Origin of the sequence: Flavobacterium arundinis, assembly GCF_038289855.1 — a bacterium.
Lineage (GTDB): Bacteria > Bacteroidota > Bacteroidia > Flavobacteriales > Flavobacteriaceae > Flavobacterium > Flavobacterium arundinis.
In genome coordinates, this window is record NZ_JBBYHR010000005.1 from 287,167 (window position 1) to 341,815 (window position 54,649).

The window sequence follows — 54,649 nt, forward strand, 5'->3', positions numbered from 1 at the left end:
ATGATGGTTACCCCGATTTTAAGGACGGGCTGGCGGCGGTAAGCTTAAATGATAAATACGGTTTTATCGATAAGGCAGGAAAGATGGTTATCCCGATACAATATAGCAATGTTTATAGTTTTTACGATGGACTTGGACGGGTGAGTATCGAGCATAAGTTAGGCTGTATCGATAAAAAAGGCAAAATAGTCATCCCCCCGGTTTATGATCAAATACAGGTTGGCGAAGGAATCCTTGGTGTTATAGCCAACGGTAAAGCACAATTTTTAGATATAAAAGGGAACGTGCTGTTTCCCGAAGTGTATGAAGATCTGTATGGCTTTAGCGACGGTGTAGCTTTGGTTAAGCAAAATGGAGTATGGTTTTACATAGATAAAAAAGGCCACCGATTGTTTTAGATGGCTATCTTTTACTAAGATTTTTGGATCGTTAGATATTAGACTACAAGACCATGACCCTCACTGAACTGCGGGGGTTCTGCCTGACCTCACCCCAGCCCTCTCCAAAGGAGAGGGAGTAGCTTCACTCAGAGTTTATAGGATACTATTTCGGGAAGTACCCGTTCTTCGCTCCCCTCTCCTTTGGAGAGGGGTCGGGGGTGAGGCCTTAAAGTTAAGAGTGCATCTTAATCTGAAATCTACGATCTAAAATCTGAAATTTTTGAGTGTAGCTCAATCTGAAATCAAAAAATCTGAAATCTGAAATCACCCACGAGTCCAGCACTCCATGATATGGTCGTTCACCATACCGGTAGCCTGCATATTCGCATAGATAACGGTTGAGCCCACAAACTTGAACCCGCGTTTTTTCATGTCCTTGCTTATCGCGTCAGAAAGCGGGGTGGTGGCCGGAATCTGTCCCATCGAAGTGAATTTATTGTCAATGGGCTTGCCGTCGGTAAACTTCCAGTAGTAATTGGAAAAACTGCCAAATTCCTCCTGTAGTTTCATAAAAGCCTGCGCGTTGGATATGGCAGCGGCTACTTTCAGCCTGTTGCGGATGATACCTGCGTCCTGAAGCAATTCGTCAGATTTTTTCTGACCGTAGTTAGCGATCTTTTTGTAGTCAAAATTATCAAACGCACGCCGGAAATTCTCGCGCTTGCGCAGTATAGTAATCCAGCTCAGTCCTGCCTGGAACGTCTCCAGGAGCAGGAACTCGAAGAGTTTGCCGTCTTCATAAACAGGCTGTCCCCATTCTTCGTCGTGGTATTTTTCGTAAAGCGCATCGCCTACGCACCACCGGCATCTTATTTTATCGCTCATATTTCTTTTAGTGTGTCTTTAGCAAGGAATTTATCGATCATAGCGTGTGCAAGGTAAATTACCGGAGTAAGGCCAAGAGCGATGAGCAGCTTTACAAAATAACCGGTAAAACCCGAAGCTATAAATTGTTCCGTATTCATTTTGCCGGGAAGGTAAAAAGCGATACCGAGCACAATAAAGCTGTCGAAAAACTGCGAGATAACAGTTGATCCGGTACTGCGCAGCCACAGCATTTTGTTCCCGGTTTTTTTCTTTACAAAATGGAACAGCGTTACATCTATAAGCTGAGATACCAGGAAGGCTGTAATACTGCCCAGGATTATAAGCATCCCCTGCCCGAATATGGCCGTAAATTGTCCATCAGTTACAAAATTAGGGCCAGAGGCCGCCGGAATTCTAATGGCTATAAATAGTAAAACGAACACGTAAGCAATGAGGCCCGCCGTAATAAGCGATAATCGTTTCACGCCCTTTTCTCCAAAATATTCGTTGATTAGGTCGGTGGTGATAAATACTACCGGCCATGGCAGTATACCTACACTCATAAGTGCCGAGCCAACATAAATGAGTTTGGGGCCAATAAGTTCGGCTGCAACGGCATTGGTGATAAAAATCCCGGCAAGGATGGTATAAATAAGGTGTTTTCGGGTTTCGAACATACTGTAATATTGGTAGTTTCAAATATACGAAATAGTTTAACAGTGTGTAATTTGTCATAACCCATTGTCAATATTGCTAAGATCTTAACTTGCACAAAATATAAGATGAAATAACACTTATTTATTGAATGGTGAGGAAAGCTATTATACGTCAGTAATAGTGGTATCGACAGAATGATCTATCCGGTGTAAACGATAATTTTGATGACTGTAATTTCAGTAACCAACATTCTGAAATTATGGTACAGACGCAACCATTTAACATAAATTGCATCTGATAATCAAACCAACCGTTAACATTTATGAAAAAAATCTTACTACCGCTGTTATGCGCCCCCATAGTTGCTTTAGCGCAGCCAGGTTCTTTTGACACGTCTTTTGCCGGTACGGGTAAAAAATCACTTTACGTACAGGAACAGATGACCCGTGCTTATCGTATTGCCGCCCTGCCCGGCGGAGCTGTACTTACTGCCGGGTTTAACTATTCGCAGGACTACAACGGCGCATTTCTTGGGGCATTTGTTAACAAACACCTTGAGAATGGCAATGCCGACACTTCTTTTGGCAACAATGGCATTGTTTATTTTGGCAATCCGTCAGCGTTGAATTGTTTTATAACAGGACTTAAGGCACAGCCTGACGGGAAAATTATGGTAAGCGGCTCTATAAACGGGCAGGGAGAAGTGAGGCGCCTTAACGCCGACGGATCTCCGGATACAACTTTTGGCAGCAATGGCGTTGTATCCCCCGGCCTGCAATACATTAGCTGTATGGCTATTGCACCAAACGGGAAGATTGTGGCTGTAGGCCAATACTGGAATGGCGTTATCAATGTGTACCAGGTACACCGTTATAATCCCGACGGCACCCCGGACACCACATTTGGCAATAACGGCATGATGCACGCCGATGTTACCAGCTATAAGTTTGACCTTGCCCTTGATGTATTGGTACAGCCGGATAATAAAATCGTTATAGCGGGCGAATCGTATCTTGATATGAAAAATGCCGTGGTAAGCCGCTTTAATGAAGACGGAAGTCCTGACACTACCTTTGCTAATAGCGGAGTGGCTATAGTTCCCCTTTCGCCTGATGAGGGCAATGGAAGCTTTCAGGAAATTGCTATGCAGCCCGACGGGAAATTAGTGGCGGCTGGATATGCAATAGGACTTACTGGCACCGGGGGCTATAATTCAAACAGCCCGGCAGTTGTAAGGTTAAATGCCAATGGAGCCCCGGATAGTACCTTTGGGACAAACGGGAAAGTGATTTTACCCACAGTATATAACGCAAATGACCAGTTCACATCGTTGCACCTGCAAAGCAACGGCAAAATTCTGGCAGGCGGGAATGCTTCTTACCCATACCCTTACATCCGCACCTCCTACTACATGACACGTTTTAACGGTAATGGCGAAACAGACACGGATTTCGGCGAAAACGGCAGGCTCCTCTTTGATTTTACAAACTCTGAAGGCGACTATTTAAACTACCTGGAAGACATAACCCAAACAGAAGACGGACGGATTTTGACTGCCGGGTTTACAGGTATAAGCAGTACTGACGAGATGAAGATGATCATCTGCAGGTTTAGAAATGATGATACCGCGAGCGTTAAAGGTAGCCAATTACCCGCATTTATGGTATATCCTAACCCGGTAACTGAGGTTGTTAACATACCGTTGCCGGCGGGAACCTGTGCCACAAAGGTATACAACATGCAGGGGCAGGTGGTATTCAGCCAGATGCGTGAGGGCTTTACAGGCAGCATATCGCTTAGCGGGCTTGCAGCAGGAAGCTATATTTTAAGTGTAGTGTCTGATAGCGGTACGGCATCTCAAAAAATAGTGAAGCTGTAACACACTCCTATAAAGCCACGAATTTCCTGAATTGTACCAATTTTCTGTGCATTTAAGGGATTAGTGGCTTTTTCTTATAAGCTACAATGTCCTTCGCAAACAATTCACAGCTTCACTTCTTTTGGGTTCTTTTTAAAATCCTCGTCATTCACATCGGTTTCCATAATATAGACCTTGCCATTTTTCCTATAAACCAGTTTCTCTAAATCTTCCATTCTGATTTCATCACATCCTGTCGGTACAAGGAAAGGTTCAAAAAGTTGCCGCCATTTCCCGTTACGGAAAGTATAGGTTGTCATTGTATAAACGCACCCGTTCATCGGCGATTGGAAAACAGATAGTTCCGCAGCACCATCGCCGTTAAGGTCGCCTTCGCCCACCGGCATTGGGTTGCAGCAGCCCACAGCCAGGTTCGGCAATGTCTTGTTGTCAAATGTTATGGTGAACTTGCCAGGTGTCCCGTCTTCTACAGGATTCCCCGTACCTTCAACAACGGGTACGGTGATCTCATCGTCAGGTTGCCCATCACCGTTAAAATCCCACAGGCTTATATCAACTGCTTCATCTGTTGGGGTAGGTGTTTCGGCTTGGCCTGACGGTGTTTCTACAGTGTCTGCATTTTCCTCCATTGCATCATCTTTGGAAGCAGGTGTATTTCCTGATTCATTTTTACAGCCAGATATGATAAGAAGCAGGTACAATATGAGATATTTCATTGCGATAGTTTAAAAATGTAAAGCCGAATATACATAATGCGCCAGGAAAATGCAAAAAGACTAATTTAGGGTAGGTGTATCTTTCGGTGGGGTGTTTGTTGTTTTTTGTATTAAAATTTAAACTGAACCCTAAAATACATAGGGTGTATTTGTTATATTTGTTAAAATATAAAATTATAATAGTATGAAAATAGGGGTGCCGACTGAAATTAAAAATAACGAGAACCGTGTCGGACTTACTCCGGCGGGTGTATTTGAACTGGTAAATTACGGACATGAAGTTTTTGTGCAGGAAGATGCAGGCGTTGGCAGCGGCTTTTCTGACGAAGATTATCGTGAGGCAGGTGCAGTCCTTATTCCTACAATTGAAGCCATATATGCCCTTGCAGAAATGATCGTGAAGGTTAAGGAACCAACTCCGTATGAGTACCCACTTATCAAAAGAGGCCAGATAGTGTTTACCTATTTCCATTTCGCGTCCAGCGAAGAACTTACCCGTGCCATGATCGTAAGCAAGGCAGTGTGCATTGCCTACGAAACCGTGAGCGATGAAGATGGGTTCCTGCCGCTGCTTACGCCAATGAGCGAAGTGGCAGGCCGTATGGCAATACAGCAGGGTGCCAAGTACCTGGAGAAACCCATAAAGGGCAGGGGAGTGCTGCTTGGCGGTGTTCCGGGTGTCCCTCCGGGAAGGGTTTTAGTGCTTGGTGCTGGTGTAGTGGGCATCCAGGCGGCCAAGATGGCGGCAGGCCTGGGCGCGCATGTAACGATACTTGATATTAACATGAAACGCCTGCGCTATGTCAACGATGTTATGCCACCGCACGTGGTTACCGAGTTTTCCAGCGTTTACAATATCAAAAAGCACATAAAGGACCATGACCTGATCATTGGTGCGGTGCTTATTCCGGGAGCCAAGGCGCCCAACCTCATAACCCGCGCCATGCTTAAGGAAATGCGCCCGGGGACAGTGCTGGTAGATGTGGCTGTCGACCAGGGCGGCTGTTTCGAAACTACACGCGCCACGACCCACGAAAACCCTACCTATATCATCGATGATATTGTGCATTACTGTGTGGCCAACATGCCGGGTGCTGTGCCCTATACCTCTACATTAGCCCTTACGAATGTAACCTTGCCGTATGTGCTAAAGCTGGCCAACCTGGGTTGGGAAAAAGCCTGCGAAAAATATCCTGACTTAGGACGGGGCCTGAACATAGTGAAAGGCGAAGTGGTGATAGAGGAAATCAACAGGGCTTTTGAAAATATTCTGGTTTAAATTTTAGTTTGTCTGATTTGCTTCCCTACGGAAGCAGTGTTCGTTAGTTATATATGTTTGTTTGTACTGCCCGGAAGCGGGCATAAAAAAAACCCAAACTTTACAGCTTGGGGTTTTTGATATATTTATGTTTTACTTACTTACGCAAGTGCAACCCTTTTAAAGCCTGTAACAGTCAAACCTGAATCAACAGATTTGATGTACTCGCTTACGCTAAGTTTGTTGTCTTTAATATAGTCCTGGTTAACAAGGGTGTTGTCTTTAAAGAAACGTCCAAGTTTACCTTTAGCGATATTGTCAAGCATAGCCTCAGGCTTGCCTTCCTGACGAAGTACGTCTTTTGCGATCTCAATCTCTTTTTCAATAGTAGCAGCGTCAACACCGTCTTCGTTAAGAGCGATAGGAGCCATAGCGGCAGCCTGCATTGCAACGTTACGTGAAGCTTCTTCAGCGCCTTCTACGTTAGCAGAAAGAGACACAAGGGTAGCGATCCTGTTACCTGCGTGGATGTATGAACCAACGAATGCTCCTTGCAGCTTTTCGAAAGAACCTATTTCTATTTTCTCACCGATAACACCTGTCTGCTCGATAAGTTTCTCGCCTACAGTAAGTCCGTTGTAATCTTTTGCAAGAAGGTCTTCCAAAGAAGCGCTTTCCAATGCAAGTGTAGCAAAATCGTTAGCCATTTTCACGAAAGTATCGTTTTTGGCAACGAAGTCAGTCTCACAGTTAAGGGAGATAACAACGCCTTCCGTTTTGTCAGCATTAACAACAGCGATAACAGCACCTTCAGCAGAATCCCTGTCAGCACGGTTAGCAGCAACTTTTTGTCCTTTTTTACGAAGGTTTTCGATTGCTTTATCGAAATCGCCATCAGCTTCAACAAGTGCTTTTTTACAGTCCATCATACCGGCACCTGTAATTGTTCTTAGTTTATTTACGTCAGCAGCAGTGATATTTGCCATTTTGAATTGTAGTTTTAGTTATAAAAAAAATAAGCCGTTATGTTGATAATGTTACAAAAGTAAGCATGTACCAGCACAACGGCTTTATTGTAATGTTACCTTTATTCTTCAGTAGCAGTTGGAGCTTCTGTTTGTGCAGGAGCTTCAGCTTCTACAGCAGCAGGAGCCTCGGCAACCGGTGCAGCAGCTACAGGAGCCGTAGCAGCTACAGGAGCACCTTCAGCGTCATCCTGGAAGTCATCTTTGTCAGATTTCCTGTCAGAAAGGCCGTCGATAACAGCACCTGTTACAAGGGATAAGATTTTGTCAATAGATTTTGAAGCGTCATCATTTGCAGGGATAACATAATCAACCTGACGTGGGTCAGAGTTGGTATCTACCATTGCGAAAACCGGAATGTTTAATTTCTGAGCTTCTTTTACTGCGATGTGTTCAGCCTTGATGTCTACGATGAATAACGCGGCAGGAAGCCTTGTCATGTCAGCAATAGAACCAAGGTTTTTCTCAAGCTTAGCACGAAGACGATCAACCTGAAGACGCTCTTTTTTCGAAAGTGTCATAAATGTTCCGTCTTTCTTCATTTTATCGATCATCGCCATTTTTTTAACGGCTTTACGGATCGTAACGAAGTTTGTAAGCATACCGCCCGGCCACCTTTCAGTGATGTATGGCATGTTTGCTGCCGCTGCTTTTTCAGCAACGATGTCTTTTGCTTGTTTTTTTGTGGCTACGAAAAGGATTTTTCGGCCTGATGCTGCTATTTTTTTAAGGGCTTCGTTAGCCTCTTCTATTTTAGCTGCAGTTTTATACAGGTTGATAATGTGTATGCCATTACGCTCCATGTATATGTAAGGGGCCATGTTCGGGTCCCATTTTCTGGTCATGTGTCCAAAATGAACACCAGCTTCCAGTAAGTCTTTAACTTCTACTTTATTTGCCATTTTTGTAATAGTTTACGTTCTGTTGAGTAAGCGCAATGATCAGGTGGCGCACAGTGGCTGGCCCTAACCATTTAGATGCTAAACTAACCCCACGCCTCAGCGGGGCAACAACAACTAGGTTTTTAAATTTCAATAATAAAAATGATCGCCCTTCGACTGCGCTCAGGGTGACAATAAGAATATTAACGTTTAGAGAACTGGAATCTCTTACGGGCTTTCTTCTGGCCGAATTTCTTACGTTCTACCATACGCGGATCCCTTGTTAATAGTCCTTCTGGTTTAAGGATTCCCCTGTTTTCAGCATCAACCTCGCACATAGCGCGGGCGATAGCCATACGTACAGCTTCAGCCTGTCCTGTAATACCACCTCCGTATACGTTTACTTTTACGTCAAAGCCTTCAACGTTGTTCGTCATAGAAAGCGGCTGGCGTACTTTGTACTGTAGCGTAGCAGTTGGGAAGTATACTTCAAGTTCTTTTTTGTTTACCGTGATCTTACCTGTACCTTCTGTAAGGTAAATACGGGCAACAGCGGTTTTTCTCCTACCGATTTTGTGGATAGTTGCCATTTACTTTAGATCGTTTAAATTAACGGTTTTAGGAGACTGAGCCGCGTGTTTGTGGTCAGGTCCTACATATACATTTAGATTACGGAATAGCTCAGCGCCCAATTTGTTTTTAGGCAGCATTCCTTTTACAGCTTTCTCTACTAAGATTGCAGGGTTTTTCGCCTGTAATACTTTAGCAGTTAAAGTCCTTTGTCCTCCTGGGTAACCTGTGTGGCGGATGTAGGTTTTCTCATCCAGTTTGTTACCTGTAAGGTTGATTTTTTCTGCGTTGATAACAACTACGTTATCGCCACAGTCAACGTGCGGGGTATAATTTGTTTTGTATTTGCCTCTCAAAAGCATCGCAACTTTAGAAGCAAAACGGCCCAAATTATGACCTTCAGCATCGACAACGATCCACTCTTTCTGAGCAGTAGCTTTGTTAGCCGAAACTGTCTTGTAGCTTAATGTGTTCACAATAAATAATTTTAATTAAACATTCCGTCCCCAATAAAGGGGTTGCAAAAGTACAATTAATTATTAGAAATTCAAACACGTATAAAAAATTATTCTATACAGATAATTTTTTGAAGATGAGAGCGGTAAAGATAAAGCTAATATACCAATGTAACAATGAATTTAATGCAGCAAAGTGCTAATACATTTAATGTAGCAATTACTGCACGTGGCTAACTTCCGGCAAGAATGGAATTCCCCCTTTGGGGGTTAGGGGGCCTGGAGCAGCCGTCTAAGCGCTTCTTTGCCATCGCCGGTCCTGCCATCGCCTTTATCCCTTCGTTCCTCAGGGGATACCGGCTCTGTCAGGGCTAAGGGGAGAGGACGTTTTGTTTCAGTTAGTGCCAACTGTTAGTAGTTTAATCAGTGTTCTGCAAAGTCTCTGACTTTGTGGAAGCGACGGCATGTCTCCGACATGCACTATAAAGGGCGGAGACCTTTAAACACACCCACAAAGTCAGAGACTTTTGCGGAGCGGGGAGAGAATATTTCGTTTCAGCAATGTAACCGTTATGAGTGGAGTTCCCCCTTCGGGGGTTAGGGGGCCTACTCCAACGGCCTCAGTGTATTACTGTACGTTATTGTAAACGGCGCTTTCCCACCGGGATTCTTCATTACATAAATGAATTTGTACTTCTGCGCTTCTTTAGCCTCAATAACAACTTCTTTGTTGTCCGACTTGTCATATATAGTAGTGTCAACAGTATTATCGATGCGGGTTTTATCAGCAATACCGGTTTTCAGGTTCGAAATTGCATACCCGCTATACAGCTGGCCGTTCCCGTTAGCTGCCGTAATTTTTTCGCCCTTGAAGTTTTGCGTAAATATCACTACCGAATATTTGGCAGCTGTTGCTTTCAATTCTTTCAGCACTTTTGCTTTCTCTTTTTTAGACGCCGCCCTGAAATCGTCCCTGTATTGCACTTCGGCCGGTTTCTCAACTTTAGTTTCAGATGCTCCCGCTGTAGCCGTTTTCGTGCTTTTACACATGGTAAAAAGTAAAGCCGCAAATAGTATAAGTGTTATCTTTTTCATATCCGTTCATTTTAAGCAACCTTAAAAATACGGCATGTCTGCCTTATAAGCTATGGATTTATGATAGCGATAACAAAAATGAAGTTTCTTATGTTCCATTTCGAGCGCAGGCAGAGTTCTCTTTTGGATTACAGATTGTAATTTGAGATTTCTCTCTCCGCAAGCTCCATTCGAAATGGAAGGATGTTTGATTCACATGAACATTAAAATAGAAAAGGCCACCCTTTCAGGCAGCCTTTCAATTCATTATTGTCGCGAATAAATTATTCCTTAACCAGTTTCACAGTATTCATACGTCCGTTACTGTCAGCTACTTTTACAATATAGATACCTTTCGCAAGGCTGCTAATGTCAAAAGCAGTTCCCGCATTTGCCGCGCCAAAGCTTTTTACCAGTTGCCCGGTTAGCGTATATACATCGGCTTTCTCTGTCGCAACCGTAAGGCTGAATGTATTATCTGCCGGGTTAGGATACAATGCTGCCTTAATACTTTCTGTTTCATTAGTGCTGAGTGGCGCCTCAAATTTGTAAATCATCACGCCTTTAGCGGCAAGAGGCTGTAGTGCAAGCCCGGAGAAACCGCCGTCGCTGCCTATTGCAATATTCATCTGCCCGCCACCCATCATTTCAACAGCATTGTAGTCTCCCGGAATCATACCGCCGGCAGGCATAGATATTGTAATATTGTTAAGTGTAGTATATCCCATATTGACAACTACCAAAATGTTTTCATTTTCATACTGCCTTATAAAAGCAAATACCGATGCCGATGATGGTGTTACCGCTTTAAAGGTGCCCTTTGTCAGCGCATCCTCACTTTGCCTCATTGAAATAAGGTTCCGGTAGTGGTTCCATAACGAGGTGCTGTTGGCCTGCTGTGCCGCTACGTTTTTGGTTGTGTAGTCGGCGTTTATAGGCTGCCATGGCGTTCCCGTAGTAAAGCCTGCGCCGGAGACAGGGAACCACTGCATAGGTTTCCTGATAAGCTCATCCGGCTTAACGCCCGTCATTCCTATCTCTTCGCCATAATAGATGTAAGGTATGCCGGGAAGCGTAAGGAGAAGGGCAGAAGCTGCTTTCATTTTTGGCATATCACTGCTGAAAGTGCTCATCACCCTGTTCGTATCGTGGTTGCTTAGCATTGTGCCAAATTGAAGGAACGGGTAGGACTTCATCACCTCTTCCATCTGGTCGGCAATGTCTACAGCGCTGCCGCTGTTCAGGCCGTTCAGTATTGCGTCGGCCAGTTCAAATTCAAAGCAATAATCCAGGCCGTTGTTGTTTACATACTGTGCTGCGATACTTGTAAGGTCCCACGCCTCGCCCACGGCAAAAGCATCAGGCTTCACCGATTTATAATAAGCCCTGAACTCCTGCCAGTAGGCAATCGTTTCAGGTGTGTTTTGGGTCATTGTGCCATTTTCATGCAAAAACTTCACTGCATCCAGCCTGAAGCCGTCCACATCCATATCATTAAGCCAAAATTCGGCAACCTCTTCAAATGCTGTATGCACAGCAGGGTTGTAAAAATTCAGGTCGGGCATCGAGCCTGTAAAAGCGCCATAGTACCAGTCCCCGCTAGAGGCATGCCAGGGGTCGTTGGCAAAAGGGCCTGGCGTGTTCGGGTCGGTATCTTCCCAAATATACCAGTCACGCTTGTCGCTTGCCGGGTTCTTGCTCGATACAAACCAGGGGTGCTGGTCGCTGGTATGGTTCATCACCATATCGATGATCACCTTTATGCCGCGCGCATGTGCTGCCTGCATAAATTCGATAAATTTAGGGTTGTTGCCATAATCCTGTTCAACGGTCATATAATTACTCACGTCATAGCCATGGTAGGATGGCGACTGCTGTACCGGCATCAGCCATATACCTGTAATCCCAAGGTCGGTCGTGGTTGCAGGGTTACCGTCATTCAGGTAATCAAGTTTGTCGATGAGGCCTTGCAGATCGCCTTTCCCATCGCCATTGCTGTCCTTAAAGCTGCGCACAAATACCTCGTAGAAAACACGATCGTTCCACCAATGCGTTTCCATGGCATCCACCCTTATAAAATTGGTAAAGGTTTGCGTCATTATATCGCCATCTTCATTGGTAACAGTAAGTGTTATATTGTAAACACCCGGTGCGGCATACGTCACTACAGGGTTTTGCAGGTCCGATGTCTCGGGGGTTGCCCCGGGCATGGTCCATTGCCATGAAACAGGATTGCCGGCCGACTGGTCTAAATACTGCACTGCTTGTCCCGGCTGTACTACAAAAGCGCTCGCTTGTACCGCTATAGCCAGCATATCGGGTGATAGTATATCATTATACCAATAGGACACCACACCGTTTGCCACAACCATATAGTTGCGGTTCGGGCCTCCGCCGGAGAATTCCTCGGTGCCATTCCAGAGGGCATTGATACGGGTTTTGAACTGGATAGTAGCGCCAATTGTAAGCGTTACAGCCGCGGTATATATACCGTCGCTGTCGGTATCGGACAACACGGTTGTAGGTGCCCCCCAGTTATTAAAGGTTCCCGCAATATCTACAGTCTGCGTGCCGGGGTTAAAATTGCCCAGCGCGATCTGCTGGTTCATATTCACCTGGAACTGCACACTTGTAGTCTGCGCTTGCACTATAGAGAAGGTAAACATCACTATAAAGCAGGAAAGTATTTTTTGTGACCAATTTTTCATAGCATAAATGTAATGGAGATTTAAATAAAAGGCCTGCTTTTTAACGCAGGCCTTAGAAACATAACTTATAAAAACTAACTCAAACTATTCTTTTACAAGCTTCATAGTGCTATGGCGATTGGCTGTATCGGTAACTTTTACCATATACATGCCGTTGCCCAGGCTGCTCACATCAAATGATGTGTTTGCCTCTGCCGCACCAAAAGATCTTACCAGTTGTCCGGTTATGGCATACACTTCCACTTTTTCTGCAGCTGTACTAAGTGTAAACTGGTTTTTTGCAGGGTTGGGATACAATGCGATTTTTTCAGCAGTAAATGTATCGTTGCCAAGCACTGTAGCTGCCTGGTTCCCAAATATCCTGAACTCGCCCGGCTGAAGCGTAATGCTTGTTATAGAGCCGTCAAAAGTGCTATTATCCATAAGGTTATACCATGTTCCTCCAAACGGGAAGTTGGTATTAACCGACTGCGCCGTAAGGTTGAAATTGGCAAGGACAATAACATTTTTTAACTGTGCTGTAGTCATTGCGTCATTCCATATATCAAGCCTTGGCAGCAGGTTGCCCGATGCTACGGTGAAGGTGTTGGTATGGAAAACAGCATTTTCCTTACGCAGTTTCAGCATTTTTGCCCAAACATTGTACAGCGACATTCTTTCAGCATTCATATCATAGCCAAGCTCAAAAGCTATTGGCTTAGGGTTGGTACGGCAGCCATTGTTGATGGTTCCGTCCTCGCAGCGGTTAATGCTGAATTCGTAACCAAGCTCGCCGAATTCCCAGATCATTTTCGGGCCCGGTATAGTAAGGAATACAGATCCGAACGCCTTCATCCTGTTTAGCGCCGTAGTAAGGTCGCCCGCATCATACGATCCGGAGGTGCCGCCGTATAGAAGATTTTTGTACATCAGCCTTTCCTCGTCATGGCTTTCAGCAAATCCTACAAGCCTTGGCTGGCTGTAGCCTCTGTTCTCAAAATCAATAGAGTTGAAGTTACTGTTGGTTCCAAATCCCATTGTATTTTGATTATACGGGTCGGTTATTTTACCCCATAGCATGATACCTTTTCCTTCGCCTACGCGGTAGTTGGCCCACTCTGTCTCTTCAGCTGCAGAGCTGCCTGCCCCGCTTCCGACACCAAGGTGCTCAAAAATTACATAGAAAGTAGGGTCTAAAGCCCATTGCATATCGGCATAGGTTTTCAATATAGCAACCCTGTCGGCCTGGTAATTGTTGGTACATGTTTCGTTATTGGTACAGTTTTGCGTAAAACCTTTTGTAAGGTCCCAACGGAAACCGTCAATATGGAAATCAGTTATCCAGTGTTCAATTGTCCTCTGAACATAGTACTGCGTCAGGGCCGACTGGTGGTTAAGGTCGGTACCCACACTGTACGAGTGTGTAGCAACAACATTACAATAAGGGTTCTCTGTTGTTGTGTTGCCATAACCATCGCCGTCAGGATCGTTTACCCACATGCGTGCAAGGGGAGAGCGGCCATATACGTGGTTAAGCGCTACGTCAAGAATTACGGCAATACCATTTTCGTGGCAAAGGTCAATAAACGCTTTCATAGAGTTTGCGGTACCGTAAGCTTTATCATTAGCCATGTGGAAGGTAGTGTTATAACCCCACGAAATATTGCCTTCAAATTCCATGATAGGCATAAGCTCAATAGCATTGATATTAAGATTTTTAAAATAATCAATCTTGGCGCTTAGTGCATCCCAGGTTTTTTCTTCAGTAAAATCCCTTATAAGCAATTCATAGATGACAAGGTCTTCTTTGGCCGGTTTTCCAAAATTGGCAACCTGCCACGGATAAGACGGCTGCGCTGTCTGCAATACGCTTACGTCAAAACGCTGTCCTGCCGGATATGCAGGCAGGCCGGGATAAGTTGTTGCAGTAATATACGGGTCGTCATCCGGTGAAAGTACAAGTGTAGAGAACGGGTCGGCTACTTTTACAAGCATTGGCGAGTTGGCAACAGGAGTCTGGTCAACAACCCAATACTGGAATGTATTTACCTGTCCCGATGTAAGGCCCGTAAGCTCTAACCAGAATTTTCCTCCCGGATCTTTTTTCATGGCATACGCCGAAGAAGGATTCCAGTTATTAAAGCTTCCTGCAACATACACAAAATCTTTGCCCGGAGCATTCAAAACAAGCGTAGCTTTCGTAGCATCGCCGGTATTGTAATTGATACCGTCGCGCATGCCGGCAGGCATTGCTGCGGTTACTGTATTCGGGTTTACGATTGCAGAGAAATTTTTGGTTATAACATTCGTACCCTGCGTTACTACCAACTCATAATTTTGGTTGGAAGTAATACCGGTATGGTTATAAGTAAAAGTCGAAACATTATTAGCGGTATTAATGCTCACACCATTCGCCTTCAGGTTGTAACTAGCCGGGCCGCCGGTATTGTTGGCCGTAACGTTCATATTACCTCCCGAGCTGAGTATGGTTGTACTGCCTGCAGCAGGCGCAGTAAGGTTTACCTGGAAAGCGCCTACGTTTACAAAATAGTCTACAGACTGCGGAGATCCCGAAGGGCCTGTTGCCCTGAACACAATGCATATTTGTGTTATAGTGCTTGTTGTAGGTACACCGTAGTAAGTATAAAGGTTGCTTGGTATTACCAGCTTGTAGGTAGTGCCCGAATCTAAAGTAAGGGCAGGCTGGCTGCTGTCTACTCCCCATGAGCCAATAACGTTCGACCATTGGGTTCCGTTCACGGTAAGGCCGGTATGGGCATAAATAGTACCGTTATAACTGGCAAGCGGCGTTCCCGCCTTGTTAAAATAAATAGTTAAAGGCTGGTCGGCAAGTGCGGGGGTAGGAACCGTGGTCACCTGTGCAAAGCCTATAAAGCCTAATAGCAGAAATAGTATTGTAAATTTTTTCATAGTAATATATATAAGAAAAAGGGCCGACAAGCAGCCCTTTTATATTTTAAGTATTATATCCCGGTAACTACTGCTGTACCGTCAAAATTCACAGTAAGTCCAACAGTATAAGAGCCCGGAGTTGCAGGGAAGTTACCCGAAGCAGGATTGTAGGTCACAGTTGGATCGCTTACACCCACGTTGAATTCCCATGCGTTATTGGCGATATATTGCCCTGTGTTGCCACTCCTGAATTTCACGCCCCCTGTACCCAATGTTGTAGTGAGAGACCAGCTGTTAGTCGCAAAGTCATAGGTCATCGGCGTTTCATCGGTCCATGCGCCCGCAGTTGCATCGCCAATAATACCCCACTGCATTTTAATTGCTTTGTACTGAAGGTTATCAATATCTACCCATACATAGTAAAGGCCATCGCTGTCTGCCACTTTTATGTCGCCGCTGCCACCTGAATTTTCCAGGTTACCATCCTGAACGCCACCGATAGTTCCGTAGTTACCATTATCCCAGCTTCCTTGCTGGCCTATGAATTTAAAGCCTTCACCTGCAGCAACCTTTACATACCCTTCAAAAACAAGCGTTGTTCCATCCCCTAAATAACGCATTGGCATAGCGGTAGTATTGTCCCATGCGCCAAGGCCGTAATATGCCTGTGGTGCGCCTACAAGGAAAAGCACAGGATCTACAGGTTCAGGTTCTCCACCTGTACCAAAAACAATAGTTAAAGGCAATACGTCAGATACCATTGGAAGGTCGGAATTGTCACCAATAGTAGCTGTAACACGCACTTCGATGTTTGCAGGCGCTTCATCGGTAAGGCCTAATCCTTCAGGAGCAGCATCTGTCAGCAAGTTCCTGAGTTCAGCACCAGAAAGTACCGAGAAACGGTTTTGTGTATTCGCTATTTCAATCGGATCGGCAAAATTAGTACCCGCAGCAGCGATTTCTAACGAATAATCGATTTGTGTATCCACGCTGTAAGCAGCATGGTCCCATACAAGGGTTAGCGCAACAGCTTCGGGAGCATTAGGATTAATTACGATGCTCGCGCCTTGCTCTGGGGCAATAAGTACAGGATTTGTCGATTTGTCAACTAAAATCTTGTTGTCATCCGTAGTACACGACATTACTGATAAAAACAGCAATGTCACAATTGATAGATTAAATATTTTTTTCATTTCTTTAGTGTTATATGTTAGTAACCTGGGTTTTGTGATAAATTAGGATTCGCTTCCAACGCAATTTGAGGGATAGGGAAAACATTATAAGTAGAAGGGATCGCTACGCCGTTTGCGCTGTTGCCCTTCCATGGCCATACATAGCTTCCGCCTGTAAATTTACCGAAACGGATAAGGTCTGTCCTCCTGTGGCCTTCAAGGTTAAGCTCGCGCGCCCTTTCATCAAGGATGAAGTTCAGGTTAAGCTCACTGGCAGTAATAGCCGGTGCATGCGACCTTGCCCTTACATTGTTCACATAGGTAAGCGCATCCGAGGAAGAGCCACCTCCGCCACGCACTACGCACTCTGCATACATAAGGTAAGCATCAGAAAGCCTGAACAATGGGAAATCGGTAGGAGAAAATTGTGTTGCATTAGATGTACCGTTGAAATTGGTATTCCTGAACTTGATCGAAGGGTATCCGTCAATCCATGTTTTATAATTGGTCATCTCATAGTTATGTCCTGTGGTCCAAAAAAGCTTAGCCCTGTCATCAGGTGAAGTTTCAAGATCTCCATACAGCGAATACCATGCTTTGGTTGCCCTGTGGCCGGACCAGCCTTCTGTTGCACCAAAAGTGCCTATTGGCATAGTTTCGGTACCCAGTGAACCGTTTACTATGTAAGTGGTGTTAGCAAAACTCTGGCTTACTACCGGATCGGCTATCAGCGGGAATATAATCTCAGAAGACGTGTTATTGTCGCCACTGAATACACTCACAAAATTAGGAGCAAGCGTATAACCGCCCTCGTTGATAACAAGAGAAGTATAGTTCAGCGCATCACTCCAACGGGCGGTGCCGGTATACACTTCTGCATTAAGGTACAGTTTTGCAAGCAGCATGCGCACTACCGATTTATTTGCCCTTCCGTAGGAATTTGTTACAGGCATTGAAGGCTCAATAGCAAGCAGCTCGCTTTCAACATAGTTGAACAGCTCAGTTCTCGAAGCTTCAGGAAGTGGTGAAGTAGTACCATAATTACTTTCATTCACAAGAACGCCTTTTCCAAAGCAATCGATCATGTAGTAGTAAGAAAGCGCCCTAATAAAGCGAAGTTCACTTTTTATCTGCTCTTCATTTGCCACGTCTACATTTTCCAGGGCAAGTATGATGTTGGTGGTTTGAGGTACGATATAATATACCCTGTCATAAAGGTACTGGAAAAACTTGTTTCTGGAAGTCCAGTCGGATGCTGTGGTAAGCTGGTCAAGGCCATCATCACCCCATCGGTTCTTCATACCGTCTGCGGTAAATTCCTGGAGGTTAATGATACCCCTGAGGAAACCGGTCTCACCCGCATTTCCGCTGATATCAGAGCTTCCCGGGCCGCTGGGGCCGGATAGTGCAAAAGCGCCATACATTTTGGAAAGCAAGCCTTCTACTGCCTGCGGGTCTTTTGCCAGCAGGTTTTCAAGCGAAAGCTCCACCTTCGGCTTTGTATCCAGGTCACTGCTACAGGATGATATCCCGAGTGCCAATGCGGTAAAGCCTAAAATTATCTTATTTCTGAAATTTTTCATATTCAATTTATTTTGTATTAAAAGTCAAGATTTACACCAAAACTGTAAATTCTCGGACGTGGATAAAAGTTACTGTCAATACTGTTGAAGTTTTCCGGATCCTGTCCTGAATATTTCGTTACAAGGAACACATTGTTAACCGTTCCGTAAATACGTACTGATGCCGATTTTACTATGTTGCTAAACCTGTAGCCAAGCGTAATGTTATCACACCTCAGGAAGGCAGCGCTCTCAAGATAGTAATCAGATAACGGAACCGGGTCAGCTATCGTTTGAATCCTTGGGTCGGCCGCTCCATTGTAAAAGTCGAGCACGTTGTTCAGGCTGTTAGAGTTGTTCGGTACCGGTCTGTTTGTCCATCCGCCCTGTAGTTTTACAGCATTGTATACCTGCCCGTCAAATTGCCCGTGGAAATTGGCAGAAAGATCAAAGTTTTTATAGTTGAAATTTGTGCTGAAACCAAAAGTATAGTTAGGGCGAAGCGCTTTATAATAACGGTCGTCATTGTTTATAGTGCCATCGCCATTACGGTCTTTGAAAGCCCCCGGAATAATACGGCCGGTGTTGTCATAAAGCTGCTCAAACACGTAAGCAGAATAAGGCTGTGAGCCTACACTGTTGCTCGCCAGGTAGATACCTGTAGATACCGGCAGGCCGGAGTCGGTAGCATCATTCCTGGATACATCACCCAGGTCTTTAATTTCCCCAAAATTATAGGCAAAGTTACCCGCAAGCTCCCATGTGAAATTCTCATTGGAGATCGGCTTAAGGTTAAGGTTTACCTCCACACCCTGGTTTTGCATACTTCCGGCATTTTTAGTGATCTGGTTAGTAAGGTATTGTCCCGGTGGAACTCCAACTTTAGCCAAAAGGTCTTTCGTGTCTTTCCTGTATACATCTACGCTACCGGAGAGCAATTGGTTTTTGAACAACGAGAAATCAATACCGGCGTTGTAAGTAGTGGTAACTTCCCATTTCAGCTTGTCATTGAATGGGTTAGGGCTGTAGGTGCTGATGCCCGGCAGGTACTGGCTGTTAGGGTCGCCCGGGCTGTAAATAGCCGAACTTGGATAATAGCCTGCAATTCCTGTAATATCCTGTTGTCCTGTCTGGCCCACACTAAGGCGTAGCTTAAGGTTGCTTACAACACTGTTGTCTTTAAGGAAGCTCTCATCGCTCATCCTCCAGGCAAAACCGGCTGCAGGGAAATAGCCCCATCGGTTATCTTTCCTGAATAATGACGATCCGTCTGCCCTTAATGTGAAAGTGAACAGGTAGCGGTCATAAAGGTCCACATTGGCACGGCCAAAATAGGATTCCAGGACTGTTTTGTTATAATACCTGTTATTAGGGTTAGCAGGATTTAAACGTTCTTCACGTACCCCTGTGGTAGCGTTATACAGGTAGTTGGTTTTATAGCCATCGTTCACAAAACTTTGGAATGAATGGCCTGCCTGCGCGTCAATACGGGTTATAGCACCGGTAAAGTTTTTCGCATACGAAAGGTAAGCATCCATCAGCTTGTTAGTAATGTGCTGTGTTTCTCTGTAGTTCACTCCGGGGTTAAATATCCAGGCGCCATTAGCGTTATCTTTCCTGTAAGTTGCCAGTGCATATTGGCCGTATGTCTCAAGTATGTTAGAGCGTGATGCATCAACGCCAAAATTCACAACAGCCCTCAGCTCCGGCAGGAAATGCATTTTGTAATCAAGCTGCACGTTTGCCAGCAACCTGTTCACCTTGTTAGGCCTTCTTCTTTCGTTCAGCAGGTTAACAGGGTTATACTGCCCGTCAAGAATTGTCGGATCTAAAGTCGTTGTGTTTTGGTAATAACCACCAAAATTACCAACTGTACCTGTGGTGTAAATAGGCTTTGTAGGATCCATATTCAGCGACCCGGCCAGGGCACTGGCTTCGTCTATTTCATTTTTATCCACCCATGTGCCTTTTGCGTTTACATCAATCTTAAGATGATCGTCAAATAAGCTCGGCGTAAGTTTCACAGATCCTGTGTAACGCTCATAATCGTTTGTTTTAACGATGCCTTCATTATTAGTGTACCCAATAGAGGCACGTGCAGGTATTTTACCAAACAGGTTGGCCCTTGCACTGAAGTTATGGTCTGTAAAAAAGGAATTTCTCGATATAGCCTTCTGCCAGTTAGTGTTAGAGAGAATACGGCCTTCCACCTCTGGCGTCGCAGGATTATCTACTAAAGTGTTCGTAGGGTCGTCTATACCAAGATTATTGGTTAAATTTGGATGGTACTCCTGTATGAACTTTGTAAAAGTTGGGCCGTCCATCATATCTATTACATCTTGGGCTTTACTCGAACCCACTGTAGCAGAATAGTTAAATTGCGGTTTGCCCGATGTACCTCTCTTAGTTGTGATGATAATTACGCCATTAGATGCCCTCGAACCGTAGATCGCTGTGGCAGAGGCGTCCTTAAGTATAGTGAACGATTCGATATCGTTAGGGTTTACCAGCGAAAGCGGGTTGCTCACGCCTGCAGGCGAAACAAGATCCAGCGGAATACCGTCTATAACTATAAGCGGGCTATTTTGCGCGCTCAGCGAGCTTCCTCCGCGTATCCTGATGTTCGGGGCGGCATCAGGAGATCCTCCCGCGCTGGTTATCCTTACACCCGGAGCACGGCCGGTAAGCAATTGGTCAACGCTCGTAAGGGCGCCTTTGTTAAAATCTTTAGCTGTTACAGATACCACCGACCCGGTAGCGTCTTTCTTGGTAGTGCTGCCGTAACCGATAACCACTACTTCCTGTAATTGTGTGGAATCTTCGGTCATTTTCACGTCAATAACGCTCTGTCCGTTGTAGGCTGTTATCTGGTCGGCATAGCCAATAAAGCTAAACACGATCTGGTCGCCATTTTTCACTCCGGACAGCGTAAAATTACCGTCCATATCCGTGGAAGTGCCGTTTTGCGTGCCCTGCACAATTACATTCACTCCGGGTATGGGCTCCCCGGAGGCATTATCACGTACAGTTCCTGATAAAGTGCTCTGGGCCAGTGCACTTATCGGAAGCAGCAGTAATAAAAGTAATAACTTTGAGTACATTGTTTTCATACAAGTTGTTTAGGTTAATTTTGCGTTTTGTTTTTGCTGATAATCCACTTCGAATGTTAAAATTATGCAAAACTTAATATAAAAAAAACGTTTTCGCAATATCCACCCAGCGAAAACGTTGTCGTGTTGAAAACTTTCTCCATTTCGCACAATTTCAGTAAGATAATTGCTATTAATAAAAATATCGTTTATCTTTATTTTCGAATCACTATTTACATATTCGCAATGAAGAGAAAAGTTACCCTGAAACAGATCGCAAAAGAGCTTGATGTATCTATTTCGACTGTTTCAAAATCGCTTCGTAACAGTCCCGAAATAAGCGAGGATACGCGTCAGAAAGTCCAGGCATTTGCAAAGCTGTACAATTACAAGCCAAACAACATTGCGCTGAGCCTTAAAAATAAGAAAACCAAGACGATAGGGATTATTATCCCCGAAATCGTACACCATTTCTTTGCTACCGTGATTAGTGGCATAGAACAGGTGGCCAACGAGAACGGGTATAACGTGATCGTGTGCCTTTCAGACGAGTCGTTCGATAAGGAAGTGATCAATATGGAGATGCTGGCCAACGGCAGTACCGACGGTTTTATCATGTCACTCTCCAAAGAAACCGAGCAAAAAAAGGATTTTCACCACATACAGGAAGTCATAAATCAGGGAATGCCTGTCGTGATGTTCGACCGTGTGACCAATGATGTGCTGTGTGATAAAGTAATAATAGACGACCAGATGGCGGCCTATGAAGCTGTCGATTTCCTTGTGTCAAAAGGGTTTAAGAAGATAGCGCTGGTAACCACGGTAGATTATGTGAGTGTAGGCAAACTGCGTACCGATGGCTACATTAATGCGCTGAACGACCACGACCTTCCGGTTGATGACGAGATGATCGTGAAAATCGAAGACATAGCGAACTGTGCTTCAAAAATTGAAAAGCTCCTGAAAGAAAACAAGCCAGACGCGATTTTTGCGGTTAACGAGCTGTTTGCAGTAACAAGCATTAAGCTGGCCACAAAAATGGGAATAAAAGTACCGGAAGACCTGTCGATAATAGGGTTTACAGATGGCATCATCTCGCAATTTTCTACGCCAAGCATTACCACAGTAAGCCAGAACGGCATCAAAATGGGAGGCAGGGCTGCAAAATTGCTTATCGAAAGGCTTGAAATGGAAGAAGTGGAAGAAGAGGAGAACGAGCAATACAGGACGGAACTTATAGAAACCCACCTTGTGTTGCGGGAATCTACGTCAACGTTGTAGTTCTTTGTAAAATATTTATATTCAATACCTTGAAAAACCGATTCCGCCCCGTTTGGCGGAATTTTTTTTGCCCCTCAATGTTTTTCGGATTAAAAAACATATATCTTTGCTATAATTATCAACGCTTATAGTCCACTTCAACCTATAAGATTGATAAGCCATAAACCGCTTATCGTAGTAATAATCATTTAATTACGATAATGGAAAAGCGTAAATTAGGTTTCTGGGAAATTTGGAACATGAGTTTCGGTTTCCTGGGGATACAAATGGGTTTTGCCCTGCAAAATGCCAATGTCAGCAGAATTTTTCAGACGCTCGGTGCCGAAATAGACGATATCCCTGCCCTTTGGGTAGCTGCCCCGCTTACGGGACTTATCGTGCAGCCCATCATTGGCTATTTCAGTGACCGTACATGGACAAAGCTAGGCAGGAGAAAACCCTATTTTTTAGTTGGCGCATTGCTTGCCTCCGTTGCCTTATTCATAATGCCGAATTCGCCCGTGCTGTGGTTCGCTGCAGGTATGCTGTGGATACTCGATGCTTCCATCAACATTTCGATGGAACCGTTCAGAGCATTTGTGGGCGATGTGCTGCCGGACAGGCAAAGGACTTCGGGATTTGCCATGCAGAGCTTTTTTATAGGACTCGGCGCTTATGTGGCATCAAAGCTCCCAAATATCCTTACCCATTATGACGTAAGCAATACCGCACCGGCCGGAGAAATACCTGACTCTGTGAAATACTCATTTTACATAGGCGGTGCGGCTTTTATCATATCGGTATTATGGACTATTTTTACTACAAAAGAATATTCGCCTGAACAGCTTGCCGCTTTTGAAAAAAGCGAGGAAGAAAAGCACGGTGGAAAATACAGTGAAGAAGAACGACCGCCATCGTGGTTTCAGGCCAATGGTTCGAGGCATTTGCTTATAGGCAGCGTAGCCCTTGCTATAGGGTTGGCTTTCTCATATATCATTTATGAATACGGCCTTAAGAAAGACCTGTATGTATTGTCACTTGGCCTGATAGGGCTTGGTGGGGTAGCGCTTATCTTTTCGGGAATGTTCCAAAAATCAGGCAAATACAGGAACGGCTTTGTAACCATCATGAACGATTTTCAGTTCATGCCAAAGGTAATGAAGCAGCTTGCCTGGGTACAGTTCTTTTCGTGGTTCGCGCTGTTCTCCATGTGGATTTATACTACAGGTGCAGTAACAGAGCACATTTTTAAAACGACTGACACTACATCGGTTGCTTATAACACAGGCGCTAACCTGGTAGGCGAAATGTTTGCCAATTACAACCTTGTTGCTGCTATTGCAGCTTTCCTTCTTCCGCTTATTGCAAAGAGGACAAGCAGGAAGTTTACACATTTCCTTGCCCTTGCGGCGGGAGGTGCAGGCCTTGCTTCCATCTACTTTTTAGGGGAGTGGGGTATTTTTAATAATGAGATATTTTCTTTTGGGACACCCGGCACCTGGCATCACTTTACATTTTTCATGTACGATTTTTCAATGATAGGTGTCGGCATAGCGTGGGCAAGTATCTTGTCTGTGCCTTATGCCATGCTATCGGGAGCGCTGCCCGCATCAAAAATGGGGTATTACATGGGAGTGTTTAACTTCTTTGTAGTGATCCCACAATTGGTTGCCGCATCGATCCTCGGCTTCCTTGTTTCCCAGTTTTTCCACAACGAACCTGTTTATGCCCTTTTAATCGGAGGAGCATCCATGGTTATGGCAGGTGTTATGGCGCTTGCAGTAAATGACAATGCAAAAATTACGATCAATCAATCAAATACAATCAATCAAAAAATTTAATGAATCAAAAAGCATTTATTTTCGACCTCGACGGGGTTATTGTCGACACAGCCAAATACCATTTCCTGGCATGGCAAAAGATAGCGAACCGCCTGGGTATCGATTTTACACACGAACACAACGAACAGCTGAAAGGGGTGAGCCGCATACGCTCCCTCGACATCATCCTCGGGCTTGGCAATGTACAGGTTTCGCAGGAGGATAAAGACAAATGGCTGGCAGAAAAAAATGAGGATTACCTGGAATACATCCACCACATGCAGGCCGATGAGATATTGGAAGGCGTAGTGCCGGTCCTGCAGTATTTAAAAGACAATAACCAAAAAGTCGCATTGGGCTCGGCAAGCAAGAATGCCCGCCCGATATTGGAGAAGGTGGACATCATTCACTATTTCGATGCAATCGTGGACGGCAATGACGTGACCAACGCCAAACCCGACCCTGAGGTTTTCATCAGGGCGGCACAGCTGCTGGGCATGTCCTCCGAAGGCGCTATCGTTTTTGAGGACTCGGTAGCCGGGGTGCAGGCCGCGAACATTGCCAAAATGGTCAGCATAGGCATTGGCGACAAAACTGTGCTGCACGAGGCGCAATACAATTTCAAGGATTTTACAGAAATAGATACAGAATTTTTAGCAACTTTAGTTACTACATAAAATGAACCAGGATTATATACTACCGGACAATTGGTCGATCATCGAAGAGGGATTTGATGCGGAAAGGGTTGAATCTTCCGAAAGCTTATTCAGCATAGGCAATGGTGCCATGGGACAGCGTGCCAACTTTGAGGAAAGCTACTCCGGGCATACGTTTCAGGGCAGTTACATTGCTGGCGTTTACTATCCCGATAAAACCAAAGTGGGCTGGTGGAAGAACGGCTACCCTGAATATTTTGCCAAAGTGCTCAACGCCCCGAATTGGATAGGCATCGATATTACTATTAACGATGAAATCCTTGACCTTGCTAAATGTAAGGTGAAGAATTTCAGGCGCGAGCTGAATATGCAGGAAGGCTGGTACAACCGTTCCTTCGAAGCGACATTGCAAAACGGCACAGAAGTTTCGGTAAACGTAACGCGCTTTCTTTCGCTCGTGGCGGACGAGCTGGGTGTTATCAACTATGAGGTGAAGCCGCTGAACCGCGCTGCGCAAATTACATTCAAACCCTACGTGGATGCAGGTGTAAAGAACATGGACGCCAACTGGGAAGAAAAATTCTGGGAACCGCTGGATGTGCAGCATTCAGCCAACGAAGCTTTTGTAACGGCGCGTACGTTCAAGACGCATTTCAACGCCTGCACGTTCATGCACAACAGCATATTGCTGAATGGTACCGACCTGGAAATTCTTCCCGGGAATGCGGATACGACCAAAGACAAAGTACAGTTCAGCTATACTGTAGAAGCTAGCCAAAACGATACAGCTGCCATTGTGAAATTCGGCGGATATACCGTATCGATGAACCATGATAAGGACAAACTGGTACATGCCGCTAAAAATGTCATCGCTAATGCAAAAGCAAAAGGCTATGATACATTGCTGGACGAGCAAAAAGCAGCATGGGCATCCATCTGGGAAATGGCCGACATCACTATTGAAGGGGATGTAAAAGCACAGCAGGGGATTCGTTTCAATATTTTCCAACTGAACCAAACATATCTGGGCAAAGACCCAAGGCTGAACATCGGCCCGAAAGGCTTTACCGGCGAAAAATATGGCGGAAGCACCTATTGGGATACCGAGGCGTACTGCATACCGTTCTATATGGCCACCAAAGACCAGCAGGTAGCGCGCAACCTGTTGACCTACCGCTACAACCAACTCGGTAAAGCCATTGAGAATGCGGCCAAACTTGGGTTTACCAACGGCGCAGCTTTGTACCCGATGGTAACTATGAACGGGGAAGAATGCCACAACGAATGGGAGATCACCTTTGAGGAAATCCATCGCAACGGTGCGATTGCTTTTGCTATTTATAACTACTACCGCTTTACCGGCGACTACAGCTACATCCCTGAAAAAGGGTTGGAAGTGCTGATAGGTATTGCGAGATTCTGGCACCAGAGGGCAACGTTCTCAACCAACAGGAATCAATTCGTGATATTGGGTGTAACGGGCCCGAATGAATATGAGAACAACGTAAACAATAACTTCTATACCAACTATATTGCCAAATGGTGTATCGACTATGCCCTTGAGCAGATAGCAAAAGTACAGGAGGACTACCCGGCAGATCACGCCCGTATTATGGCCGATGTGAAGCTGGATGCTGCAGAAATGGTGAATTGGAAGAATGTAGCTGATAATATGTATTTCCCATATTCGGAAAAGCATGGAGTCTATTTACAGCAGGATAATTTTCTTGACAAAGACCTTGTAAAGGTAGCAGACCTTGACACGGCGCAACGTCCCATCAACCAGAAATGGAGCTGGGACAGAATACTGCGTTCGCCGTACATCAAACAAGCCGATGTATTGCAGGGCTTCTATTTCTTCGAAGACCATTTTACAAAAGAACAACTGGAAAAGCATTTCGACTTTTATGAGCCCCTAACGGTGCATGAGTCGTCGCTGTCGCCATGCGTGCATTCCATACAGGCAGCAGTGCTGGGCAGGATGGAGCAGGCCTATACCTTCTATCTGAGGACATCGCGCCTTGACCTCGACGATTACAATAAAGAGGTAAAAGAAGGGCTGCACATAACCAGTATGGCCGGAACCTGGATGAGCATTGTGGAAGGCTTCGGCGGCATGAGGGTGAAAAACGACACGCTTCACTTTGAGCCAAGGATACCACAGCAATGGAAAGGCTATTCGTTCAAAATAAACTTCCGCAATCAGGTACTCAAAGTATCGGTACATCCGGGAGAAACAAAATTCACATTGGAAGGAGACAGGGAACTTACCGTTGTAGTAAATGGCAGGGAAGTAACCGTGGAACCGAATACATTGGTGACGGTGTAGACTTATAGGGCAAGAGTGTCATTCTGAACGCAGCTTGCGCAGTGAAGAATCTTTTATAGATAATTAAGAAGAGATTCTTCCTTCGTCAGAATGACAAACAAGCCGAAAAACATGAGTATTTCGGCAAGAGTGTAGCTCACTCCCATCTCCTTTGGAGAGGGGCTGGGGGTGAGGACTGATAGATTTGAATGAAAAATGAAAATAGCAACCTGGAATACAGAAAGGCTAAAGTACCACAAGCAACTGGAAGCTATTATCAAAATGCTCGAAAGCATTGATGCCGACATCCTTGTGCTGACCGAAAGCGATACCCGGATTGTCTTGTCCAAAAAATATAAATATAGCGCTTCCACGTTGAAGCCAAATGACGCAGGCCTTTTGAAATATGCGGAAACAGAGCGACGGGTACAAGTGTTTTCAAAATATGAAATTGTAAATGTCTTTGAAACATACGATCCTTATACAACCTGCTGTGCCGAAATAAAAACAAGTTTGGGTAATTTGCAAGTTTATGGGACGATAATTGGTGTTTTCGGGAACAGGGAAAAGAGTTTTAGAACGGATTTGGCAACACAGGCAAAAGATTTCAGGAGGCTTTCTGCTAATGGGAACTTCTGTTTAGCCGGGGATTATAATATGACATTTTCGGATAATTATTATTTTACCCAACAAGGACGGAACATCCTGGATGAAGTTTTTAAAGAAACAGGAATTATAAACTGTACGGCAGGTTTGCCCGAAGCCGTTGACCATATTGCCATAAGCAAATTTTTTTTAAAAGACACAAGTTACAAGACACAGGAATTCAATACAGACAAAAAACTATCAGACCATAAAGGGGTTTGTATAAATATTTAAAATAATTAATATCCCGCGCCACTTCAGCCTGAGTGATTCGGTAAGAGTGAAGCTCGCTCCCCTCTCCTTTGGAGAGGGGCTGGGGGTGAGGCCTAAAAGGCTTAGGTGAAGCCAACCAACCAACAACTATGAAAAAACTATTACTCTTATTACTCTTATCAGCTACAGCCTTCGCCCAGATCGACCGTATGGAGCCGCCGTTTTGGTACGCCGGGATGCACAACCCCGAGCTTCAGGTAATGTTCTATGGCCAAAACATAGCGCAGTACACGCCTTCGGTTTCGAACAGTATCGTTATCAAAAATGTGTTGCGTACGGAAAACCCAAATTACATTTTTGTAACCATCGATACAAAAAATGTTGCGGCTTCCGACCTTGTGTTCTCTTTTAAGGATGGGAAGAACAAAGTAGCTTTCACAAAAAATTACTCATTGAAAAAACGCAGGGAAGGTTCGGCGCAAAGGAAAAGCTTCGATTCATCGGATATGATCTACCTTATCATGCCCGACCGTTTTGCTAATGGCAATCCCAACAATGACAACGATAAATCCCTAGCCGAAAAAGCCGACCGCACCAAAGATGGCGGGCGTCATGGCGGCGATATACAAGGTATTATCAAAAACCTTGATTACCTTCAGGAACTTGGCGTAACAGCAGTTTGGAATACGCCGGTTTGTGAGGACAACCATTCCCGCGGCTCTTACCACGGCTATGCGCAGACGGATGTCTATAAAATAGACCCGCGCTATGGTACCAATGAAGACTACCTGCGCCTTTCGGCAGAATTGAAAAAGAGGGGCATGAAGCTGATACTTGACTATGTGACCAACCACTGGGGCAGTGAGCACTGGATGTACAAAGACCTGCCGACCTACGAATGGGTGCACCAGTTTCCGGGCTATTCACAATCCAATTACCGCATGACAACGCAATTCGACACGAATGCCTCTAAAATTGATGCAGTACAATGTGAGGAAGGCTGGTTTGTAGAGTCGATGCCCGACCTTAACCAGGACAACCCGTTGGTGCTGACCTACCTTACGCAAAACGCGATTTGGTGGATAGAATATGCCGATGTGGATGGTTACCGTGTGGACACTTACTCCTACAACGATAAGGCTGGTATTGCAAAATGGACCAAAGCTATTACCGACGAGTACCCGTACTTTAACATTGCAGGCGAAGTGTGGATGAACGACCAGGCTCAGATGGCCTATTGGCAAAAGGACAGCAAAATAGCGGCAATACAAAACTATAATTCGTACCTGCCGACCGTGATGGACTTTACCCTGCAAAGCGCTATCAGCAGTGTTTTTAATGAGGACAAACCGGGATGGGACGTGGGCATGCAGAAAGTGTACGACAACTTTACCAACGACTTTTTGTATCCCAATATTAATAGCATACTGGTTTTTGCAGAGAACCACGACACAGGGCGTTTAAATGAAATATACAAAGGCGACTTTAATAAATATAAAATGGCAATGGCGCTGGTGGCTACGGTGCGCGGTATTCCGCAACTGTATTACGGCAGCGAGATAGGCATGGCGGGTGACAAAGGCAAGGGCGATGGCGACATCCGCAGGGATTTCCCGGGCGGATGGGCAGGCGACAGCAATAACGCCTTTACAAAAGCAGACCGCACACCTGACCAACAGAAATTCTTTGATTATACATCGAAGTTATTTACATGGAGAAAAAATAAAGAGGTCATTCATACCGGGAAAACAACGCATTACGTCCCGCAGGACAATGTGTATGTGTATTTCAGGTATAACGACAAAGATATTGTGATGGTGGTTTTCAATGACAGCGCCGATGAAAGGAAATTTAAAACGGCTCGTTTTGGCGAAAGCCTGAAAGGAAGGGTTTCAGGCAAAGACATCATGACGGGCAAAACTGTAAATGTAGCGGAAGAGATGACCGTTGCCCCGAAATCGGCGCTTATTTTGGAATTGAATTAAGATTATTGAGTTCACCTCCTGCAAGGTTTTCAAAACCTTGTAGGTTTAAAAAGACATTCCTGGTTCAAACTTAGGATAAACTAATATGATAAAAAAATACCTTATACCCGCCCTCGCGGCATTAACCCTTACCGGATGCTCATCCACGAAAGTGGCATCGGCAAAAGCTCCTTTCATTTGGGAAGGTGCGAACATGTACTTTTTGGTGACTGACCGTTTTGCAAATGGCGATAAAAGCAACGATGTAACCTTGGGGCGTACAAAAGAAATAGGTAAGCTCCGCGGTTTTGAAGGCGGCGATATAAAAGGTATTACACAAAAGATAGACGAAGGGTATTTTGATAAACTCGGCATTAACGCCATTTGGCTTACGCCGGTAGTGGAGCAGATTCACGATGCGACCAACGAAGGCCAGGGGAATACTTATGGCTTCCATGGCTATTGGGCGAAGGACTGGACGGCACTCGACCCAAACTTCGGCACGGAAAAAGACCTTGCCGGACTGGTTGAGAAAGCCCACAAACACGGCATTCGTATTGTGCTTGATGGCGTGATCAACCACACCGGGCCGGTTACCGCGATGGATGCCGTTTGGCCATCCGACTGGGTGCGCACCGAGCCGCAATGCAAGTATGACAATTACGAAAACACTACGGCCTGCACATTGGTAAAGAACCTTCCGGATATCATTACGGAAAGTGATAAGGAGGTAGGGCTTCCGCCTTTTTTGGTGGAGAAATGGAAAAAAGAAGGCCGGTACGAACAAGAAGTAAAAGAGTTGGATGCTTTCTTTAAAAGAACGGGCTATCCACGCGCATCAAAATATTACATCATCAAATGGCTCACAGACTATGTTCTGGATTATGGCATCGACGGCTACCGCGCTGATACAGTAAAGCATTTGGGCGAGGATGTCTGGGCCGAATTCAGCAAGCAGTGCGCCTATGCCTTTGAGCAATGGAAAGAGAACAACCCAAAGAAAGTCCTTGACAGCCACGGCTTCTTTACGGTAGGTGAAGTTTATGGCTATGGCATTTCCGGACAAAGGCTATATGATTTCGGGGACAAAAAAGTAGATTATTTTTCCAATGGCTTCGCGGCGCTCATCAATTTTGAGATGAAGTACAGCGCCACAAAACCATACGAAGAAACATTTGCCAAATATTCGGACATCCTCAACGGGAACCTTCAGGGTAAGTCGGTACTCAACTACCTCGCTTCGCACGATGATGGCGGCCCATTTGATAAAAAACGTGAAAAGGCTATTGAGGCCGGGACTAAATTATTATTAACGCCCGGTATTGCCCAGGTATATTATGGGGATGAATCGGCGCGCCCATTAGAAATTGCGGGAGCAGAAGGCGATGCCAACCTGCGTTCCTTCATGAACTGGGATGCTATTGCCAATAACCCCGAAACCAAAAAAGTACTGGAACATTACCAAAAGCTGGGGCAGTTCCGCAAAAACCATCCGGCTGTAGGCGCTGGCGTGCATGCGGTGATAAGCGCTTCACCGTATGTGTTTGAGAGGACATACAGTAAAGGAATGGACGACATCGTTGTCATTGGCCTGGACCTTCCGATAGGAAAAAAGACCCTGCAGACCGCCGATGTTTTTCCCGAAGGGACGAAAGTGCGTGATGCCTATTCCGGCAAGACGGCCAAAGTACAGGCAGGCAATGTAGAGTTGGATACCGAATTTGATATAGTGTTACTCGAAAAGATATAACCAAATGAACAAAATATGAAAAAAACAGTACTAACCTTTATGGCGCTCGCGATCATCGCTACAAGCTGTAAGGAAGATAAAAAAGAAGAGGAAGTAAAGGAAACCTCCCAAACGGAAACCACGCTTGCGCCCGTGAGCGATGCCATGATGGAGAACAGCGTTATCTATGAGGCGAACATCCGCAACTATTCGAAAGAAGGAACCTTCAATGCATTTACCAAAGACATCCCGGAATTGAAAAAGCTGGGCGTAAAGGTAATTTGGCTCATGCCGGTTTACCCGATCTCGATGAAGCGCAGGAAAGCCACGGCAGACAAGTCGATAGAAGATATAACCGACCCGAATGAAAGGAAAAAATACCTCGGCAGCTATTATGCCATTACCGATTATACCGCTATTAATCCTGACCTTGGTACGCTGGAGGATTTCCAAAAGCTGGTAAAGGCCGCGCACGACAACGGCATGTATGTAATACTCGACTGGGTGGCGAACCATACCGGGTGGGACCATAAATGGATCACTGAGCATCCTGAATATTATGAGAAGAACAAAAAAGGCGAAGTGACCGACCCACTTAACCCCGAAACCGGTGAACCATGGGGCTGGACTGATGTTGCCCACCTGGATTATAAGAGTAAGAAGCTGTATGAGCCGATGAAAAACGAAATGCTCTATTGGGTGAAGGAGCAAAACATAGACGGCTTCCGTTGTGATGTAGCCGACAACGTGCCCACAGAATTCTGGGATTATACCATCCCGAAACTGAAAGAAGTGAAGCCGGTGTTCATGCTGATGGAAAGCGATAAGGACTACCTTTTCAAAGGGCAGTTCGATATGGGCTACGGCTGGGTAGCGCATCACCTTATGAACGACGTGGCAAAAGGTAAAAAGCCGTTATCCGACCTGAAGAAATTCCTTGCGGAAAGGCCGGGCAAGTATGAGGCTAACGACATTTTCATGAACTTTACTACCAACCACGACGAAAATGCCTGGAACGGCACCGAGTACGAACGATTAGGCGACGGGGCAGAGGCTTTTGCTGCACTGACCTACGTTATGCCGGGCATGCCGCTCATTTATACAGGGCAGGAATATGATGTGAAGAAACGCATCAAATTCTTTGAGCAGGACCCTATCGACAAAAACAAGGGGAAGATGTTTGCGGTATATGAAAAACTGGGCCAACTGAAAAACGAAAATCCGGCATTGAACGGTGGAAAGAAGCCGGCAATGTTCAAAATGCTGGCCACATTGGCAGATGATAAGGTCCTGGCCTTTGAAAGGGAAAAGGACGGCAAAAAGGTGATTTATATTGCTAACCTCTCCAAGAGCGCTGCAAGCTTTACTGCTCCAGTTGAAGGAAGCTACACGAACTACATGACCGGAGAAAAAGCCACTTTTGCTAAAGGGCAGAAGCTGGATGCCAAGCCATGGCAGTACTGGATATTGATAAATTAATAATTACAATACAGGCCGCGGACCCGATCCGCGGCTTTACAGATGCTTTTTTATAATAATCAAAATTCTATTAACTAAAAATTTTTTAAATGATGAAAAAATTACTTTTGTTTGCTGCAGTGTTCATGGCGGGTACTGCAATGATGTTTGCCCAATTTCCGAGCATCGGAATCATTGGTGACGCAACTCCCGGTGAATGGGCGACCGACACCGACATGGTAACTACAGACGGTGTGGTTTACACGCTAAACAATTTCACCCTCGAAGCAGGTACTGTAAAATTCAGGCAGGATAACGATTGGCCGAACAACTGGGGTGGTACTACATGGCCTTCCGGAACAGGACTTTTCAACAGCCAGCAAAACATTCCTTCACAGCCGGGCCTTTACAACATTACGTTCAACCGTACTACATTGGCATACAACTTTGAGGATGCGGGTAACTTTGACGATATCAGTGTAATGGTGGGTGCTACATCTGTTGTTATGTTTACGCTTGATGGCACTACCTATCAGGCAAACAATGTTGTTTTAGCAGATGCATCGAATGTTACATTTTCTGTAAACGGTACCGATACATGGGGCGGTACTGCTTTCCCGGAAGGTACCGCTACTATGGGAGGCGCTGCTATAGCAGTTCCGGCCAACAGCTATAATGTAACCTACAACGCGGATACACATGCCTACGATTTCAATTTCGTTACAATAAGCATTACCGGCGACGCCGTAGGCGGATGGGGTACTGTTGATATTGATATGACTACTACAAACGGTGTCAACTATTCTGTTAACGATGTTACATTTACCGCTGCTGAATGGAAATACAGGCTTAATCACGACTGGGGTACTACATGGGGTAATGCTACATTCCCTTCAGGTACCGTAACCGTCGTGTCAAATGGTGGGAATATTATGGCTACAGCAGGTACTTATGATGGTACGTTTAACAGGGTTACAGGTGATTTCGCTTTCACAAATGCAACAGCAGGTACAAACGACTTTAATGCCAACAACATTTCTGCATATCCTAACCCAACGCAAAACGCATGGAACTTCAATGCAGGAAATAACACTATCTCTTCTATGCAGATTGTAGATGTAAGCGGTAAAGTAGTTTACAGCGCAACTGTAAATGCTGCTGAAGTTACAGTAAACGCTTCTGCTTTTGCTTCGGGAATGTATTTCGCAAGGCTTACTTCAGGCGCTGCCGTACAAACCATAAGGGTGGTTAAAAACTAATTTTCAATGTTATTTTAGATAGGCCCCGAAGTTCGCTTCGGGGCTTTTTTTGTTTTGGGCGTGTCGTTTCCGCAAGCTACAGCGCCGGGCTCTCGGCTTTATCTGCTTTGTTCCTCCGCAGGATATCACCTCGATCCCTCACGCATCCGTTATAAACTTATATATCGTATCGATAAGAAATCTGTGACAATCCGCATGATCCGCGTCATCCGCGTTCCATGAATTACCCTTATCTTTACAAAAATATTTTCTATGCCCTTACTCAAGATAGGCCACCGTGGCGCGAAGGCCCACGCACCCGAAAATACACTGGCGTCGTTCCAAAAAGCGCTCGACCTTGGCGTAGACGGTATCGAGCTTGATGTTCACGTATGTGCCACAGGCGAACTGGTCGTGATCCATGACTTTACAGTAGACAGGACGACCAATGGCAGTGGGGAAGTCCACAAGATGACACTGGCCGAACTCAAAGCCCTGAAAGTCGAGGGCGAACATGCGATATCCACACTTGATGATGTTATGGAAGTTGTCGGCAAAAAATGCATGGTAAATATAGAGATGAAAGGCAGGCATACTGCCGGGCCGGTATCGGTATTCTTGAAGGAATATGTAAAGGAGAGGGGCTATACCTATGAAGATTTTATCGTGTCAAGCTTCCAGAGGGAAGAGCTTCAGGTGATGAGCGAGATAAACCCCGATGTGCATTTAGGGATACTTACACAAGCCAGCGTAACGCAGGCATGGCAATGGGCACAGGAATTCAGGGCTGCGGCCATACACCCGCATTTTTCGCTCTTGACCGAAAGCAATGTACACAAAGCACAGCAGGCAGGCTATAAAGTATATACGTGGACGATGAACGAGCCCGAAGATATAGCCCGTATAAAATTATATAATGTGGATGGCATCATCTCCGATTATCCCGAACGTTTATGAGCAAAAGTTTTGATATAATAATTGCCGGGGGAGGAGCGGCAGGTTTTTTCACAGCCATCAATATCGCCGAGGCCAACCCAAAGCTGAAAGTCGCCATATTGGAGCGCGGCAAAGAAGTACTCTCTAAAGTCCGCATATCCGGTGGCGGGCGTTGCAATGTAACCCATGCCTGCTTTATCCCATCCGACCTGGTTAAGTTTTACCCACGGGGCGAAAAAGAACTGCGCGGCCCATTCAACCGTTTTTGCTCGGGCGATACGATAGAATGGTTCGAAAAGCGCGGCGTTGAACTCAAAATTGAGGAAGACGGAAGGATGTTCCCGGTAACCGACAGTTCGCAAACCATTATCGACTGCTTTATGGATGCCGTGAAAAAACTGAATATCCCGGTGCTTACGGGTGAAAGCATCCAGTCACTATACAAGTCGGACACCCATTGGAAAATAGAAACGAATAAAGAAACGTTCCTGGCAGATAAGCTGGTAATGGCAACGGGCAGCAACCCAAAAATGTGGGAAATGCTGGAAGAGCTTGGCCATACGGTCGTGCCGCCGGTACCCTCGCTGTTTACTTTCAATATAAAAGACCCACGCATAAAAGACCTGATGGGTGTGTCGGCAATGGCATCCGTAAAGGTAAAAGGCACAAAACTGGAAGCGTCCGGCCCGCTGCTGATAACGCACTGGGGCATGAGTGGCCCGGGTATACTGAGGCTTTCGGCATGGGGCGCGAGGGAGCTGTTTGCAAAAAGCTATCAGTTTACATTGCAGGTCAACTGGCTGAATGATGTGGATTTTGAAGAATGTGAAGAGTTGCTCAAAACCCTGAAGCTGGATGATGCAAAGAAAACAGTAGGCAAGCGATCGCCTTTCGATTTCCCGAAACGCCTCTGGGAGAGTCTGGTAACTGCGTCAGGCATCACATTGGAAACCCGTTGGGCTGACCTTTCCAAAAACCAGTTGCAGGCATTGGCAGCGCAATTGACCGATGGACATTTTAATGTAAATGGCAAGAGCACGTTTAAGGAAGAATTTGTTACGGCAGGTGGTATCGACCTGAAAGAGGTGAATTTCAAAACAATGGAAAGCAAGTGCGTAGAAAATCTATACTTTGCAGGAGAAGTGCTGAATATTGATGCAATAACCGGCGGCTTCAATTTCCAGAATGCATGGACGGGCGGATTTATAGCTGCGGAAAGTATTGTTTTAAAATAATAAATTTCTAAATTCGTGATAAGTGTTGTTTGTCATTCTGACGAAGGAAGAATCTCTTTAATTGCCTTGAGATTCTTCACTCTGCAAGCTGTATAATGAATGACACTATATTTGTAAATCAAAATCAAAAGATATGGAACTTATTACTGTAGGAAAAATATAATATTTAACGCAACCGTTCTCAGATCGTTGCATCCTATAAGTAAAACCATACATTATGAAAAAGACAATTTTACTTTTTGGATTAGGCGTATTTTTTACGGCCTGCTCAGATGACAACGCATCAACAGTTGACGACAACCCGATCAACACCGAGAACAAGGTGCTGCTTCTGAAAGTTGATTTATTGACCAATACTTTTGAAGGCGGAAAAGAGCTTATCTTCCCCGATGCTGACGGTTTCACTATTGGTCACGACTATGTTTCACCGGGCGATTTTGGCAGCATTAAGCTGAAATATACCGAAACCGGCGGGACTATTTTTGACGGGACCATTATCTGGAGCGGCCTTGGCGGAATGACGTATCCTGAAGCGTTGGATGCACCCAATACCTTTTCTGTAATGGACAACTCAGGCGAAATGCCTGCACTTTCACAATTTGAAACAGTGAATTACTTGGATGAAGGCGAAGGCGTAATCCCTCCTGCGGAAATCGACTACCAGTCGATATGGAATGCCATTAGCGACCTGCAGCAGGTGGCGGCTTACAGGGCGAGCAACCCAAATGCTAAAATACACTTGTTCCTATATACACCAAGCGTGGGTATAGGCGACCCGCATGACTGGGATTGGTTCGTGATCCTGAAGAACTAATTGCATCAAAAGACAAATAGTCAGCCTCCTGAATAAGGGGGCTTTTTTTGCATTCAATTTATAATTGTGTTAAATTCCCTAATATATTTTCGCTAATATTGCTGCTTTAAATCTATTATTTTTAAAATGAGACAGTTTACCTTCCTTATATTATTTTTTACATCTAATTGCTTCGCGCAGGAGTACATTTCCCCATTGCTTAAACAATCTTTCGGGATACACCATCATACAAATAGGGATGTGGCATATTGGTCTCAGACTGATAGCGGATTGAATACAATAATTACAGCCACTACAGAACGCGATTCAACATTTAATGATATACAGCTAATTAAGCTCGATAGTAATCTGGCAGAAGTATGGAAAAAAAGGATAAGCCTTGATACAGAACAATCATACGATACTCCTCTAGCGACCTTTATTGATGGCAACGATAATATTTATAGCGTTGGAAAAAGCTACATGACATTAGGTTCAGGAGGAACAGGTACCAGTAAAACCGTTATTACAAAAATTAGTAGTGAAGGAGAAGAATTATGGCGCAATGATCTTGGCGAAGCAGGTTACATTGACTCTTTTTTCGATGATGATGGGCTGCATTTGGTATATGTGGCATATCCCGGCGAAATACAAACATGGCATTTTTTGACTATAAATACTAATGGGGAGATAATTAACGAATTTCAAAGAACTGATATTACAGATGCCGGCAACAGTAATTTTGCAGGATTTAATATAAAAGTATATTATGCAGATGGATATTATTATACTGTTTACCAAAGAAATAATTATACTAACCCGGCATCCGGTTTTTATGAGCATTTTATTAAGAGGATAAATTCTTCCGGAATGGAAACTTTTCCTTTAAATATTACTGTTGATGTGGGGCTTTTTTATAAACATAAGTTCCAAAAAGATGCGGATGGCAATATGTATATTACCTACCCCCTGGAAGATGTGGATAAATTCTATACATTAAAAATAAACAGTGCAGGCGGTGCTGTTTATTCACTCAATTCGCCATCGCATAAAGCCTTTCTTAAAAGCTTTATCAACAGTAATGGAAATTTAATGTGTAGTGGGCAACTCCCATACAAATGGTGTCCCGTGGACCTTAAATATGGTGCGGTATTCACCAACCGGTACTATACTCAGCAATATCACCGTTCCAAACACATATGCTGATGCCGTAAAAGTATATGAAGATGGTACCCTATTAGTTTACAGCAATGGCTATTTTAAGCTGTTTGACAGTAATTTGAACCTGTTGAAACAATTTAGCAACTATTATAATGAGGTGGCTGATTATAATAAAACAGATAATAGCCATGTAGTAGCGGTAAGTAACGTGGCCACACAAATGTATCCTGGCGGCCAGTTATCGCAAATAGACGTTCATGCCGATTTGTTTACAGAGACCCAGGGAGTAGCATCGTATACTTTTTCCGGGGAGGGAACTTCTTACTGTGGTGCGCAAAAATTATTAGTAGATACTGACAGCAATTATATAGTAATTACCCGTGAGCAATTGGGTGAAAGCAATTATAGCATAGGAGGCACTATTGCACCCGAAACAGCATTTATTTATAAGTATGATACAAACTTCGAACTCCTTTGGAGCATGGAATTGCCAATTGATAGTTTTTTACAAAATGTACAGATAAGCGAATGTTTGGTATCGCCGGATAAAAGCATATTTATAAACCTTCCGGACGGTAATGATCCTAAGCTTATAAAGATCTCGCCTGACGGTGATATCGTTTTTAACGTTTCATGTGTTAGGGCAGAAAATATTTATTTTGATCAGAACCATAATGTCAACATTGTAGATACAGTGGACAATCCAGGCAATGAGAATAACACAATTATTTATACTTACAGTAGTACTGACGGATCATTACTTGGGACTGTCACTCTTCAGGGCGTATCGTATTTAACATCATACAACGATAATTCAGGGAATTCGTATGTGTATACCTATAAAGTAAACGTTTATTCAAGTGAATCCAAAAAAATACGTATTTATAAAAACCTTGTTATGCAATCTGAAATCCCGCTTAATATTTCGGGTTCTTCAGCAGGCATTGGTACCCCGGTTTTAAATCAAAACGGCACAATGTTTTTTAGAACATCTTATTATTCACAATCCCAGTTATTTAAAATTACTCCTGAAGGGCTTTTTTCGGTAATTCAGATTCCTTCCGAATTAAATGGCTTAAGCCTTTTTCATAGTGGGAAAATATTTACGTGCCATACTAACGGATCAGTCAGGATATACAATCCGGATCTCACATTGTTCAGCAGCAATACATTTGAAAGTACAGAAAGTTCTAACCTTTTAGCCGCAGGTAATTTGATGTTGTCAAAGATTCAATATAGTGATGATGTTGTCAGGGTTTTCAATGAGAATGCGGAACTTCTTCCTGAAGCAAAAATAATGGGGACACTACAGCCGCAATATGCCCGTGGCTACGCCAATGGGAACTTGGTTATTACAGGGAGTTTTGGTAATCAGCTTTATACGTACGAAGAGTATGCATGGCGTAGGGGGCTTTTGCATAAATATGATATTGGCCAATATTTTGGATTGGGTACAGATGAGGAAAGCTTTACTTACAACCAGGTGAATGTATATCCAAACCCATCGAACGGTTTCATTAACATTACGACTACCAGCGATGTAATGGTATTGAATACTGAAATCTATGATTTGACGGGCAAATTGTTATTACTTTCAGATAAAGGAGTCATAGATATTTCGTCCTTGCCTGCTGCTATATATATTGCAAAAGTACATACCTCCGAAGGCGTTGTGTCAAAGAAAATAATCAAAAAATAAGCATTTTGGGCTTATTGGATTATCTTTGTGTAAAAAATACACTATGTTGCAAAATATAAGGATCGCAGTAGATGCGGTTGTATTTGGTTACCAAAATGCCCAATTGTACGTGCTGCTCATCCGGCAAAAGTTTGGACAGGAGCAAGCCTACTGGGCGCTACCCGGCGGACTTGTGCATGATGATGAACCACTAATTGATGCCGTAAAGCGCGAGCTGCAGGAAGAGACCAATGTGGCCGTGAATTATCTGGAACAGCTGTATACCTTTGGCGATGATACCCGCCGCGACTCCCGCAACAGGGTAGTATCGGTTGCCTATTTTGCGCTTATTGATTCATCCAAAACCAATATAAAAGCGGCCACTGATGCCGAAAATGTGCAATGGTTCCCCATTGATGAAATACCTGCCCTTGCATTTGACCATAACCTGATAATAGCTTCGGCGCTCGAACGCCTTCGGGCAAAACTTACCTACCAGCCTGTTGGCTTCGACCTGCTTCCGTCTGAATTCCTTTTTTCCGACCTTGAAAACCTGTATTGCACCATTTTGCAAAAAGAGATCGACCGCAGGAACTTCCGCAAAAAAATAATGAGCTTCGAAATTGTCGAGGAAACAGGGCACTTTTCGGATAAGAAAGAAGGCCGCCCGGCAAAGCTTTTCCGCTTTAATAAAGCCAAATACAAAGCTATGCAGAAAGATGGATTCCTCTTCGAAATAAAGTTTGCGTAAAAAATACGCAAAATAATTTGCGGGAGAATTTCAAACCATTTAACTTTGTGTAAAAATAACGCAAAATATATTCATTATGCTTATCTTAAATCTTGACCCCGCTTTTAACCCGATAGAAGGAACCACAATTGCTTTTAAAAGCTTTACGTTTTCCGGTGGTGAGCCCCATATAAAAATCGAACCCGGTTTTGATGCAATACAGCCAGTAACCATTACACACCGACTTACGAGCTTCAACCGCCTGGGTGAACTTTGTGTGGCTGTAGATGCATTGAGGCGAATGGGCGTACAGAAGATAAACCTTTTTATCCCATATTTTCCCGGGGTGCGCCAGGACAGGATCATGATCCCCGGCGAACCACTGACCGTAAAGGTATATGCCGATATTATCAATGCAATGGGCTTTGCGAAAGTAACGGTGTTCGACCCACACTCTGAAGTGGCGCCCGCACTGCTCAACAATTGCGAAATAGTGCCCAACTATACTTTTATCGAAGGGGTGTTGAAAAAGATCGGTGGCAATGTTAAGCTGATCTCCCCTGATGGCGGCGCATTAAAAAAAATATACAAGCTGTCCGAATACCTTGGCGGTGCCGATGTTGTGGAATGCAGCAAAAGCAGGGACGTAAAGACCGGCAAGCTTTCAGGGTTTAAAGTATATGAAGATGATCTGGCAAATGCCGATTGCCTTATTGTAGATGATATATGCGATGGCGGTGGGACATTCGTTGGCCTTGCCGAAGAACTCAAAAAGAAAAATGCGGGCAGGCTCTACCTTGCCGTAAGCCACGGGATATTCAATAAGGGCTTTGAAGTGTTCGACAACTATTTCGAAGGAATATTCTCCACCAATTCATTCACAGATTTTGATAATGATAAAGTACAACAGGTAAAAATACAGTTATGAAATACTCTAAAGAAAAATTAATAGCAGACAGGGGCGCTGAAAAGTTCCTTTTCTTTTGGGGCCACCAGCCTTCAAAAGACGGCAACATCACCAAGTCCTGCTTCAGCCAGTGGTGGGAAAGCCCGTTCACAGTTGGCGGCATTGAATACAGAACAGCCGAGCACTGGATGATGTCAAAGAAAGCGGCCTTGTTTGGCGATGCCGAAGTGGAGGCAAAGATACTCGCATGCACTTCTCCCACCGAAGTCAAAAAACTAGGGCGTGAAGTGAAAGGCTATGATGATGCACAATGGACAGCAAATCGCTACGATATCGTGATGCAGGGCAATTACCATAAGTTCAGCCAGAATGAGGAGCTGAAGCAGTTTTTACTCGGAACAGAGAACAGCATTTTGGTGGAGGCCAGTCCGGTCGACCCGATATGGGGGATAGGCATGGACGAGAATAGCACGGATGCTAAGAATCCGGAAAACTGGCGTGGCCTTAACCTGCTTGGTTTTGCCATTATGGAAGCAAGGGAAATGATACGAACTAACATTAGACTATAAAGAGATGAACCCATTACTATTAACGGATGGCTATAAAGTAGACCACCGCAGGCAATACCCTGAAGGCACCACATTGGTATATTCTAACTGGACACCCAGGAAATCAAGGATCGAAGGCGTGGAAGAGGTCGTGTTCTTCGGGCTGCAGTACTTCATCAAAAAATACATTATTGAAGATTTTGAGCGTTACTTTTTTGCACGTCCTAAAGACGAAGTGATAAAGCAATATGCCCGCCGTATCAATAATTACCTTGGCGAGAATCAGGTAGGCACGGACCATATTGCTGCCCTGCACGACCTTGGCTATATTCCTATGGTGTTCAAGGCGTTGCCGGAAGGGGCGGGCGTACCCATACGTGTACCGATGTTCACGATGTATAACACGCTGCCCGAGTTTTTCTGGCTGACGAATTATTTCGAAACGCTATTATCCAACGTGGTGTGGCTGCCCTGCAATTCGGCGACCATCGCCAAAGAGTACCGCAGGATATTGGATAAATATGCCACCGAAACATCGTCTGTGCCGGAGTTCGTAAACTGGCAGGGACATGACTTCTCGATGCGGGGCATGGGCGGGATCGATGCCTCCCTTGCCTCATCAGCGGCACACTTGTTGAGCTTTACCGGTACCGATACCATTCCTGCAATAGAGTTCCTGGAACAGTATTATAATGCCAATTCTGATAATGAGATTGTGGGTGGATCAGTACCTGCAACGGAGCATTCCGTGATGTGCATGGGTACTACCGAAGGTGAACTGGAAACTTTCAAACGACTTATAACCGAAGTGTATCCAAAAGGGATCGTATCTATTGTTTCGGATACCTGGGACTTGTGGAAAGTGCTTACCGAATACCTGCCTGCGCTGAAAAATGAGATCACAGGCCGCGATGGCAAAGTGGTGATCCGCCCGGATAGCGGCAACCCGGTAGACATATTGTGCGGCGATCCTAATGGTGCTACTGATGTAGAGCGCAAAGGCGTGGTGGAGCTTTTATGGGATGTTTTTGGAGGCACAACAAATAGCAAAGGCTACAAAGAGCTCATCCCACAGATAGGGGCTATATATGGCGACAGTATCACGCTGGAACGGGCTGTAAATATATGCGAACGATTAAAACAAAAAGGATTTGCATCGACTAATGTGGTGTTGGGTATCGGCTCGTTCACCTACCAGTACAATACCCGCGACACCTTTGGCTTTGCTATGAAAGCGACTTATGGCGAAGTAAATGGGGTAGGCCGCGAAATATTCAAGGACCCCGTTACCGATGACGGCACCAAGAAGTCTGCAAAAGGACTAATGAAGATCATCATCGAAAATGACACCTACAAGCTTATCGACCAGGTAAGCTGGGAAGAAGAGCAGCAGGGAGAGTTGAAAGAGGTTTTCAGGGATGGCAAGTTATTGGTTGATCTTTCTTTAAGCGAGATCAGGAAGAGGATAGCCCCCTAACCCCCGAAGGGGAATTAGCTTCACTCGGTGCTTAATAGTCAATAGAAAATAAAAAATAATCAATTACCTGTTCAGCCACCATATCGAACCATTCAGCACCAATGCAAACGACACCCAAAGCAGGTAAGGAATGAACAGGAACCCTGCAGGTTTACTGACTTTATTGAACTGGATGAACGTTTCATAGATCATCAGCCATAATAATATAATCTCGATAAATGCCAGCAAAGGGTTATGCAGCCCGAAGAAAAGATATGACCAAAGCGCATTGAGCCCTAATTGCACCGCAAAGAAGATCAGCCCTTTTTTTGCGGTTTCTTTTTGGATGTCGATCCTGTCCCACACCAGGCCGGCGGCAACTCCAATCAGTATATAGAGTACTGTCCATACCGGCGCAAAAACCGAGTTGGGTGGGTTGAACACGGGCTTTACCAATGTCGGGTACCACGTAGTAACGCCTTCGCGGGTTACCTGCCCGGAAATATAGCCTATCCCCACGCAGGTGGCTACCATAATGATAATTTTGAACGTCAGGGATAGCGGTTTCTTTTCCATAATGTAAAGTTACAAGGAAATTTAGATTTCTGTGTGAAAATTATTATAAATGGTTTGAGTAAATTTGGAATACTGGATAGACAAACAAGTACACTATGAAAATGAAAAAAGAACTAACAAAAGAACAGCGGGAAAGCTTGTTCAGTGTTCTAAAAGCCCGTTTTGAAAAGAATATGGAACGCCATAAAGGCATAAAATGGGCTGATGTACAGCAAAGACTTGAAGCCAGCCCTGAAAAACTATGGTCGCTCGATGCTATGGAAGAAACGGATGGCGAGCCCGATGTGGTGGGTCATGATGCAAAAACCGGCGAATACATTTTTTTTGACTGTGCTGCCGAAAGCCCTAAAGGGCGAAGGAGCATTTGTTATGACCATCACGCCCTGGAGTCGCGTAAGGAGAACAAGCCCGGACACAGCGCTATTGCTATGGCTGCCGAAATGGGTGTTGATATCCTGACAGAAGAGCAATACCGCCAACTACAGCAGCTCGGAAAATTCGACCTGAAAACCTCAAGCTGGGTAGCGACACCCGCAGCTATACGGAAACTGGGTGGGGCTGTCTTTTGCGACAGGCGTTATGACACGGTATTCCTGTACCATAATGGCGCAGAGTCGTATTATGCTACAAGGGGATTTAGGGGTGTAATAAGTGTTTGAAAAACAAAGGGTTATTTATTTTTATGTTAGAATTTTGAGAATGAGAATTTGTTTGTAAAGTTTTTTTAACTTTGGATAATTAAACATAGAGTTATGGAAACTAATTTTTTAATTTACATTGTAGCGTCTGTATTGATAACATCACTTTTATGGTTTATCTATATTCAGAAAATCAAAACTCGATATGCTGTTCTTCAAAATAATCACGAATATCTAAATAACAATCTAGATAAAGAAGTTATTGCAAAAGCTGATCAAAATGTGGTCAATCTTCAGAATATTATATCTGATTTGAAATCAGAAGTTGCAGAGGTTAGGCATCAAAGTTATCGTAAAGGCTATGCTGATGCCCAAAGTGAATTTTCAATTCAGGTTTTTCCGTACAGAGAAGAATACTTTGAAGGAAATGATGGTCTTTTTATAAATGATATAAAACATGAAATCGTGTTAGGATATCAATATCAACTTTTCGTTAAAGGAATACCTGTACTACAACCAGCAATTATTATTGAAGAAACTCTCTATGAAGAAAAGCGTGAGATTGATCTTCAAAAAATTAATAATGTTGTAAATCTTATCGAATCCAAATTAAAGGCTATAACTATAGAATCTAATGGACTCATGAAGTTTATTTCTAAGGTGAGATAAAAGCTAACATTTGCACGCGCTAATAATGATTGCCTTAAAACGCACAACTTCAGAAGATACCGACTTTCAAAACCTCGTCCGCGAACTTGATAAAGACCTCGCGATACGGGATGGGGAAGAGCATGATTTTTTCCATCAGTTCAATAAGATCGATATGCTTAAGCATGTTGTAGTTGCCTATAAAGATGAGGTGGCTGTCGGATGCGGGGCTATAAAGCAATATGACGATTATACCATGGAGGTCAAACGGATGTTCGTCCCTTTAGAATATCGCGGGCAGGGTATCGCGGCGCTCGTTTTGCGGGATTTAGAAAAATGGTGTGTGGAGCTCGGATATAAAAAATGCATTCTCGAGACCGGGATAAAGATGCCGGAAGCAATTCGTCTTTATCAAAAAAGCAATTACAGGCAAATCTCTAACTATGGGCAATATACCGGTGTGGAAAGCAGTGTTTGCTTTGAGAAGGTGTTGTAAGGATTAAATTGTTGACTAATAATGGAACTTCAGGATAAAATATTTCTCGGTATTGAAAAAGAGCCGGTTCAACAATCTGAAAGTGTTGAGATAATGAATAGGATTGCAAACCTGAAAATCGGGAAAGCTGTCCATTTTGGAAATGATCTTAAAGATGTCGCCGGGCTCATTAGGGACGAAGACTATTATATAGTATTTGATAATACCATAACTAAGGGTAAACAGCCGGTATTTAAAGGGAAAATTATCAGGGTCACTAAGGATGAGATTCTTGTGTTTATTGAGGATGCGATAAAAGGACTCTCGGGGAGGCAGTATTTTTTAACCACTGAAAGCTTTTCCCAATTGCTTAAAATTTCAAATGAGGGAGGAGTGTATTTGTTTGGAGCCTGATCTAATTAGTGTAAATTGGTGTAATTCGTGGCAAAATGAATTTTATATTTGCCTAAAATTACAAACCCATGACCGAAAAGGATTTTATCCCTTCCGCCTATACCAAAACAGCCCATCGTGGCAGCTTCGAATGGAGCGCGCCGAGCAATATAGCCCTCGTGAAATACTGGGGCAAAAAGGAAAACCAGGTGCCGGCCAATCCTTCTATCAGCTTTACGCTGAATGAGTGCAAGACCATCACGAAACTCACGTATGAACATAAAGAGGATGCCGACAGGGTATCTTTCGACCTGCTCTTTGAAGGCCAGCCCAAAGAGAGTTTCCGCCCTAAAATTGAAAAGTTTTTTGACAGAGTAGCACAGTACCTCCCATTCCTGAAAGAATATCATTTTACTATAGACACCCGCAATACGTTCCCGCACAGTTCGGGTATCGCATCGTCTGCATCAGGTATGGCGGCGCTGGTCATGAACCTCATGAGTCTGGAACGCCTGCTGAGCCCCGATATGGCCGATGACTATTTTTACAAAAAAGCATCTTTCCTTGCCCGCCTTGGTTCAGGGAGCGCCTGTCGTAGTATAAATGGCAGCGTTGTCGTGTGGGGTGAGCATGCAGAAATTGAAGGTAGTTCCGACTTGTTCGGTTTGCCGTTTACTGCTGAGGTGCATGAGATATTCAGGAATTACCAGGATACTATTTTGCTGGTAGACAAAGGCGAAAAGCAGGTGAGCAGCACTGTAGGCCATGACCTGATGCACGGCCACCCTTTTGCCGAAAGGCGTTTCGCGCAGGCACATGAAAATCTTTCAACAACAAGGAAAGCGCTTACAGATGGCGACGTGGACACTTTTATAAAAATAGTGGAAAGCGAAGCCCTCACGCTGCACGCGATGATGATGACCAGCCTGCCGTATTTCATTTTAATGAAGCCCAATACGCTCGAAATTATCAACAGGATATGGAAATTCAGGAGTGAGACAGGTATTCCGGTTTGCTTTACGCTCGATGCCGGTGCCAATGTGCATGTGCTTTATCCCGAAAACGTTGCAGTGAAAGTTTTGGATTTTATTAAGTCTGAATTGCTTGGCTATTGCCAAAACAACCAGTACATTTGTGACGAAATTGGTACAGGGGCTGTAAATTTGCAATACTAATTTAACAAACCTGCCGTTTTTATTGTATCTTTATTGCTTAATAGATAACTACCAGATGAAAGGACCTTTATTTTACTCGAAAATATTGCTCTTCGGAGAATATGGCATCATAAAAGATTCTAAAGGACTGTCTATTCCCTATAATTTTTACAACGGCGCACTCAAGCTGGAAGGCAAGGATGCTCCCGAAGCTAAAAAGTCTAACGGCAACCTGAAGCGTTTTGTTACTTTTCTTGAAACGTTGCAACAGGAACAGCCGGAGTTAGTTACTTTCGATTTAGATACATTACGAGACCATGTGGAGGAAGGGATGTATTTTGATTCTACTATTCCTCAGGGTTACGGCGTAGGCAGCAGCGGTGCATTGGTAGCCGCCATTTACGACCGTTATGCCAATAATAAAATAACCGTTCTCGAAAACCTTACCCGCGAAAAGCTATTGCAGCTGAAAAAGATATTCGGCCAGATGGAGTCGTTTTTCCATGGTAAAAGCTCGGGCCTTGACCCGCTGAACAGCTACCTGAGCATCCCGATTCTTATCAATTCGCAGGACAATATAGAAACCACAGGCATACCAAGCCAGAGCACTACGGGCAAAGGTGCCGTATTCCTTTTGGATTCGGGCATTGTGGGAGAGACCGCGCCAATGGTTTCTATTTTTATGGAAAGCCTTAAGGAGCAGGGCTTCCGCGATATGTTCAAAAAAGAATTTGCACAATATACTGATGCCTGTGTGGAAAACTTTCTGCACGGTGACTTCAAATCATTATTTTCCAATACCAAGAAACTATCCAAAGTAGTATTGAGCCACTTTAAGCCAATGATACCGGAGCAATTCCATTCGGTTTGGCAAAAAGGCATTGATACCAACGATTATTACCTTAAGCTTTGCGGCTCGGGCGGTGGTGGTTATATCCTAGGCTTTACCGAAGATATCGACAGGGCCAAAGAATCGCTGCAAGGCCACAAGCTCGAGGTAGTTTACCAGTTTTAGACCATGCACAGCATTAGCGATATCCTGAATATTATACTCGAATCTATCTTTATAGGTTTTGGTATCGTCATCCCTATTTTCGTATTGGCCATGAGGACTTCCAATCTCAAAGCCATTGCATTTAAAGAACTGTTTATCCTTACAGCCGTGCAAACGGTCAGGATAGCCGGGATTTTGTATTTCGTATTATGGCTTGTCCATTCCTGGGAGCAGTACAACGACCCAGTGGTTACGGGCGGGATGCCTTTTAAGGATAAATTATTTGGGCCTTTTTGGCTGGTTTACCTGTTCTCGCCGTTGATGAAGTTTTTCCTTTCACAGCTATTCTGGATTAAAAAGCTTTACTTCAAAAAAGCAGCCCTGATCACTTTTGCACTGTTGCTTGTAATACTGCCGTCACAGCGCGTTTTGGTATTTGTCGCTTCTTTAAACAGTAAAGATTACCTGCCAAGCGCGTGGTCGTTAAGTACCAGCGATATGCTCATAGAAATAGCCCTCAATATCGTTGTCTTTATTTTTATTGTTATCCCGATACTCCTTGGGAGCGGTAAGCTGAAGAAGATATTGGAGAAATAGTCAACGGGATATTACCCGACCCTGTCCGCAATAACTTTTACTATTTATAGTTGTTGTAATACCAAACTTTAGCATAATGGCATCAAGGAAAACTAGGCTTACGCGCATGAAGATACTCAGTATGTTCTCTGTGGTGCGTGGCTATAACATTCCTATTATTGCATTGGCGCAATACCTGTCAGCCATATTCATCCTGGCTCCCGAAAAAAGAGCACTGGATGTCCTCCTAGACCTGAACCTGTTCTTTATTGTTCTGGCATCTTCCCTTACCATTGCTTCAGGTTACATCATCAATAATTTTTACGATGCCCAAAAAGACCTTATCAACCGGCCCAAGAAATCGATGCTGGACAGGCTGGTGAGTCAATCCACAAAGCTGCAGGTTTATTTTGCCCTGAACTTTACCGTGTTCTTGTTGGCGCTTTTAGTCTCCTGGCGGGCTGCCGTGTTTTTTTCTATATATATTTTTCTGATTTGGTTCTATTCGCACAAGCTTAAGAGATATCCGCTTATCGGTAACCTTACCGCAGCCTTGCTTGCAGTATTGCCTTTCTTTGGGATACTTATGTACTTCAAGAATTTCTATGAAGTGATTTTTGCCCATGCCACATTTTTATTCCTGCTGATATTGACGCGCGAACTGATAAAAGACCTTGAGAACATCAAAGGTGATATCGTAGCCGACTACCGTACGATCCCGGTAATGTTTGGCGAGAAGATGGCGAAATCCGTTATTGCCGCGTTAACGTTTCTCACAGTCATACCCGTTTTCCTTTTGATTGACGTGTATGATGTTGGCTATATGGATATCTACTTTTACAGTGGGATGATCGTCATCATTTACTTCCTCAGCCTTCTTTGGAAAGCCGAAACCCAAAAAGAATACGTGCGCCTGCACAACATCCTGAAGTTCCTTATAGTAACGGGGATATTCTGTATTGTACTTATTGATCCCAAGGTTTTAGTCCACGGGAGGCAGTTGCTTCCAATGATTTAAATTATTTCCAATAGATTTTTACCACAAAGGCACAAAGGTTTTTCACTAAGTTCACACGACTTTGTGTTCATTATGCTTTCCTTATATTGCTATTGTGGTTAAACATGGCAAAATAATCCTTGCAGATCTGCTTAATCTCTATCATCTGTGTTCCAAAAAATTTAAACTATCTTTGTAGAAATATTTTCACAAATGAATAACGGTAATACCAGGGGCGGCGCATCGGGCAGAGGCGGAAGCGGAAAAAAAAGCGGCCCGTCGAAACCAATGAACAAAGCCAGGAAGCCGGGCACATCTGCAGCAAAGCCTGCAAAAGATAAGTATACAGACGAGAAGCCGGAAGATGCTCCTAAAACAGCTAAGCCGCGCAGTCCAAAAGCGCCTGTGGTTAAAAAGGGGCAGGATACGTTTGCTAAAAAAGACGGTTATCCGAGGGCAAAGCCTGCTGCGGATAAAAAACCTTCAGAAAAGAAACCTGCTGTTAAAAAGAAGTCCGATGAAATACGCCTAAATAAATACATCTCCAATTCCGGCATGTGCTCGCGAAGGGATGCCGATATTTATATCGCATCGGGGAATGTAAAAGTGAATGGCAAAGTGGTTACCGAACTGGGCCATGTGGTAAAGCTTACCGATGAGGTAGATTTTGATGGCGTTCGTATTACCCCTGAAAAAAAAGAATACATCCTTTTGAATAAGCCAAAGAACTTCACCACATCCGGCGATGAGGATACCGATATGCGTAATGTGATGGAACTGGTTCGCGGTGCCACAAAAGGCAAGATACAGCCTATTGGCCGTATGGATAAGAACACGACAGGGCTTTTGATATTTACAAATGATACTGATATGGTGCGTAAGTTCTCGCAGCCCAATCAAAAGTCGTTCAAGATTTACCACGTGTCGCTTGATAAGAACCTGAAATTCGAAGACCTCGAAAAAATAGCCGCCGGGGTATACCTGGACGGGCACAAACTCTTCATTGATGAGGTTAGCTACATAGAGGGAGAAGCCAAGACTGAGATAGGGCTGAAACTGCGTACCCAAAACGTAAAGGTAGTCCGTGCAATATTCGAAAGCTTTAAGTATGATGTACTTAGGGTTGACCGCGTATCTTTTGCAGGGCTCACCAAGAAAAACCTGCCGCGCGGCAACTGGAGGTTCCTTACAGAACAGGAGATCATCAATCTTAAGAACATCTAAGAGTGCAGCCACGCGACATCGAACACATAGCCATGAAATGGTTTGAGGCCTTCAATACCAAGCAGCTCGACAGGTTGCTGGACCTTTACACCGAAGATGCCGAACACTTCAGCCCAAAGCTCAAAATACGCCAGCCGGAAACAGGCGGATTCGTAAAAGGCCGCGAAGCCATGCAGGCATGGTGGCAGGATGCCTTCGAAAGGCTCCCGACGCTATACTATAAAGTAAGGTCGCTTACCGCTAATGAGCACCGTGTTTTCATGGAATACACCCGAACCGTTCAGGGCGAAGACGACATGCTTGTTGCCGAAGTCCTTGAACTCAGGGATGGAAAGATTGTAGCATCACGGGTTTATCATGGGTAACGTTCCGGGTAGAGACGCATTGAATGCTTCCCCCATACTAAATCAAAAGAGCCGTTGCATTGCAACGGCTCTTTTGATTTAGTCAAAACGTTATTCCATTTCGAATGGAGTTTGCGGAGAGAGAAATCTCAATAAACCTTATGATGAGATTTCTCCCATCGGTCGAAATGGAATAGCGCTTAAATAACAAAAACTTTGTAACTCTTCTACTTTGCCACTTTGGAACTTTCCAGACCTCGTTTCCGCAACAACGGCTCAATAGAAGGCTCTGCTCCTCGAAACGCTTTATACATTTCCTGGGCATCACGCGTCCCTCCATTTTGGAGGATATTGATCCGGAAGGATTTGGCTGTAGCCGGGTCAAACAACGATTTTTGTTTAAACGCATCAAAAGCGTCGGTATCCAAAACACCCGACCATATATAACTATAGTATCCCGCTGAATATCCACCATTGAAAATATGGTTGTAATAGGTGCTGCGGTACCGCGGAATAATAGATGGCGGCAGTCCCAATCTCTTCATGGCTTCTTCCTCGAACGGGATAACATTTTGCGTAAGCGGTTGCATCAGGCTATGGTAATTCAGGTCGAGATACGATGCTGCTAGGTATTCTACAGTTGCAAATCCCTGGTCGAAGGTAGCCGACTCCTGTAATTTCTGTATCAATGCATCCGGGATCACTTCGCCGGTTTTATAATGCTTCGCGTACATTTTTAACACTTCCGGTTCGGCAGCCCAATTCTCCATGATTTGCGAAGGCAGTTCCACGAAGTCAGTTGGTACGCTGGTACCCGAAAGGCTTTCATACGTCACATTGCTCAGCAGCCCGTGCAATGCATGCCCGAACTCATGGAAGAATGTTGATGTCTCGTCGAACGTAAGCAATGCCGGATTCCCTGCCGTTGGTTTCGAGAAATTACACACTATGGAAATTATCGGGGCGACCCTCGTGCCATTGGTGATTTTCTCTTTGCGGTAAGATGTCATCCAAGCGCCGCCTTTTTTAGAAGCCCTCGGAAAAAAGTCCATATACAGAATGCCCACATGCTTGCCGTCCTGCTCTGTCACTTCCCACACGGTCACATCCTCATGGTATTTCGGTACATCTTTTAATTCTCTAAACTGCAAACCATACAGGTTTTTCGTCACCAGGAAAATCCCGTTACGAACATTATCAAGGCTGAAGTATGGTTTTATCTCCTGCTCATCAAGGTCGTAACGCTCCTTGCGTATCTTCTCGGTATAGTAGCGCCAGTCATACGGCTGTACCTCGCCGGATATCCCATCGGCAGCCATCATCTTTTTAATATCTGTTTCCTCGGCTTTTGCCTTTTCCAGTGCGGGTTTCCATAGCTTGTCCAGCAGCTCATATACATTGGCAGGGTTTTTCGCCATGCGCTCCTCCAGCACATAATCGGCATGGGAAGTATAACCTAACAATCTTGCTTTCTCACTTCTCAGGTTGGCCAGGTGCACCACATTGGTACGGTTATCGAATTCGTTTCCATTATTTCCGCGGTTCTGGTACGCAGTCCAGATCTTCTTGCGAAGCTCGCGGTTATCGGCATATTGGAGGAACGGCATCACGCTTGCATTCTGTAGGGTAAATACCCACTTGCCATTCTTTTGTGCAGCTTTAGCATCATCGGCAGCAGCCTGAACTACTTCTTCCGGTAGTCCGGCAAGGTCTTTTTTATTGTCGATGACTAATTGGTACGCATTGTTCTCGGCCAGCACATTGTCGCCAAACTTCAGGGAGAGTACCGACAGCTCGCTGTTTATCGCACGCAGCCTTTCTTTTTGTTTGGCATCCAGATTAGCGCCGCTACGCACGAACGCTTTATATTTTTTCTCCAGCAATTTAGCCTGTTCAGGATTCAGCTTCAGGCTCACCTGCGTGTCCCAAATCTTTTTTACGCGGGCAAACAGCTTTTCGTTAAGGTAAATATCGTCGTTGTGTTTCGACAGTTCGGGAGCAAGTTCCTGCGCAAGTGCTTGCAGGGTATCATTGGTGTTGGCTGAATTCAGGTTGCCGAATATCGTTGTAATACGGTTCAGCAAACTGCCTGAATTCTCCAGCGCTACAATAGTATTGTCAAAAGTAGGCGCATCCTTAATAGCTGTAATAGCTTCAATTTCGACTTCCTGTTCCCTGATGGCTTCGAGTATTGCCGGTTTGTAATGCTCATTCTTTATCAGGTCGAAAGGAGGCGCATCATAAGGGGTTTGAAATTCGGCGAGCAAAGGGTTGTCTTCGCCTATGGTAGCAGATGTATTCATTCGGTTACATGATAGTGTTATGCCCGTAAGAATAAGGGCTATTGATAGTTTTTTCATTATGGTTCTTCTCTGTGGAAAAGTAAAGTTATCCTAAACAACGCAGAAATCCAAAGTATATTAGGTATAATGATTTTTTGGGCGTGCCGGCTCCGTGCCTCCGCCGTCGGTTCGCCGCGGCGAATATATCTGCTCCGTTCCTCCGCAGGATGCCACTGCTGTCCCTCACGCAAGCCTCACTCGGATGTTTACAACACACGCTCCTCCGACCTGCAAGGTTTTAAGAACATAAGTGTTCGGAAGACTTTAAACCATATTAGATAGTGGTATTTTGCTTGGATCTCCATCGCAGATTACCACTATTTCTTTTATTATTTCCATATTTAATTCTTCCACGAACTCGTACTTGG

The 54,649-nt window shown here is 44.5% G+C and carries 47 protein-coding genes (1 of these 47 cut by a window edge); 31 read left to right on the top strand and 16 right to left on the bottom strand.

The window, feature by feature from the left end; genetic code table 11:
• A protein-coding gene (locus tag AAEO56_RS11385; RefSeq protein ID WP_341697180.1) for a WG repeat-containing protein crosses the window boundary here: on the top strand, positions 1 to 398 show its end. The gene continues 757 nt to the left of window position 1, outside the view; only the last 398 of its 1,155 coding nucleotides appear in the window; its start codon lies beyond the left edge, outside the window; the stop codon is at positions 396 to 398.
• Between the two features lie 306 nt (positions 399 to 704).
• On the opposite strand, the gene AAEO56_RS11390 is transcribed toward AAEO56_RS11385, so the two are convergent.
• The gene (locus AAEO56_RS11390) at positions 705 to 1,265 is read right to left on the bottom strand and encodes a DNA-3-methyladenine glycosylase I (RefSeq protein WP_341697181.1); all 561 of its coding nucleotides are present in this window, start codon (positions 1,263 to 1,265) and stop codon (positions 705 to 707) included.
• Positions 1,262 to 1,924: a queuosine precursor transporter gene (locus tag AAEO56_RS11395; RefSeq protein WP_341697182.1), complete on the bottom strand. Its 663-nt coding sequence runs from the start codon at positions 1,922 to 1,924 to the stop codon at positions 1,262 to 1,264. The genes AAEO56_RS11390 and AAEO56_RS11395 overlap by 4 nt, the downstream gene beginning before the upstream one ends.
• Positions 1,925 to 2,226: 302 nt before the next feature.
• Between AAEO56_RS11395 and AAEO56_RS11400 the strand changes: the two genes are divergently transcribed.
• On the top strand, positions 2,227 to 3,783 hold the full coding sequence (locus AAEO56_RS11400; protein ID WP_341697183.1) for a T9SS type A sorting domain-containing protein: 1,557 nt from the start codon (positions 2,227 to 2,229) through the stop codon (positions 3,781 to 3,783).
• A gap of 104 nt (positions 3,784 to 3,887) precedes the next feature.
• Here AAEO56_RS11400 and AAEO56_RS11405 read toward each other — a convergent pair whose 3' ends face one another.
• The gene (locus tag AAEO56_RS11405; RefSeq protein ID WP_341697184.1) at positions 3,888 to 4,499 is read right to left on the bottom strand and encodes a hypothetical protein; all 612 of its coding nucleotides are present in this window, start codon (positions 4,497 to 4,499) and stop codon (positions 3,888 to 3,890) included.
• A gap of 184 nt (positions 4,500 to 4,683) precedes the next feature.
• Here AAEO56_RS11405 and ald point away from each other — a divergent pair, with 184 nt between their 5' ends.
• Entirely contained in the window at positions 4,684 to 5,778 is a 1,095-nt protein-coding gene (gene ald / locus AAEO56_RS11410; protein WP_341697185.1) for an alanine dehydrogenase, read from the top strand.
• A gap of 140 nt (positions 5,779 to 5,918) precedes the next feature.
• On the opposite strand, the gene tsf is transcribed toward ald, so the two are convergent.
• The 11 genes from tsf to AAEO56_RS11465 form a co-directional block, all read right to left on the bottom strand.
• Positions 5,919 to 6,743, bottom strand: coding sequence for a translation elongation factor Ts (gene tsf, locus AAEO56_RS11415; protein ID WP_341697186.1), 825 nt, complete (start codon positions 6,741 to 6,743; stop codon positions 5,919 to 5,921).
• A 101-nt stretch (positions 6,744 to 6,844) separates the two neighbouring features.
• A complete protein-coding gene (rpsB, locus tag AAEO56_RS11420; RefSeq protein ID WP_341697187.1) occupies positions 6,845 to 7,684 on the bottom strand; it encodes a 30S ribosomal protein S2 in 840 nt (279 codons plus the stop codon).
• A gap of 182 nt (positions 7,685 to 7,866) precedes the next feature.
• Positions 7,867 to 8,253, bottom strand: coding sequence for a 30S ribosomal protein S9 (rpsI, locus tag AAEO56_RS11425; RefSeq protein ID WP_341697188.1), 387 nt, complete (start codon positions 8,251 to 8,253; stop codon positions 7,867 to 7,869).
• On the bottom strand, positions 8,254 to 8,709 hold the full coding sequence (gene rplM / locus AAEO56_RS11430) for a 50S ribosomal protein L13 (RefSeq protein WP_341697189.1): 456 nt from the start codon (positions 8,707 to 8,709) through the stop codon (positions 8,254 to 8,256).
• Positions 8,710 to 8,958: 249 nt separating this feature from the next.
• Positions 8,959 to 9,096, bottom strand: coding sequence for a hypothetical protein (locus tag AAEO56_RS11435; protein ID WP_341697190.1), 138 nt, complete (start codon positions 9,094 to 9,096; stop codon positions 8,959 to 8,961).
• A gap of 198 nt (positions 9,097 to 9,294) precedes the next feature.
• Positions 9,295 to 9,783, bottom strand: a complete 489-nt coding sequence (locus AAEO56_RS11440; protein WP_341697191.1) for a hypothetical protein — start codon at positions 9,781 to 9,783, stop codon at positions 9,295 to 9,297.
• Positions 9,784 to 10,046: 263 nt separating this feature from the next.
• A complete protein-coding gene (locus tag AAEO56_RS11445; RefSeq protein WP_341697192.1) occupies positions 10,047 to 12,470 on the bottom strand; it encodes an alpha-amylase family glycosyl hydrolase in 2,424 nt (807 codons plus the stop codon).
• Positions 12,471 to 12,554: 84 nt separating this feature from the next.
• Positions 12,555 to 15,380 (bottom strand): alpha-amylase family glycosyl hydrolase, encoded by a 2,826-nt coding sequence (locus AAEO56_RS11450; RefSeq protein ID WP_341697193.1) that lies wholly within the window; start codon positions 15,378 to 15,380, stop codon positions 12,555 to 12,557.
• Positions 15,381 to 15,433: 53 nt separating this feature from the next.
• Positions 15,434 to 16,555: a SusE domain-containing protein gene (locus tag AAEO56_RS11455; RefSeq protein WP_341697194.1), complete on the bottom strand. Its 1,122-nt coding sequence runs from the start codon at positions 16,553 to 16,555 to the stop codon at positions 15,434 to 15,436.
• Between the two features lie 17 nt (positions 16,556 to 16,572).
• Entirely contained in the window at positions 16,573 to 18,117 is a 1,545-nt protein-coding gene (locus tag AAEO56_RS11460; RefSeq protein ID WP_341697195.1) for a RagB/SusD family nutrient uptake outer membrane protein, read from the bottom strand.
• Between the two features lie 17 nt (positions 18,118 to 18,134).
• Entirely contained in the window at positions 18,135 to 21,206 is a 3,072-nt protein-coding gene (locus AAEO56_RS11465) for a SusC/RagA family TonB-linked outer membrane protein (protein ID WP_341697196.1), read from the bottom strand.
• A gap of 225 nt (positions 21,207 to 21,431) precedes the next feature.
• On the opposite strand from AAEO56_RS11465, the gene AAEO56_RS11470 reads away from it, so the two are divergent.
• The 18 genes from AAEO56_RS11470 (at position 21,432) to AAEO56_RS11555 (ending at position 43,941) form a co-directional block, all read left to right on the top strand.
• Positions 21,432 to 22,466 (top strand): LacI family DNA-binding transcriptional regulator, encoded by a 1,035-nt coding sequence (locus AAEO56_RS11470; protein ID WP_341697197.1) that lies wholly within the window; start codon positions 21,432 to 21,434, stop codon positions 22,464 to 22,466.
• Between the two features lie 200 nt (positions 22,467 to 22,666).
• Positions 22,667 to 24,286 (top strand): MFS transporter, encoded by a 1,620-nt coding sequence (locus AAEO56_RS11475; RefSeq protein ID WP_341697198.1) that lies wholly within the window; start codon positions 22,667 to 22,669, stop codon positions 24,284 to 24,286.
• Positions 24,286 to 24,942, top strand: coding sequence for a beta-phosphoglucomutase (gene pgmB, locus AAEO56_RS11480; protein ID WP_341697199.1), 657 nt, complete (start codon positions 24,286 to 24,288; stop codon positions 24,940 to 24,942). The genes AAEO56_RS11475 and pgmB overlap by 1 nt, the downstream gene beginning before the upstream one ends.
• A 1-nt stretch (position 24,943) precedes the next feature.
• Entirely contained in the window at positions 24,944 to 27,250 is a 2,307-nt protein-coding gene (locus AAEO56_RS11485; RefSeq protein ID WP_341697200.1) for a glycoside hydrolase family 65 protein, read from the top strand.
• Positions 27,251 to 27,445: 195 nt separating this feature from the next.
• A complete protein-coding gene (locus tag AAEO56_RS11490; RefSeq protein ID WP_341697201.1) occupies positions 27,446 to 28,108 on the top strand; it encodes an endonuclease/exonuclease/phosphatase family protein in 663 nt (220 codons plus the stop codon).
• Between the two features lie 128 nt (positions 28,109 to 28,236).
• Positions 28,237 to 30,072: a glycoside hydrolase family 13 protein gene (locus AAEO56_RS11495; protein ID WP_341697202.1), complete on the top strand. Its 1,836-nt coding sequence runs from the start codon at positions 28,237 to 28,239 to the stop codon at positions 30,070 to 30,072.
• 85 nt (positions 30,073 to 30,157) lie between these two features.
• The gene (locus AAEO56_RS11500) at positions 30,158 to 31,801 is read left to right on the top strand and encodes an alpha-amylase family glycosyl hydrolase (RefSeq protein WP_341697203.1); all 1,644 of its coding nucleotides are present in this window, start codon (positions 30,158 to 30,160) and stop codon (positions 31,799 to 31,801) included.
• A 15-nt stretch (positions 31,802 to 31,816) separates the two neighbouring features.
• The gene (locus AAEO56_RS11505; protein WP_341697204.1) at positions 31,817 to 33,259 is read left to right on the top strand and encodes an alpha-amylase family glycosyl hydrolase; all 1,443 of its coding nucleotides are present in this window, start codon (positions 31,817 to 31,819) and stop codon (positions 33,257 to 33,259) included.
• Between the two features lie 89 nt (positions 33,260 to 33,348).
• Positions 33,349 to 34,497, top strand: a complete 1,149-nt coding sequence (locus tag AAEO56_RS11510; RefSeq protein ID WP_341697205.1) for a T9SS type A sorting domain-containing protein — start codon at positions 33,349 to 33,351, stop codon at positions 34,495 to 34,497.
• A gap of 252 nt (positions 34,498 to 34,749) precedes the next feature.
• Positions 34,750 to 35,433: a glycerophosphodiester phosphodiesterase gene (locus AAEO56_RS11515; RefSeq protein WP_341697206.1), complete on the top strand. Its 684-nt coding sequence runs from the start codon at positions 34,750 to 34,752 to the stop codon at positions 35,431 to 35,433.
• Positions 35,430 to 36,647, top strand: coding sequence for a BaiN/RdsA family NAD(P)/FAD-dependent oxidoreductase (locus tag AAEO56_RS11520; protein WP_341697207.1), 1,218 nt, complete (start codon positions 35,430 to 35,432; stop codon positions 36,645 to 36,647). Before AAEO56_RS11515 ends, AAEO56_RS11520 begins: the two co-directional genes overlap by 4 nt.
• A 217-nt stretch (positions 36,648 to 36,864) precedes the next feature.
• The gene (locus tag AAEO56_RS11525) at positions 36,865 to 37,461 is read left to right on the top strand and encodes a hypothetical protein (RefSeq protein ID WP_341697208.1); all 597 of its coding nucleotides are present in this window, start codon (positions 36,865 to 36,867) and stop codon (positions 37,459 to 37,461) included.
• A gap of 126 nt (positions 37,462 to 37,587) precedes the next feature.
• Positions 37,588 to 38,646: a hypothetical protein gene (locus tag AAEO56_RS11530; RefSeq protein ID WP_341697209.1), complete on the top strand. Its 1,059-nt coding sequence runs from the start codon at positions 37,588 to 37,590 to the stop codon at positions 38,644 to 38,646.
• Complete coding sequence (locus tag AAEO56_RS11535; RefSeq protein ID WP_341697210.1) at positions 38,582 to 40,300, top strand: T9SS type A sorting domain-containing protein; 1,719 nt, start codon at positions 38,582 to 38,584, stop codon at positions 40,298 to 40,300. The genes AAEO56_RS11530 and AAEO56_RS11535 overlap by 65 nt, the downstream gene beginning before the upstream one ends.
• Before the next feature lie 43 nt (positions 40,301 to 40,343).
• The gene (locus AAEO56_RS11540; RefSeq protein ID WP_341697211.1) at positions 40,344 to 41,030 is read left to right on the top strand and encodes an NUDIX hydrolase; all 687 of its coding nucleotides are present in this window, start codon (positions 40,344 to 40,346) and stop codon (positions 41,028 to 41,030) included.
• Positions 41,031 to 41,106: 76 nt separating this feature from the next.
• Positions 41,107 to 41,937: a ribose-phosphate diphosphokinase gene (prs, locus tag AAEO56_RS11545; RefSeq protein WP_341697212.1), complete on the top strand. Its 831-nt coding sequence runs from the start codon at positions 41,107 to 41,109 to the stop codon at positions 41,935 to 41,937.
• Positions 41,934 to 42,485 (top strand): NADAR family protein, encoded by a 552-nt coding sequence (locus AAEO56_RS11550; protein WP_341697213.1) that lies wholly within the window; start codon positions 41,934 to 41,936, stop codon positions 42,483 to 42,485. Before prs ends, AAEO56_RS11550 begins: the two co-directional genes overlap by 4 nt.
• A 4-nt stretch (positions 42,486 to 42,489) precedes the next feature.
• Positions 42,490 to 43,941 carry a nicotinate phosphoribosyltransferase gene (locus AAEO56_RS11555; protein WP_341697214.1) on the top strand — a complete coding sequence of 484 codons (1,452 nt, stop codon included), beginning with the start codon at positions 42,490 to 42,492 and terminating at the stop codon, positions 43,939 to 43,941.
• Positions 43,942 to 44,004: 63 nt separating this feature from the next.
• Here AAEO56_RS11555 and AAEO56_RS11560 read toward each other — a convergent pair whose 3' ends face one another.
• On the bottom strand, positions 44,005 to 44,496 hold the full coding sequence (locus AAEO56_RS11560; protein WP_341697215.1) for a TspO/MBR family protein: 492 nt from the start codon (positions 44,494 to 44,496) through the stop codon (positions 44,005 to 44,007).
• A 101-nt stretch (positions 44,497 to 44,597) separates the two neighbouring features.
• Between AAEO56_RS11560 and AAEO56_RS11565 the strand changes: the two genes are divergently transcribed.
• From AAEO56_RS11565 to AAEO56_RS11610, 10 genes are all read left to right on the top strand, one after another.
• A complete protein-coding gene (locus AAEO56_RS11565; protein ID WP_407934964.1) occupies positions 44,598 to 45,155 on the top strand; it encodes a DUF4256 domain-containing protein in 558 nt (185 codons plus the stop codon).
• A gap of 93 nt (positions 45,156 to 45,248) precedes the next feature.
• Complete coding sequence (locus AAEO56_RS11570) at positions 45,249 to 45,803, top strand: hypothetical protein (RefSeq protein WP_341697217.1); 555 nt, start codon at positions 45,249 to 45,251, stop codon at positions 45,801 to 45,803.
• A 25-nt stretch (positions 45,804 to 45,828) separates the two neighbouring features.
• Positions 45,829 to 46,278 carry a GNAT family N-acetyltransferase gene (locus tag AAEO56_RS11575; RefSeq protein ID WP_341697218.1) on the top strand — a complete coding sequence of 150 codons (450 nt, stop codon included), beginning with the start codon at positions 45,829 to 45,831 and terminating at the stop codon, positions 46,276 to 46,278.
• A gap of 21 nt (positions 46,279 to 46,299) precedes the next feature.
• Positions 46,300 to 46,671 carry a hypothetical protein gene (locus AAEO56_RS11580; RefSeq protein WP_341697219.1) on the top strand — a complete coding sequence of 124 codons (372 nt, stop codon included), beginning with the start codon at positions 46,300 to 46,302 and terminating at the stop codon, positions 46,669 to 46,671.
• 68 nt (positions 46,672 to 46,739) lie between these two features.
• Positions 46,740 to 47,825 carry a diphosphomevalonate/mevalonate 3,5-bisphosphate decarboxylase family protein gene (locus tag AAEO56_RS11585; RefSeq protein WP_341697220.1) on the top strand — a complete coding sequence of 362 codons (1,086 nt, stop codon included), beginning with the start codon at positions 46,740 to 46,742 and terminating at the stop codon, positions 47,823 to 47,825.
• A 55-nt stretch (positions 47,826 to 47,880) separates the two neighbouring features.
• Complete coding sequence (locus AAEO56_RS11590) at positions 47,881 to 48,819, top strand: mevalonate kinase family protein (RefSeq protein WP_341697221.1); 939 nt, start codon at positions 47,881 to 47,883, stop codon at positions 48,817 to 48,819.
• 3 nt (positions 48,820 to 48,822) lie between these two features.
• Positions 48,823 to 49,395 carry a hypothetical protein gene (locus AAEO56_RS11595; RefSeq protein WP_341697222.1) on the top strand — a complete coding sequence of 191 codons (573 nt, stop codon included), beginning with the start codon at positions 48,823 to 48,825 and terminating at the stop codon, positions 49,393 to 49,395.
• A gap of 76 nt (positions 49,396 to 49,471) precedes the next feature.
• Positions 49,472 to 50,392 (top strand): geranylgeranylglycerol-phosphate geranylgeranyltransferase, encoded by a 921-nt coding sequence (locus AAEO56_RS11600; protein WP_341697223.1) that lies wholly within the window; start codon positions 49,472 to 49,474, stop codon positions 50,390 to 50,392.
• 192 nt (positions 50,393 to 50,584) lie between these two features.
• A complete protein-coding gene (locus AAEO56_RS11605; protein WP_341697224.1) occupies positions 50,585 to 51,595 on the top strand; it encodes a pseudouridine synthase in 1,011 nt (336 codons plus the stop codon).
• Between the two features lie 2 nt (positions 51,596 to 51,597).
• Positions 51,598 to 51,960, top strand: a complete 363-nt coding sequence (locus AAEO56_RS11610; RefSeq protein WP_341697225.1) for a nuclear transport factor 2 family protein — start codon at positions 51,598 to 51,600, stop codon at positions 51,958 to 51,960.
• Positions 51,961 to 52,166: 206 nt separating this feature from the next.
• Here the strand turns inward: AAEO56_RS11610 and AAEO56_RS11615 are convergent, their stop codons facing one another.
• Positions 52,167 to 54,299: a M3 family metallopeptidase gene (locus AAEO56_RS11615; protein WP_341697226.1), complete on the bottom strand. Its 2,133-nt coding sequence runs from the start codon at positions 54,297 to 54,299 to the stop codon at positions 52,167 to 52,169.
• Between the last annotated feature and the right edge of the window lie 350 nt (positions 54,300 to 54,649).

Bases quoted from the DNA above. Each gene is read 5' to 3' on its own strand.
- AAEO56_RS11390 (WP_341697181.1), bottom strand. From the start codon at position 1,265: ATGAGCGATAAAATAAGATGCCGGTGGTGCGTAGGCGATGCGCTTTAC.
- AAEO56_RS11395 (WP_341697182.1), bottom strand. From the start codon at position 1,924: ATGTTCGAAACCCGAAAACACCTTATTTATACCATCCTTGCCGGGATT.
- AAEO56_RS11400 (WP_341697183.1), top strand. From the start codon at position 2,227: ATGAAAAAAATCTTACTACCGCTGTTATGCGCCCCCATAGTTGCTTTA.
- AAEO56_RS11405 (WP_341697184.1), bottom strand. From the start codon at position 4,499: ATGAAATATCTCATATTGTACCTGCTTCTTATCATATCTGGCTGTAAA.
- ald (WP_341697185.1), top strand. From the start codon at position 4,684: ATGAAAATAGGGGTGCCGACTGAAATTAAAAATAACGAGAACCGTGTC.
- tsf (WP_341697186.1), bottom strand. From the start codon at position 6,743: ATGGCAAATATCACTGCTGCTGACGTAAATAAACTAAGAACAATTACA.
- rpsB (WP_341697187.1), bottom strand. From the start codon at position 7,684: ATGGCAAATAAAGTAGAAGTTAAAGACTTACTGGAAGCTGGTGTTCAT.
- rpsI (WP_341697188.1), bottom strand. From the start codon at position 8,253: ATGGCAACTATCCACAAAATCGGTAGGAGAAAAACCGCTGTTGCCCGT.
- AAEO56_RS11440 (WP_341697191.1), bottom strand. From the start codon at position 9,783: ATGAAAAAGATAACACTTATACTATTTGCGGCTTTACTTTTTACCATG.
- AAEO56_RS11445 (WP_341697192.1), bottom strand. From the start codon at position 12,470: ATGAAAAATTGGTCACAAAAAATACTTTCCTGCTTTATAGTGATGTTT.
- AAEO56_RS11450 (WP_341697193.1), bottom strand. From the start codon at position 15,380: ATGAAAAAATTTACAATACTATTTCTGCTATTAGGCTTTATAGGCTTT.
- AAEO56_RS11455 (WP_341697194.1), bottom strand. From the start codon at position 16,555: ATGAAAAAAATATTTAATCTATCAATTGTGACATTGCTGTTTTTATCA.
- AAEO56_RS11460 (WP_341697195.1), bottom strand. From the start codon at position 18,117: ATGAAAAATTTCAGAAATAAGATAATTTTAGGCTTTACCGCATTGGCA.
- AAEO56_RS11465 (WP_341697196.1), bottom strand. From the start codon at position 21,206: ATGAAAACAATGTACTCAAAGTTATTACTTTTATTACTGCTGCTTCCG.
- AAEO56_RS11470 (WP_341697197.1), top strand. From the start codon at position 21,432: ATGAAGAGAAAAGTTACCCTGAAACAGATCGCAAAAGAGCTTGATGTA.
- AAEO56_RS11475 (WP_341697198.1), top strand. From the start codon at position 22,667: ATGGAAAAGCGTAAATTAGGTTTCTGGGAAATTTGGAACATGAGTTTC.
- pgmB (WP_341697199.1), top strand. From the start codon at position 24,286: ATGAATCAAAAAGCATTTATTTTCGACCTCGACGGGGTTATTGTCGAC.
- AAEO56_RS11485 (WP_341697200.1), top strand. From the start codon at position 24,944: ATGAACCAGGATTATATACTACCGGACAATTGGTCGATCATCGAAGAG.
- AAEO56_RS11490 (WP_341697201.1), top strand. From the start codon at position 27,446: ATGAAAATAGCAACCTGGAATACAGAAAGGCTAAAGTACCACAAGCAA.
- AAEO56_RS11495 (WP_341697202.1), top strand. From the start codon at position 28,237: ATGAAAAAACTATTACTCTTATTACTCTTATCAGCTACAGCCTTCGCC.
- AAEO56_RS11500 (WP_341697203.1), top strand. From the start codon at position 30,158: ATGATAAAAAAATACCTTATACCCGCCCTCGCGGCATTAACCCTTACC.
- AAEO56_RS11505 (WP_341697204.1), top strand. From the start codon at position 31,817: ATGAAAAAAACAGTACTAACCTTTATGGCGCTCGCGATCATCGCTACA.
- AAEO56_RS11510 (WP_341697205.1), top strand. From the start codon at position 33,349: ATGATGAAAAAATTACTTTTGTTTGCTGCAGTGTTCATGGCGGGTACT.
- AAEO56_RS11515 (WP_341697206.1), top strand. From the start codon at position 34,750: ATGCCCTTACTCAAGATAGGCCACCGTGGCGCGAAGGCCCACGCACCC.
- AAEO56_RS11520 (WP_341697207.1), top strand. From the start codon at position 35,430: ATGAGCAAAAGTTTTGATATAATAATTGCCGGGGGAGGAGCGGCAGGT.
- AAEO56_RS11525 (WP_341697208.1), top strand. From the start codon at position 36,865: ATGAAAAAGACAATTTTACTTTTTGGATTAGGCGTATTTTTTACGGCC.
- AAEO56_RS11530 (WP_341697209.1), top strand. From the start codon at position 37,588: ATGAGACAGTTTACCTTCCTTATATTATTTTTTACATCTAATTGCTTC.
- AAEO56_RS11535 (WP_341697210.1), top strand. From the start codon at position 38,582: ATGGTGCGGTATTCACCAACCGGTACTATACTCAGCAATATCACCGTT.
- AAEO56_RS11540 (WP_341697211.1), top strand. From the start codon at position 40,344: ATGTTGCAAAATATAAGGATCGCAGTAGATGCGGTTGTATTTGGTTAC.
- prs (WP_341697212.1), top strand. From the start codon at position 41,107: ATGCTTATCTTAAATCTTGACCCCGCTTTTAACCCGATAGAAGGAACC.
- AAEO56_RS11550 (WP_341697213.1), top strand. From the start codon at position 41,934: ATGAAATACTCTAAAGAAAAATTAATAGCAGACAGGGGCGCTGAAAAG.
- AAEO56_RS11555 (WP_341697214.1), top strand. From the start codon at position 42,490: ATGAACCCATTACTATTAACGGATGGCTATAAAGTAGACCACCGCAGG.
- AAEO56_RS11560 (WP_341697215.1), bottom strand. From the start codon at position 44,496: ATGGAAAAGAAACCGCTATCCCTGACGTTCAAAATTATCATTATGGTA.
- AAEO56_RS11565 (WP_407934964.1), top strand. From the start codon at position 44,598: ATGAAAAAAGAACTAACAAAAGAACAGCGGGAAAGCTTGTTCAGTGTT.
- AAEO56_RS11570 (WP_341697217.1), top strand. From the start codon at position 45,249: ATGGAAACTAATTTTTTAATTTACATTGTAGCGTCTGTATTGATAACA.
- AAEO56_RS11575 (WP_341697218.1), top strand. From the start codon at position 45,829: ATGATTGCCTTAAAACGCACAACTTCAGAAGATACCGACTTTCAAAAC.
- AAEO56_RS11580 (WP_341697219.1), top strand. From the start codon at position 46,300: ATGGAACTTCAGGATAAAATATTTCTCGGTATTGAAAAAGAGCCGGTT.
- AAEO56_RS11585 (WP_341697220.1), top strand. From the start codon at position 46,740: ATGACCGAAAAGGATTTTATCCCTTCCGCCTATACCAAAACAGCCCAT.
- AAEO56_RS11590 (WP_341697221.1), top strand. From the start codon at position 47,881: ATGAAAGGACCTTTATTTTACTCGAAAATATTGCTCTTCGGAGAATAT.
- AAEO56_RS11595 (WP_341697222.1), top strand. From the start codon at position 48,823: ATGCACAGCATTAGCGATATCCTGAATATTATACTCGAATCTATCTTT.
- AAEO56_RS11600 (WP_341697223.1), top strand. From the start codon at position 49,472: ATGGCATCAAGGAAAACTAGGCTTACGCGCATGAAGATACTCAGTATG.
- AAEO56_RS11605 (WP_341697224.1), top strand. From the start codon at position 50,585: ATGAATAACGGTAATACCAGGGGCGGCGCATCGGGCAGAGGCGGAAGC.
- AAEO56_RS11615 (WP_341697226.1), bottom strand. From the start codon at position 54,299: ATGAAAAAACTATCAATAGCCCTTATTCTTACGGGCATAACACTATCA.